The following is a 57671-nucleotide window of genomic DNA, read 5'->3' as shown; positions in this document are numbered from 1 at the left end:
TCTTGACTTGAATAAACTTGAACAATTAAACCAAAAAATAATCCTTCTAATACTGAATATAATCCCAATCCCGTTAAGGACATAGCTGGAGATCTGTCAGCTTTAAAAGACATAGACATAACTAAAACAACTTGCAAAATCAAAATTCCCCATACAGCCCAACGATTATTAGCAAAAAAAGTTAAGGCTTGTACCTTATATACATTAGAAATCAGATAAGCTGTGACAGCAGAAATTGCAACTGCACCAGCCATAAAGCCATACATCTTAGCCATAAAACTATTTAGTCCAGCTTGATTTCCATAAATCTCATTATTATTCATTCTTAATATCAAATCCTCTCATAGTCTAAAGTATTAAAAAATCTTAGGTGGTTTTACAATCACCACTGCATCAATAACACGATCTCCATCTTCATTTTCACCTTCAACAGAAATCGTAATAACTTCTTTCATGCTATCAACTTTAATAACTTCAAAACTAAATGTTACCATCTCATCATGATAGACGGGAAGGATAAAATTAGTTGATAAATTAACTACATCACTACCTGGTCCTGGTAAAACTTTAGAAATTGAACTTGTAATAATACCTGTAAGTAATACTGGTGGAACGATTGGCTTTTGATACTCAGTATCTCTTGCATAATCATGTTGAATATATAGAGGATTATTATCGTTTGTAATACCTAAATATAATAACAGATCTCTATCGCTTATACTTTCAGTAACAGTTAAAGAATCTCCTTCTTTTATCTCATCAATTGTTTTACCGCGCCTATGCACATCTTCAGACATGACAACACCTCCACGTTTTCTTAGACATATCATACCACATGTAGATTTTTTTAACAATTAATTAGACAGGCGTCTGTTTTGATATTTTTTAGAATGATCTTTTAATAACTAGTTATTTTTTAAACTCAAATTACTTAGCAAATCTTCATATGCATGTTCATATTTTTGAATATCTCCTGCTCCCATAAAAATAACAACATCGTCATGGAAATCTAGTAGAGGGGACATATTATCTAATTTTAGAACCTCTCCACCTTTACTAATTTTCTTACCTAAATCTTCAGAAGAAACTTTTCCATCATGTTCTCTAATAGAACTAAAGATATCAGTTAAGTAAACTTTATCTGCTAAACTTAAACTTTCAGCAAATTCATCCATTAACGCAATTGTTCTACTAAAAGTATGTGGTTGGAATACTGCTATTATCTTCTTATCTGGATATTGTTGACGAGCTGCATCTATTGTTGCTTTTATTTCTGCTGGATGATGTGCATAATCATCAATAATCACCATATCTGCCACACGTTTTTCCGTAAAACGTCTCTTAACACCCTTAAATGTTAACAATTCTTTAGCAATTTCTTGTTGATCTACTTTTTCCATATATGAAACAGCAATTACAGCTAAACTATTTAAAACATTGTGTTCCCCAAACATTGGAATATCATAATTTCCAATAAATTCATCATGGAAATAAACATCAAAATTAGAACCCTTTGTTGTACGTTTAATGTTTTCAGCTCTAAAATCATCATCCGACTTAGTACCATAATAATGCACTGGAACTTTTGCATTAAGTTTACGCAAGTTTTCATCCTCGCCCCATACAAAAATTCCTTTTTTAGTTTGCATAGCCAATGTTTCAAATGCATCTCTAACATCATCAATGTCTGTGAAATAATCTGGATGATCAAAATCAATATTAGTCATAATCGCATAATCTGGGTGATATGCAACGAAATGACGACGATATTCATCTGCTTCAAAAACGAAGAAACGTGCATTAGGAGTTCCCTTACCAGAACCATCGCCAACTAAATAGCTTGTTGGTGATACTCCGCCTAATACATGAGCTAGTAAACCTGATGTACTTGTTTTACCATGTGCACCAGCAACACCTATACTTGTTGTTTCTTCAATAATTTGTTCTACTGTTTCTGGGTATGTTTGTACTGTCAATCCCATATCATGAGCTTTTTTAATTTCTACTTGATCATCACCAAATGCATTACCAGCAACTACGATCATATCTTCCTTAATATTATCTTCATCAAATGGTAAAATTTTTATTCCAGCATTCTCTAAGCCTCTTTGTGTGAAAGTATACTTATCAATGTCAGATCCTAGAACCTTATATCCTTTATCATGTAAAATTAAAGCTAAAGAGCTCATTCCAGTTCCTTTAATTCCTACAAAAAAATATGTTTGTTCACTATTCATAATCTACGTTTCCTCTTTTCTAACTTCCGATCATTTCAATGATACCATAAATATAATTATTTTTATTATTTAGACTTAATTTGTTTCCTTCATTTTTTCAAGTTTTTCAGGAGTTAAATATACGTCCCTAGGTTTAGACCCCTTTGCAGACGAAATGTATTGTTTACTTTCCAAATCATCAATAATTTTTGCAGCTCTATTATAGCCTATTGAAAATACTCTTTGAAGCTTAGATATAGAAATTCCATCTTCATTAACGATATATTCTAAAATTTCAGGCATTAGATCATCTTCATTTTCAGTCTGTGTCTCTATAACTTTTAACTTATCTGGGTTAAAAGCATATGTCGGAGTTCCTTGCTCTCGGATAAAGTCTGTAATCTTTTCTATTTCATCCTCAACGTACGTTCCTTGAATACGTCTTGCTTGACTTTCACCATTTCCTAAATACAACATGTCTCCTCTACCAAGTAATCTTTCTGCTCCAGACGAATCTAGAATCGTCCTTGAATCAACTTGACTAGATACCATAAAAGCAATTCTAGTAGGTATATTACTTTTAATAACACCAGTTATAACATCTACACTTGGACGTTGCGTTGCAATTATCATATGTATCCCCGCTGCACGCGCTTTTTGTGTAATTCTTATAATATAATCTTGAACTTCAGAAGAAGCGACCATCATTAAATCTGCCAACTCATCTATAACGATGACAATATATGGCATTTTTAATCCATAATCTCCGTTTTCTTCAGCTTTTTCATTGTACGATTCTATATTTTTAGCTCCTGCAGCCGCTAAACGTTCAAATCGTTCTTCCATTTCATTAACTGCCCATTTTAATGATGCCGTAGCTGCTTGAGGATCAGATACAACAGGGGCCAATAAGTGTGGAATATCATGATATGGAGCCATTTCAACAGCTTTAGGATCAATCAGTAGCAGTTTTAGCTCTGTCGGTGTTGCTTTATATAATAAAGATACTAACATACTATTAATAAATACTGATTTCCCCGAACCTGTTGCCCCCGCAATCAGACCGTGTGGCATTTTAGCTATATTTGTAACTTGGGGTTGTCCAAATAAGTCTACACCTAATGCCACAGTTAAAGGTGAGGTTGCTTCTTTGAAGACTTTAGAATTTAAGACTTCTGATAACATAACTGGACGTGACTTTTTATTTGGTATCTCAATTCCCACACTTCGTTTTCCGGGAATTGGTGCTTCTATTCTAATATCTTTAGCTGCTAAAGCTAATTTTAAGTCATCTGTCAAATTTGTAATTTTATTAACTTTAACTCCCCTATTTAACGTTACTTCAAATTGAGTAACTGTTGGGCCAATAGTCCAATTAGTAACTTCGGCTTTAACATGAAAAGCCTCTAAAGTCTCATTTAGAATATCTACTTCTTGTAACACCCATTCATCCATCTCATCTTCATCATTAATTACAGGATCTGGTAGTAATGACATTTCCGGGAATTTATACATTAAATTTTCCTTATTGTCACCTTTTTGCGACTGATTAAATAAGGATAAGTGACTTTGCATATCATTCTTTTCTTGTTGCATAATTTCATCTAAAGAACGATCTAATGCTTTTTTCTTAGGAGCATTATCATCTTGTTGCTTAAGTTCTACAGTTTTTTCAATTTCTTCATGATGATAATTTCTAGCTGTTTCGTAAGGAATTACTGTATCCATACTATTGTCGTCACTTTCTTCTGAAGAAATAGTATCAATATCATTTTGTTCCATAGAATCTTCTGAAACTTCTATCTCGTTACTATTTATATCTTCTGTCTCCTCATTTCCTTGATTCTCTTCATCATCAGTAGGCTCGCTAATTTCTTGTTCTTTATTAACTTTAATATCACCATTAGCATTGTCATCATTTATTTCTTCAGTTAACTTACTATCTGCTGGTGTTTCTAATTCATCTTTAGGTAATTCATTTTTATCTTCAATTTGTTGGAGATTATTTTCTTCAAAGATATTATCATCTACAATATCTTTAGACTCTTGAAAATCATCCGTGAATAACCATAAATTATTAAATTTTAATCTCAATTTTGCTACTAACTTACTATATTTTTCTTTGTCATTCTTGTTAGTAAACTTAATAGATGAAGGTGGTACATATGTAGGGCGAAATGAACGTGTTCTATAACTGTCCAAAGTTGTGCTTGTTCGCACAAAAGCTCTTTGACGTCTAATATTTCTTCCTTCAAATTTATGACTAGCTTTCTTAAAAGAAGATGTAGAAGAAACATTTGAACTTTTTTTTGCACTATTTTCATCCATATTACTTGATCGACCTTGTCTACGAAAAAAAGCTGGTCCATCATAATGTTCCATTCTATCTCATCCTATCTAAATTCTTTATTTTCCTATAAAAAATAGGCTAATATTTCAAAATAAATTTGAATACTAGCCCATTCTATCATATTATTACGCTTTATTTACAAATAATTCTGCACCTTTTACAAAATTAAACTCTTTTCCTACTTCAAAAGCATCGGTTTCAGGTAAAATCAAAATTCCTCTCTTTTGTGGTGCATTAGGTAACTCTAATTCTCTAGCAGAACAAATCATCCCCATGCTTTCTACACCACGTAATTTTCCAGGAAAAATCATAGCACCATTTGGCATCATTGCTCCTACTTTAGCCACTACAACCTTTTGTCCTTCGTCTATATTTGGAGCGCCACATACAATTTGTAATTCTTGATCATTATCAACTTTTACTTTGGTAATGTGTAAGTGATCAGAATCAGGATGTTCTTTCATACTTTCTACGTACCCTACAACAAATTTTGGATTAGCATCTAAAATTAATTCTGGATCAAAATCATTTTCTTCAAGTAATTTATTCAACTTATCCACTTGTTCTTGATTTAATTTTTCCTCTCCATGTCCTTGTAGGTCCGCCAACACAGTTGAAATATCAAAAAAGTTATATCCTAATGTTGTATTACTTTCAGCGTCAAAAATTCTTACAACATTTCCCTTTTTTTCTGATTTTTGTTGGATTGTATCAGGTCTTAGAACAACAACCAATACATCACCTATACTTTTAGGATTATAACTAGCAATAAACATCTGATTCTTTTCTCCTTTATTAAAATTTTAGATCGCTTTTAAGAAATTTTCTACTTCTTTCTTAGTCTTTCTATCTTTATTTACAAAACGATCTACTTCTTTTCCATCTTCATAAACAATGAAGCTTGGAATTCCATATACATCTAATTCTTGACATAAATCAATATTTTCGTCTCTATCAACTTGAATAAAGTTAAAATCTGAAAATTCTTCTTCAATTTCAGGCATAGCTGGTTTTATAAAACGACAATCAGGACACCAACCAGCTGTGAAAAATAGTACGTATTTTCCCTTTGCTAATTTTTCTTCTAGTTCTTGTTTATCCATTTTTGCCAATTGTTCCATTACAGACACTTCCTTACTTTTTGTAATTAATTATGCCTTAATTATAACTTAAAAAAATAATAAGTAAAATATATTGCTTATTCATCAAATATTTGATATTACTATAGTTAGTTTGAAAGGATTGATGACTGTGAAAAAACTGAACTTACAATTGCTTTTTGCTCTGCTTATTGTCCTTTGTCCGTTATTTTTGCTCATCTTCTATTTAAAAAGGAAGTATATCAAAAATAGCGAGACTGTCTTATCAAAGATAAGAGACGAATTTTCCAAACAGTATATAGTCAAAGATTCCTGGATCCACGTATATCCTCGTCAAAATTATCAATTTAATCAACCATTAACTTATGCTGGTGGTGTAAAATGTATTGATCCTTCAGGAAAAAACATTAATTATACCTTTACTGCAGATGCAAAAACCGGAAAAATTATTGATTCACATATTATCAACTTAGAAATGGGCTTCTAATTTAAAAATTGGTTGCCCTTTTTTACTAAATTTTTCCTCATATTCTGTCATTACATTATCTTCAGCCTCAGGAGATGAGTGTAAGTCCAACCAAACTCCGTCAAATTTCATTCCAAAATTATTCATGCTAACTAAAGAATATTCAAACAATCCTTGGTTATCAGTTTTAAATTCAATATGTCCATTTGAATCTAATACCTCTTTATATTGTTCGAGAAAAGTTTTGTAAGTCAATCTTCTTTTAGTTTGACGTTTCTTAGGCCAAGGATCAGAGAAATTCAAATAGATACCTGCAATTTCACCTTTTTCAAAATATTCTCCTAAGCCACTACCATTAGCACATATTAACTGAAGATTAGGTAGTTTCTCTTCTAACTGTTTCTTCAAGGCAATTCCTACAGCAACTGTCTGTAATTCTAATCCAATGTAATTCTTTTCTGGATTCTTTTTGGCCATTTCAACAATAAAACGACCCTTTCCCATTCCTATTTCAACAAAAATCGGATTATTATTTTGAAAACGTGTGTGCCATTTTCCTTTTAATTTTGTTGGTTCTGTTACTACAAAATCTGGATTTTCTTCAATCAAAGGCTTAGCCCAAGGTTTATTTCTTAATCTCAATACTAGTCCTCCTACAAAAAATAAAAGATAGAGGGGTTAATGTACTAACTTCCTCTATCTCAACAATTCTACATTTTAAAAATTAAGTTCATTAATTAATTCCGATATTTTTAATATGTCTTGGTTCATTTCTGTGAAACGACCACGTTGATGATAGTATTTAACATCGAGCAATAAATTTATCAATGAATACCAGTAAATTCGATACCATAAATCTCTATTCACTTCTAAACCATACTGACGTAACCATTGCTCCCAATTTTTACGTGGGACATATTGACACATTAACATACTAAGATCACTAGCTGGATCAGCAATTCTAGCTGATTCCCAATCTACTAAATAAAGCTTTTCTTTATCTGACAACAACCAGTTTTTATGATTTAAATCTCCGTGACATACTTCATAAAAGTCAGACTTTAAATCAGGCTGATTAGCCTTTAGATAATTTGCTACTTTATTCAATAACGGATGCTGATTTAAATCATCAGGAAGTCCTTCAAAGTATTTTCTCACTAAATCAATTGGCGTAACTACTTTCCCACCAACTTGAATTAACATTTTTTTAAGTACAGGAGTATGGTGAACTTTATATAATAAATCAGATACCGATTTTTGTCCCATTTCACTCCTATATAAAGATCTACCATTTAACCACTCTTGAGCAGTCAAAGTATCACCTGTTGAAATCCTCTTCGTCCATATTAGTCTAGGTGCTATTTCTTCCAAAGACAATGCTGCTAAAAAAGGAGAGGTATTTCGTTTTAAAAATACTTTTTGATCACTTTTTATTCCCATATATGCTGTATCTGTGTCACCACCGATTGGGAGGATTTGCCATCCATTTTCTAAATTAAGATTCATAATGACTTACTCCTCGCATTTAGTGCTAACTAAACTAAGTCTACAAATATATCTATTAAGTGTCAAGATTTTTCTAATCTTAAATTTGCATATCCATAAACAAACAGGATGCATTCGACTAATACAAGGGCAAGGAAGGCTCCTGAGAGTAGTAGGTTTTGGATAGCTATATATACGGCTATGGTTGATATAAGGGCATTGATTATCAATAGAGCTAATAAGATACTTTTGAATTCTTTGCCTTTGCTGTTGGTTTCGAGTGGATATAGGTGTACGAATACATTATCGTCAAAGTACTTGTATAGTGGTAACATTTGGAAGCCGATTAAGTAGATGAACAACATTCCTATTACCAGGCTAAGCCAAAATTTAGGGATAAAGAGTAGGACAATGAACTCGATAACGGTTAAGCGTATATACAGGCCACTATATTCACCATTTCGGATGATTGCCCTAATGAATAGGTAGCCATATACGTTTTTAAACTTAGGTATGAGCCAGTCTAGGTACTTTCTGCGCTTAGCTTTCTTCTTTACTTGGGGAACATCTGTAAATAGATTGAAGAAACTGTATTTTCTCATCAGTCTTAGTTTTTCTACGTCTATCAAATAATTCCACTGAACGATTTTATTTTTAGGCAATGATTTCAAATACAGAATTAGTCCAACGGTAATCCCCAATGCGAAATATATGGATACATACAAGCCAAGCATATAAACGATTAAAGGTACCACATAATTAAGGATAAGACTATATTTGCCTGCTTGATACTTCGCTTCAAAGGCTCGGATAAAGAATGAGTTTACCTGGGCAACCTTTAAAACTACCTGACTTAATAATAGGATTATGCTTTCTACTAGGTTTAAATGGACACCGTAGTAAATGAAAGGCAGTAAAACGATCCAGACAACGATTTGAATAACACTGTTTGACACCCAAGCTCGCTTTTGTGCTTTCATCAAATACTCTCTCATACCCTTTTCTTGTGGCAAAAGGAACACTTTATCAGGCTCATCAATTAATGTCCCTACCTTTCCAAACTGCAACATCACAAGCAAGACAATGATTACTACCGGCTTGGCCCATGGGTACGATAGATCTACATTTAAGGACTTTATGAAATTAGAGTATGTGTAGCTTATTCCACCCAGTAAAAAGAGTAACGCAATTACAAAATGATCGTTGAATACATAGCGATAGTACTTGATCATTCTCTTTAGATACAGGTTTAATCGCTTCTTCCATAGATTATTCATTGGCCTTTTCCCCTTTAGTCAAACTCAAATAAATCTCAGAAAGAGAAGCATCTTGCTTATTAAATTGAGCTCGTAATTCTTCCAATGTCCCACTTGCCTTTAATTCTCCATGATTGATCATTACAAATCGATCGCAGTACTCTTGGGCCGTTCCTAGTACGTGCGTAGACATTAACACAGCTGATCCTTTCTTTTTAACGTCATCTATGAGCTTTAATAGATCATCTGTAGCCAATGGATCCAATCCCAAAAACGGCTCATCAATAATAAAGAGCTTAGCCTTAGTAATGAAGGCACACACGATCATTACCTTTTGTTTCATACCCTTTGAGAAGTTGGCTGGAAACCACTCTAATTTATTCTGTAATCTAAATATTTCCAATAGCTCATTGGCCCTTTTCCAAGCTTCATCTTTATCTAAATTATATGCCAGTATCGTCAACTCTATATGTTCCTTTAACGTTAATTCATCATATAAAATGGGCGTTTCCGGAATATAAGCAATCTTACTCTTGTATGCTTGTGCATCTTCATCAATAGTTATTCCATCTATCTCAATTGAACCCTTCATAGCATGTAATAACCCTATAATATGATTAATTGTCGTTGACTTTCCGGCACCATTCAGACCAATCAAGCCCACCAATTCGCCATTATCAACACTAAAATCAATCCCTTTCAACACTGGTATTTGGGAATAACCACCTACTAAATTCTTAACCTTTAAAGTCATTCTACATTCCTTCTATTTCTTAATTTAATATCATCTTAGCAGCAGTTAAAAATTATGTCTAGTAATCGCCTAATAGGTGTATAATTGTAGATAGATTAACTTGAAAGAAGGTAGAAATTTATGGAAGATTGCATTTTTTGTAAAATCATTGCTGGTGAAATTCCTAGCACAAAAGTCTATGAAGATGATGAAGTATTAGCTTTCCTAGACATTTCACAAGTTACTCCTGGACATACTTTGGTAGTTCCAAAAAAACATGTAGCTAATATTTATGAATACGATACAGATTTAGCTGCTAAGGTTTTTAGTCGTATTCCAATGCTTGCCAGAGCTATTAAAAATTCTAATCCTAATATTTTAGGTCTTAACATCCTTAATAATAACGGTGAAGTTGCTTATCAATCTGTGTTCCATTCTCATATACATTTGATTCCTCGTTATAGTAAAAAAGAAGGATTCGGCCTTAGATTTGATGATAATTCTTCAAAATATGATAGTAAAAAACTTCAAGAAATTGCTAATCAAATTTCTTCTAAGGTTGAGAAATAATCTATGAAAAAAAGAAAACTTATTATTCCAATTACTCTAGGTGTTGTTGGATTAGCTTATTACAATAGAAAAGCTCTTAAAAATGAATTTCTTGTCTATAAAGATTACTATGAAACCTTATCTAAAGAACTTTCACAAGTTTCTTTTGCTTCAAAGAAAGTCTTATTTAATGTAATGCAACTATTAGATCAGGTTAGTGAATCTTCTGATACTATTGAAAATTTATTAACTGAAATTGACGATTTTTCTCAAGAAGTTAATAAAACTTTAGATAGTTTTTGATTTTTAGACTTTTTCTTTTATTTTTTTGTAAGATTTAGTTTTTTTTACTATCATTTCAATATCTGTGGTATAGTTATTATCGTTAATTTAAATTAATTGAATGGATGTGTATATTTATCATGAAAAAGAAATGGTTAGTTGCCATATCTGGTATTGTTTTAACTTTCGGTCTTGCTGCTTGTTCAAAGACAGTAGCTACAACATCTGGCGGAAAGATTACTGAAAGTGAATACTATAGTAGTATGAAGAAAACTTCTTCTGGTAAGCAAGTTCTTCAACAAATGATTTTAAATAAAGTTCTTGAAAAAGAATATGGTTCAAAAGTTTCTGACAAAAAAGTTAATGAACAATATAATACTTACAAAAAACAATATGGTTCTTCTTTTGATTCTGTTTTAGCACAAAATGACATGACTAAATCTGGTTTCAAACAAGAAATTCGTTCTAACTTACTTTTAAAAGAAGCTGTAAAAGATAATACAAAAATCACCAATAAACAATTAAAAGCTCAATGGAAAGAATATGAGCCTAAAGTTACAGTAGCTCATATTTTAGTATCAAAGAAAAGTACTGCTGAAGACATCATTAATAAATTAAAAGAAGATGGAAGTTACGCTAACTTTAAGAAATTAGCTAAGAAGTATTCTACTGACTCTTCTACTAAGAACGATGGTGGTAAATTAGCTGCTTTTGACAACACAGATACTTCATTAGATAGTACTTTTAAGAAAGCTGCTTTTGGATTAAAGCAAGGATCATTTACAACTGAACCTGTAAAAACAGAATATGGTTACCATGTAATTTATTCTATTAAGAACCCTGGCAAAGGTAAAATGTCAGATCATACTTCTGAATTAAAATCACAAATCATCGATTCTAAGATGAGTGATTCTACAACTCTACAAACAGTTGTATCTAAGGTTCTAAAGAAGGGTAATGTATCTATTAAAGATAAAGATTTACAAAATATTTTATCTAGCTACTTAGGTAGTTCTTCTAGTTCTAAATAGAACAAAAGGCACAAGTCAATTTCGACTATGTGCCTTTTTATTTTCTAATAAAATAATATCTACTTGATATCTTTATTCTTTAGGTTTGTAGAAATTACGACCATCAAGACCAAAAATACGCTCAGAAAATTCACCAAATTCTGTATGACTTAACGAACTCTTCATCATTTGAATCGATGCATCAAGTTGATCGATTTGATGTAATACTTCAGCTTCCATAATATGTGGTCTGACCGGTGACCCATATTCTAACAAACCATGGTGTGATAATATCATATGCCTTAGCAAAATTACTTCTTCGCTATTATAATCTATCTGCAATATCTCACACGCTTTTACAATTTCTTCGTCAACAATTACAATATGCCCTATCATGTTACCTTCTAGTGTATATTTAGTCGCTATCGGTCCAGATAATTCTTTTACTTTCCCCAAGTCATGAAGAAGAACTCCTGCATATAACAATGACTCATTTAATACATCATATTCCTTGGCAATTGCTTTGGCTAACCTCAACATAGATACTGTATGAAATGCTAATCCTCCAGAAAAAGCATGGTGATTTTTCTTAGCCGCAGGAAATGAAAAGAAACTATCATGATATTTATTTAGCAAATATCTCACTATTCTATTCCATTTAGGATTAGTAATTTCAAAAAATGTATTGTTAATTTCTTCTTCAATTTTTTTAATTGATTCTGGTGCAGTTTGTAAATAATATTCAGGTTTGTTAGGTTCATTTTCTGTAGCAATTCTTAAATTAAATATCTTAATTTGCGGATTATCTTGATAGTTCTCTCTTTTTCCTTTTAATCTGACAACTTTTCCTTCTTTAAATTCTTCGATTTCTTTTTCAGTTGCATTCCAGAATTTAGCACTTATTTCACCTGATTTATCAGCAAAATTAAAGGCAATAAACTTTTTTCCGTTTTTCGCTACTCTTACTTCAGCACTTTTAATCAAAACAAAAATATCCATATTTTCATTTATTGAAAAATCTAATAACTTTTTTTCTTCCATTCCTACTTTTCCTCACACTTAATGTTTCTCTAAAACTTATTTTAAAATAAAAACTCCCAGTTAAGCAACTCTGTGCTTCCATGGGAGTTAAATCTTAACCTTCTATATCATATACTTCACTTAAAGGTTTAAAAATTATCTTATTCAAATCATCAATCAAAACACTGATGGCACGTTCTTTTTCCATCAATTCCATCATTAGTGGATATTGTGAAGCTTCTTGACTAATTTCTTGTAATGATTTCATCACTTTTTCGTCAAGCGTTCCTTGCATTTGTTGTTCTTGTAAAGTTTTTTGTGCTTCTCTTAACTTCTTATAAACTGCAAAAGTAGCATCATCTGCCTTAACTTTAGCAACAACTGCTTGCAAATCTTTGTATTCTTGTGATTCACGTAAATCTTTTTCTAATTGATTAGCTGTATCATAAACATTTATCATAATAATTCCTCCAAAATCTTTATATTCTTATTTTAACATATATTCTTATTGTCCAAACCATTCTTGTAATTTTTGTTTTCCTTGATCAAACAAAGATGAAGCCTTACTTCCCCAATCAGATGCTGATTTAGAGAATGAATCATCTAATGTTTCACCTGCTTTTCTAAATGTATCCCATACATTTGATGAACTTGAAGAAGCTCCACTTTCTTGGGCTACCATAGTTGAAGCTGGTTTAACAGTAAACGTATTTCCAGCAGTATGAGGCAAAATACCTTCCATTTCATTCTTAAATAGACTTGCTCCACCTCTAATGCCTTCTTCACTTAACGAATACTTAGTAGAATCAAAGCCTACCCAAGTTGCTACTACTACATCAGGTGTATATCCTATATACCAATGATCATTTTCATTTGAACTATTAGATGCTGTTAAACTTTCGGTAGAACCAGTTTTCCCAGCAATCGTATATCCACTTGGACTAGCAGATTGACCTGTTCCACCTGTTCTATATACATCCATCATCATACTAGTCATCTCATTGGCAATTTTTTTAGTCATTATTTTTTTAGAATCATTCTCTGTATTATCCACAATCACTTTGCCCTGTGCATCGACTATCTTTGTAATAAAATGTGCAGTATATAATTTCCCTCCATTTGCAAAGGCTGTATAAGCATTGGCCATTTGATAAGGTGAAACTCCCTTCTTCAAGCCACCTAATGCTAAACTTAGATTTTCGTCATCTGAAGTTAACTTTATTCCAAATTTTTCGACAGACTTATAACCTTTAGAAACTCCAATTTTATTTAATAGCCATACAGCAGAAGTATTTTTACTTTCAGCTAGGGCCTGGTACATAGGAATTTCTCCAGAGTACACGTCATTCCAGTTATGAGGCTCATACTTATCTTTACCATATGCCTTTAATTCATCTTTTACATCAGTATCATAATGATATCCTGACTGAAGAGCTGGAGTATATACAGCTAAAGGTTTTATCGTTGATCCTGGTGATCTTACTAATTGTGTACCACGATTATACCCTCTAAATACATGAGTTCCTTCTCTTCCACCTACAACTGCAGCTACACCCCCATTTTGAGGATTAATAGCAATAGATGCCCCTTGTGCTTTAGTTCCATCTTCTGCATTATATGGGAATAAACTACTGTCAGCAAAATCATCTTGCATTTCATTTTGATAATTTTGATTCAAGGATGTATATATTTTATATCCTCTATTCATAATATCTGTTTCGCTTAACCCATATCTATTCATCGCCTCGTTAATAACTGCATCAAAATAATATGGATATCTATAACTAGATGTATATTGATAGTTATCATTTGTTGTCATTGGAGTTGCTTGATACTGACTAACTTGTTCTGCGCTTAACTTTTTATTATCCTCCATCAATCCCAAAACTACATTTCTTCTATCTCTTGAAGCCTGGGGATGATCTATTGGATTATAAGCTGTTGGACTCTTTAACATACCCGCTAAGGTAGCTGCTTGTGGCACACTTAATTCACTAGCATGTACACCAAAATATTTCTCAGCTGCATCCTCTACTCCCCAAACACCATTTCCAAAATAAGCGTTATTTAAATACATCGCTAAAATATCTTTCTTTGAATAATCATTCTCTACCTGCATAGCAATAAATATTTCTTTAATTTTTCTTGAAAATGTCTGTTCTTGAGAAAGAAATGCATTTTTTACAAGTTGTTGCGTTAGTGTACTACCACCGCCACTTATATAATCTCTGTGTAAAATCTTGTTTTTAGCATATAAAAGAGCAGCTCTTCCAATACCAGTAATAGAGAAACCGTACTCATGGTAGAAATTACGATCTTCTGTAGATAAGACAGCATTTTGAACATTATCAGATATCTTATCAAGAGGTACCCATGTCCCTTTTTGTGAATATAATGCTCCTGCTTTTTGTCCTTTATAATCATAAATCTCAGTGGAGGTTTGTAATGCTGATTTTAACCCTCTAACATTTGTCTTTTTGGCTAAAAAAACTCCATAACTACTAATTAAGAAAAATATACTTAAAAAGACTATTGTTAACCATCGCCATCCTTGATATCTTGTCCATTTTTTCTTAAACCAAGAACCAAAAATTCTAGAATTAGCTAAAAAGTCATCCTTTATCTTTTCAAAAAAATCTTTTATCTTCATTCATTAACTTCCTTGTCAATAAAATTACTCAGTATATTTTATCACAATTATGTATCTATTTATCTATCTAAGCCTATCTTCATAGGAAATTCTTAAATTCTTCGATTGCTTTGTTGGCTATTCTCATATTTCTTTCCTTCTGGAGAAGAACTCTTTTCTGTCTTAATTCTTTTATTTTTTTGTTGACTGTTACACGTGTAGTGCCTAATATTTTAGATAATTTCTCTTGATTTAATGATCTAGGTAACTCGTAATGTCCATTCTTATCTTTCTCATCTATAAATATTGCATATAGTCTACATGTCCTATCTAATGCTTCTAGTTTATTACGATTACCAATTTCTTGAGATAAACTCTTTAAAAAATCCAGTTCCTCAATAATATCATCCCAAACTAGATTACAAAATTCTTTACCTGCTCTAACTAATTTCTCCATAACATCATGTTTAATAACCAATACAGTCGCTATTTTAGAAGCAACTGTTACTCTTTCACAACATAACTCTTCATTTTGACTAAAATTAGGGAAAAATCTTCCCCTACCTTTATAAAAAGGAATCTCCCTATCACCGTATAACTTTGTAATTTCAATATTTCCATTTATTAAATAGTAATAGTGTGTACGATCATCAACTTCATTGTAAATAGTTTCTGCATACTTGAATTTTTTTATACGACAAGCTCTTGCTAAAATCTCCTGTTCTTCATTACTTAAAGTGAATTCTTTTTTTATTATACTTCTCATAATTTCTCCTTAAATTAAATATTTTCTATATATAGTACCTAATTATTTACTCCATTTGTATATCTTGCTCTTAATTCTCATTATTAATTAATTATTTTACAAAAAATTTTGCAACATTATTTTTACAATTTAAATTTCTGGCTTTTTTTGATATGCTTAATTTAGTCATTTTCAGAAAGGATGGGAATTTTGCTTAATTTTTGGTTGGAATCTAATATCATTACTAAAAAAGTTAGCACTGATACTAATATTTTCAAAAAATATATCGATAACTTTAATTGGGATGAATTACTTTCTAAAGTTATAACAACAACTATTTTGTTATTGTTAGTTTCGTTGCTATTTTATATTTTTCATTATATTGGTAAGAAAATTATCAAACGAGCTTTTAAAAAAAATCGTTTGGTTGAGTCATTGTCTTCTGGAAGAATTAATACAGCTTACACATTATCGCAAAATATCTTCCATTATTTTATTTTGTTCTTCTATTTTTATGCAGTATTATCTTTGCTAGGGATTCCAATAGGCTCTTTAATTGCTGGTGCTGGAATCATGGGTGTTGCAATAGGTTTAGGTGCTCAAGGATTTGTTACTGACGTGGTTACTGGATTTTTTATTCTTTTAGAACAACAATTTACAGTTGGTGATGACGTTAAGATCGGGACTATTTCTGGAAAGGTAGCAGCTTTTGGTTTAAGAACGACACAAATTCTTGACTATGATGGTACCCTACATTACATACCTAATCGAAGCATCACAATTGTTAGCAATCTTTCACGTAATGATATGCGAGCCCAAATTGATATCCATGTTAAGCCTAACCAAGACTTTGATAAAATTAAAACTGTTATACAAAATGTAAACAAATCCTTAACTCCCAAATTTGATGATATTACCAAAAAACCGCAAATTTTAGGTGTAGTTGAAACTCCAAATGGTCTTGTTTACAGAGTAATTATTTTTACTAAAAATGGTGCCCAAGCTCCTGTTCAAAGAGCATTTCTCGCAAAATATTTAGAGGCTTTAAAACAAGCTGGTTTAGAGATGCCTATTTCTCCTATTAATCTATCAGCTAAGTAATCAATTATATATAGCAAATACCCCGTAATTATTAGATAAAAATCTAAGTAACTACGGGGTATATTTTTATGAATGAAAGACACATTCAAAATGCATCTATTTATTTAAGCTTTCTTGTCTATTTTTAAGATAACCTGTGATTGCATTTACACCTAACATAATCGATTCTTCTTTAGGTGCTAAATATTCAGAATGTAGAGAATAAGGACTATCTACTCCTAACCAAAACATTGTTCCTGGAATTTTTGAAATTAAATAGCCAAAGTCTTCTCCCGTCATCGCAGGTAATGTTTCAACAAAATCTACATCATCTTCATTTTTCATATAATTAATGAAAGCTTCTGTTGTGTTACCATCATTTTCAACAGGATAATATCCACCTTGATGTAAATCGATTTCCAATTCACAATCGAAACTATGTGCTATTCCTTCAGCAATTGTACGTACACGCTTTTGAATAAGCAAATTATTTTCTTGAGTTAAAGCTCTTATTGTCCCATCTATTTGACAAACACCAGAAATTACATTTCCTGTTGTTCCTGCAGAAAAATGACCTAAAGTAACTACACCTGATTGAATCGGATCGACATTTCTACTTACAATAGTTTGAATTTGGTTAACGAATTGAGCTCCTGCAACTACCATATCATTAGCTTGATGTGGATATGCAGCATGCCCACTTTTACCAATAAATTTCACATGTATTTCACATGTACCTGCAAACAAAGTACCTTTACGACAACCAATTGTACCAGCAGGAAGTTGTGGATTATCATGTAATGCATAGATTTCATCTGGCATCCATTCGTCTAATTCACCACTTCGATAAAGTTTCATTCCACCACTTGCATTTTCTTCCGCAGGTTGGAAAATAAATGTCATATTATATTTAGGACGATGACTAGCAAAATAACTTAATACACCTAAAGCAACCGTCATATGAATATCGTGTCCACATGCATGCATTCTCCCCTCATGCTTTGATGAAAATGGCAAACCTGTTTTTTCCTCAACTGGTAATCCATCAATATCAGTTCTATAACCTATGGTATAATTCTTATTTTCACCATTAAGATGAACCAAGATAGCTGTCTTCCATCTTTTTATCTCTAAATTCTCTTGTGGTAAGCCGTTAATTATTTTTAACAAATAATCAGAAGTTTCATATTCCTCCAAACCGATTTCTGGTATTTGATGAAGATCTCTTCGGATTTTTATTAATTCATTTTCTTGTAAAGTCATAATTACACCCTTTATCTATTTTAATCATACTCATTATACTCTAATATAACCAGATTAAATAGCCCTATAAACAAAAAACATGTGAAACAATTTATATTTCACATGCTCTTTATTAATTATAATTTACGTAAATCATCAACAATTTCAGTTTTAGAATCATCCACTTGGGAAACATCTTTAACTTTCTTAGCAGGCATTCCCATAACTACAGTGTAAGGTTCTACATCTTTAGTGACAACAGCGCCAGCACCTACCACTGCACCTTTACCAACACGTACACCTTCAAGGACTACTGCATTAGCTCCGATTAAAACATCATCTTCAATTACAACTGGTTGTGCAGAAGGTGGTTCTACCACACCTGCTAACACTGTTCCAGCACCGATATGACAGTTCTTGCCGACAATCGCACGGCCACCTAATACAGCTCCCATGTCTATCATTGAGCCTTCACCTATTTCAGCCCCAATATTGATTACAGCCCCCATCATAACAACAGCATTATCACCAATTTCAACTTGGTCACGGATAATTGCGCCTGGTTCAATTCTTGCATTGAATTTCTTCTTATCTACCATCGCTACTCCAGTATTTCGACCATCATTTTCTAGATGATAACTTTCAACAGAGGAATCCTTCAAGATAGGTTCTACATCTGCCCAATCGCCAAACATAACACCAACATTGTCAGTAAAGTATGTTTCAACATTTGAAGGTACGTCTAAAGAATTTAAATCTCCCTTTACATAAACCTTAACTGGCGTCTTCTTTTTTGATTCAGCTATTGTTCTAATAATATCATGAGCGTCAAGTTTTGCCATTATTTTTCCTCCTTATTAGGCCTAATTATTTAGGTTCAGTTACATAAAAATTATCAAATTCATGTGATAAATAATTCATACTTTTCAATAATTCTCTCCTGGTAACAATACCTAAAAAACGATTATCATCATCTACAACAACTAAAAAAGGTTGATTAACTAAGCGATGCAATATCTCCTCACAATCAGCTGTCGGTTTTATTGTTTCTACCTCTGTCTGCATAACATCTTTAACTTGTTTTTTTGAAAGACATCTTGCATCGATTCCTTTTAATCCTAACATTTCTTCAGTTATCATAGACAATGAAAGTAATCCTTTAAATTTTTGATTATGATCTAAAACAGGAATTTTAGCATATCTCACCTTAGTCAATACCATAAAAGCATGATCTAAATGATTTTCTTCTTGAACATTTGCTACAATATCAGCTGGAATTAAAAAATCCTCACTGTTTCTCATTAACATTTGTTCAATTGGTTGTGACATCATATGTAATTTCCTCCTTTAATCACTAATAATATTCTAGTGTATTGTTTGAATATATTGCAACTAAAAACACTATTTTCACAAACTTTTTTGATTTTTGAAAATTATTACTCTAATTTTCAAGTTGCTTATTGACATAGCTTTAATCACTCATTATTATAATATGAGTATTAATATTACTTACATACATATAACATATATCTTTAGGAGGATAATATGGATTTTCCATTATTTACACGATTAGCTGCAGAATTTTTTGGAACTGCAATTATGCTTATGTTAGGTAACGGATCTGTAGCTGACGTTGAATTAAAAGGAACTAAAGGCTACCATAGTGGTTGGATTACAATCTCCATCGGTTATGGTTTTGCTGTTTTGGTTCCAGCCTTGATGTTTGGTAGTGTTTCTGGGGGACAATTTAACCCTGCTATGACTTTAGGTTTAGCTATCAATGGAGCATTTCCATGGAATGAAGCATTTTTATACATATTAGCACAATTCTTAGGTGCCATCGCTGGTCAATTGGTCGTAGTTGCTTGTTTCTACCCTCACTACGATATTACTGAAGACCCTGAAAGTATTTTGGGAACATTCTCAACTATTTCTGCAACAAATAGTCGTTTCAATGGTTTCGTTAACGAATTCTTTGGAACATTTACTTTAGTTTTTGGCGCTCTAGCAATTACTCATACTTCATTCTTTGAACATGGTAACCAAGGTGCTGGATACATAGGTATCGGTTTACTAGTTATGGTTTTAGTTACTTCATTCGGTGGACCTACTGGACCTGCTTTAAACCCTGCTCGTGACTTGGGTCCTCGTATCGTTCATGCATTACTTCCATTAAAACATAAAGGTTCTTCTCAATGGGATTATGCATGGGTTCCAGTATTAGCACCTATTTGCGCTGCTGTTTCAGGCGTTTTAATTTATAATATTATTTTTGGACTTTAATGTCTGAACTATAGCTAACTTTTCTTACTACAAAGGGGTTAGCTTTTTTATTATCAAAAAGAACCAGTAAAGATAGTAACTTACTTCTTTACTGGTTCTTTTTCGTCATTTTTATTGATCAGAATCACTTTCTGCCGATGAAGATGATGTATCTATTGATTCTTTTTTATTAGATTTTAATGTGTTCTTTACACTTGATACATTAGCATCATTTTGATCTGTTGTTGTTAATTCAGGTGCATCTGAGCTATAGTCATCAATAGTTGTTTTATTTCCATTTTTAGACCATAGCGATGTAGACTTCTTTCCTAAATCCTCTTGAATCTTTAAAATCTGACCATATTGATTGGTGTAGTTATAATTCTTAGGATCAACAGGAGTAAATCCCGTCGGTATATAAAATCTTAAGAGATTCTTGTTATTCAATGTATCTGATAAGGAAAGTTCAGTATTAACCTTTTCCCTATCCTTCTTTATCTCATCTTTAACTTTTTGACTAGGATGAGTTAATATTTTTCCCGTACTATTCTGGTAAATAGTATTACCAATTACTGTATATTTTGGAGTTATAAAATCTTCATTTCTAAAAGCAACTACTTGATCGTGTTTTGATGAAAATAAATCCGTTCCAAATTGAATGTAATCACGAGAATCTATTCCCAATAGATGCAGTAACGTTGGCAATACATCTATTTCTCCACCATATTGAGTCTGAACACCACCATCTTTAGTACCTGGTATATGTATCATAAATGGTACTCTTTGCATTTGAGTATTATCAAAATCACTCCATGTAGATGAAGATTTACCTAACAATGAAGCTAATTTTAGGTTCCTAGTATCAGATATTCCGTAGTGATCACCATATAAAACGATAATCGAGTTGTCATATAATCCTGACTTCTTCAAATATTCAAAAAATTCTTGCACAGCTTGATCCAAATAATGAGCTGTCACAAAATAATTATTTATCGAAGCATCTGATGTATTAGCCTTATCAAAGGATGTATTTTGATCATCTAAAGCAAAAGGAAAATGATTGGATACAGTTACAAATTTAGTATAGAAAGGTTGTTGAAGTCTTTCTAAATACTTAACAGAATCATGGAATAATAATTTATCTTTTAATCCATATTCAGTTAAATTATTTGCATCAGTATTATAGTAACTAGAATCAAAGAAATAATTATATCCTAAATTCTTATATACATTATTTCTATTCCAAAATGATCCAGAATTCCCATGAAAGACAGCCGAGGTATAACCTTGAGACTGACCTAATATAGCCGGAGCACCCTCAAATGTATTATCAGTTCCAAGTATTGAAAATAGAGAACCTTGAGATAATCCATACGTACTAGTTTCCAACATATTTTCAGCGTCAGAAGTTTTCCCCTGTCCTACCTGATTAAAAAAGTTAGCAAAACTGTATGTCTCTTTACTATTGTATAAACTGTTTAAAAATGGGGTAACTTCCTTATCATTTAGTTTGTAATTAATCAAAAATTGTTGAAAACTTTCTAAATGAATAACGATTACATTACGTCCCTTTGCTATTCCATACATTTTAGAATTTGGTTCAGCATAATGATTACGCGTAAAATTAATGATGTTATTTAAGTCTGAACTTCCAGCTTTATTACGAACTTGACTGTTCCTTGCTGTCTTCAATCCATCATAAACCATATAGGTATCTATTCCCAGATACTTTACTAGATAATTTCTATCAAAAGTTCTTGACAATAACTGTGGACGGCTAATTTCACCTAAAGTAATATTCAATACTAAGCAAAATAACGAAAATGAAGTTAAAGCTAATGCTTGCACTCGTGGAATTGGGCGTTTGTCTAAATGAAGAAACCCGGTGATAAAGCCTAAAGCAACTATTATTATATCTGCAACAATAATAATATCTTGTGGTTTCAACAACGCAAACGAGCTTCCACTCAATCCCTGTGATACCGTAGAGTATCCAAATATCGTATTAATTGTCATAAAATCTGTGAATTCACGATAATAGATGACATTAAACATCAGTAAAGCTGTATTCGCAATATAAATCAATCCCATAAATATATATGATGGAATCGTCCTTTTAATATACAAAGCTATCCCCAATAAGAGCAGTGTCGTAGCTAAAGGGTTAACTAAAAGTACAAAATATTGATAGATGCCCTTAACTCCTAAATGAAAGTCTATAAAATAAACTAAAATAGTCTTTAACCAAAACAAAAAGACTAGCAAGGAGAAAAATCCCCAGCGTGTGTTAAGGAACTTTTTTATTCGGAGTAAATTCAAGATAGTTACGTCCTTTCTCAATCTTAACTAACTTATAATTCTACCCCTTATCTAATTTATACGTCAATTAAGATAAAGATAAATTAAGAAATGCTTATTATCTTATATTGATATTTAAGAGATTGTAAGGAAAATTAATAATTTATCTTCATTTTATGTGTTCAAATTTACTACTCTAGAAAATTTTTTTATATATTTTTGTAATAATATCTTCCTAGCTACTTGGAATCGAAAATATCTATGAATTCATCAACTAACTTTGTTCTGTCGAAAGCTGAAGTATAAAATTGATATTCATTTGACGTAAGGTTATGATGATTTCCTCTGAACTATATTTCTCTGACAAGTAGTGTTTTTCAAGAATTCATAAATAAGAAGCACGACAAAACAGGTTAAGAGATGCACATTAATCGTTTCTTTTTTTCTGACATACATAGGTCTGGTTCGAAATTCACTTTTCATAATCCGGAAACTTTCTTCGATTTCTCATTTTTGTTGGAATGCTATTTGCAAGTATAAAGTCTCGTGTTGCTTTCTCCATTTTAAAACTTTTAACTTGAAATCATCAGTATAATCAAGTTTGGGTGAACGAATTTCCGGACCTTGAACACCGTATTTTGATAACGAGCAACCCACATCAGAATAGAACCATGTTTTTTAATTCCTAATGATCGGTGAACCAATTCTAGATAAATACGCTTTAAGTTTAATTTCAAAACTAAATTTAATCATAGTAACCCCCCCCATAGTTAAAAATTTCCGTCCAACTATGAGTTCACTGCACTCACGATTTTGTGAATTAACCATTTTTTTATTTAGAACTGAGTTTTTCCCATCCTCTTTTTTTAGGAAAATAATTCATAGAAACAGCTACTTTTAAAGTGAATGTTATCCTCGTGGAAAGTAAAAATCGCTATAAAATAATCCGCCTGATAGAGCATCATTTAATTTGCCGGACAATACATAACAAGGTTATCTGCCTTAATTGTTATCAATTTTTAATTGCTTCTGAATAATATCCTTCAAGGCAATATATTCTGATGGAAGTTTATCCGTTGCAACCCACATATGAATTGATGTAGATTGCAAACTTTCAATATAAAAACTATTGATATTTTGCTTATCTAATAAAACAACCTGGGGTAATAATGAAATTCCACCACCCATAGCAACCGTATTAAGAATTGCTTCTACAGTATCTAATTCTATCATCTTTGGTAATTCCGATTGATGTAAGTTCCACCATCCTAAAAGGACTTTCCTATAGGGGCAGGACTCGATACTATTTATAATAACTGGATATTTCCAAATATCCTTCTGTGAGTGGCAAGAGCTTGGAGTTATCAGCACTAAATTTTCTGGGGAATTGAGAATTTGCTTGCCGTAACAGATGTTATGGGAGTTATTAGTGATTATACAATCTAATTGTCCGTTAGATAGTTTTTGTTCCAAATCATCTTGGTTAAGCGTAGAAACAGACAATAATACATTTGGAAATTGTTTCTGATATTCAATGATACATTGGGGTAATAAATAACCAGCAATTGTCTGTGTTGTTCCGATTTTCAATGTTTTAGGATGGTTTTGAAAGGATTTCAATGTCTTGTCTAGTAAAGAAATTATCTTTTCAGCTTGATACAGCAATTTTTCCCCGTCTTTTGTCAGAGTTACACCTTTACTATGACGAATAAATAATGTTGTATTTAATTCTCTTTCTAATTTTTTGATATGCGCAGTGATATTGGATTGAACATATCCCATATTTTCCGCAGACTTCGATATAGATTTTGTACGAGCTACTTCCCTAAATATTCTAAGTTCCAAGCTTTCCATAATAGTTCCTCCGCTATCATTTAAAATGATATCTATCATCATTAACAACTATTATACACACAACGAGCTGATACGTATAATTAAATTGTAAAAAAATATGCAGGTTAGCTGTTGAAGAAAGAAGGAAAAAATAATGATTGCTATGCAATATAAGATTCTACTACCAGATGACTATGACATGGACGTGATTAGGCAACGAGTAGCTGTTAATGGATATAAAACGGATGGTTTTCAGGATTTACTATTTAAAGCATACCTTATAGCCGAAAAAGTTGATTCCACAAAAAGTTGTAATGAGTATTCTCCACTCTATGTATGGAAAGAGAATAGCGGTATGAACAAGTTCATTTTTGAAGGTTACTATGATAATATTCTAAATTCGTTCGGCTGGCAAAAAATAAATATAGGTATTCCAATGACGTGTCATTTGGAGAAAGACTTTAATCGGTCAAAATTTGCTCTTGAAATTGAACATGAAGTTACGCCAGTACAACAAATGGAACCTATAAACTTTTCATTAGATATTGACGATTGTACAGGAAAGGTGCTGATATACAATCCAGACAAATGGAAATATGTAGAATACTATTTCTATAAAGATATGCCTATTAAAAAATCTGTTGGAAAAATTTATAAAGTATTACATTTATCACAATAAATAGCAAAAATATATGGCTATCAATCCTGAGTTTCGCAGTTATTTAATTATAATATAAGCTTTTAGAGATATTTCTTACTTTACTCAATTTTCGTACTTTTCTCTGAATTCGCCACTATAGAATTTTTTATATTCTCGAGATAATATCTTCCTAGCTACTTGGAATCCGAAAATATCCATGAATTTATCAACTAACTTTGTTCTGTCGAAAGCTGGAGTATAGTTCAAGATAAACGATATTCATTTGACGTAAGATTGTGATAATTTTCTCTGCACTATATTATTTCTCTGACAAATAGTGTTTTTCAAGAATTCATAATAATAGAGTAAAAATATATTAATTTAAGTGTAAAACTTCCGTCTACCCCTTATTTAATTTATACGTCAATTAAGATAAAGATAAATTAAGAAATGCTTATTATCTTATACTGATATTTAAGCAATTGTAAGGAAAATTAATAATTTATCTTCATTTTATGTGTTCAAATTTACTATTTTACGGTATAATGTAAGCGTACAATTATTATTAATAAGGAGAGAATATATAATGGCTCATATTTCATTTGATAGCTCTAACTTAACTAAGTTTGTTAATGACAATGAACTTGGCGAAATGCAAGCTTTAGTAACTGCTGTTGATAAAGAATTGCGCGAAGGTACTGGTGCAGGTAATGACTTCCGCGGTTTCTTAAATTTACCAGTTGATTACGACAAGGACGAATTTGACAGAATTAAAAAAGCAGCTAAAAAAATTCAATCTGATTCTGAAGTTTTAGTTGTTATTGGTATTGGTGGTTCTTACTTAGGTGCTCGTGCAGCAATCGATTTCTTACATCACCAATTCTTCAACCTATTACCAGCTGAAAAGAGAAATGCTCCACAAATTTTCTTCGCTGGTAACTCTATTTCTGGTTCTTATGTACATGACTTAATCGAATTAATCGGAGATCGTGATTTCTCTGTTAACGTAATTTCTAAGTCTGGTACAACTACAGAACCATCAATCGCATTCCGAGTATTTAAGGAAAAATTAATTGCTAAGTACGGTGTTGAAGGTGCTCGTGAACGTATCTATGCTACAACTGATCGTGCTCGTGGTGCTCTAAAGACTGAAGCTGACGCAGAAGGTTACGAAACATTTGTAATTCCTGATGATGTTGGTGGTCGTTTCTCAGTACTTACACCAGTTGGTTTATTACCTATCGCAGTTTCCGGTGCTGATATTGATAAATTGATGCAAGGTGCTGCTGATGCTCGTGAAGAATATTCTGATGCTGATTTAACAAAGAATGAAGCATACCAATATGCTGCTTTACGTAATATTTTATATCGTAAAGGTTATACAACTGAAATTCTTGAAAATTACGAACCAACATTACAATACTTTGCTGAATGGTGGAAACAATTGATGGGTGAATCTGAAGGTAAAGATGGTAAGGGTATCTATCCTTCTTCAGCAAACTTCTCAACAGACTTGCACTCACTTGGTCAATACATCCAAGAAGGTATGCGTAATTTAATGGAAACAGTTATCACTGTAGGAAATCCAACAAATGATACAGATATTCCTAAAGAAGAAGAAAATCTTGACGGCTTAGGTTACTTAGAAGGCAAGTCCATGAACTATGTAAATTCAAAAGCTTTCCAAGGTGTTGTCCTTGCTCATACAGACGGTAATGTTCCTAACATGATTGTTAACATTCCAGATCAAACAGAATACACATTAGGTTACATGATCTACTTCTTCGAAATTGCAGTTGCTATTTCTGGATACTTAAATGGTATTAATCCATTCAACCAACCTGGTGTAGAAGCATACAAGAAGAACATGTTTGCTTTACTTGGTCGTCCAGGTTACGAAGAATTAACAAAAGAACTTCAAGATCGTTTGAATAAATAATTATTAATACAAATAAAAATCACAGTTCTGAAAGATTCAAAGCTGTGATTTTTTTGTTTAGCTAAATTACTATTTAGTTGGATCAAAGAACCAGTAATTTCCATCCTTAGCTAGTAGTTCATCAGAAATTTTTGGTCCCATAGTATTACAATTATAATTTGTCAATTCATCAGGGGTTACATCTTCATTGTCCCATGCTGTTCTAACGGAATCAATAAATCTCCAAGAATAGTAAACCTCTTCCCAATGAACAAAATTAGTAGCATCGCCTTTTACCGCATCTAAAATTAGTTTCTCATAAGCCTCTGGTGTAATTGCTTGTGTTGAGATATCATGACGGTAGCTCAATGCTCTATTTTCCAATTTATATCCTGATTGACTAACTTTCTTAGTATTAAGAGTTAAACTCATACCTGGATTTGCATCAATATCAAATGACAAAACATTAGGTAACAATTTCTTATTAGCATTAAAAATGTTATTAGGCATATTCTTAAATACTACGTCAACACGAGTAGATTTTGCAGCTAATCTCTTACCTGTTCTAATATAAATTGGAACCCCAGCAAAATTCATACTATTAACATGAAGTTTTCCAGCAACAAAAGTTTCAGTAGTCGAATTTGGATCTACTTGATCTTCTTCACGATAACCATTTAAATCTTCTGTATGAGCATATTGTCCACGAACAAAATATTTTTTAACTTCTTCTGGAGTATACAATTGTAAAGCTTTTAATGCACTAATTTTTTCACGGCGAATATCAACATCAGTAAAAGTTACTGGTGCATTCATTGTTAATAATGAGACAATTTGTAAAATATGATTTTGAACCATATCTCTCAATGCACCTGCTGTTTCATAATACCCTGCTCTATCTTCAACACCTAGAGATTCACTCAAAGTGATTTGAATATTATCAATGTATCTATTATTCCATAGAGCACGGAAAATATTATTACCAAATCTAACAGCTAAAATATTTTGATTCATTTCTTTACCGAGATAATGATCAATACGATATACAGATTCTTCAGAGAAGTATTTTGCAATCTCATCATTTAATTCAACTGCACTTTGTAAGTCATGACCAAATGGCTTTTCAATAATTACCCTATTATAACCTTCATCTGTCACAATTTCTTCAGATTTTAGATACTTACATATTGTTCCAAAGAATCGTGGAGACATTGCTAAATAGAATAATCTATTACCATTAATTTTATATTTCTCATCCAGTTTCTCTGCCAATTTCTTCAATGTAACGTAATGTTCTACATCATTTACATTATGAGATTGATAATAAAAATGGCGAGAAAATTCTGTCGCTTGGGCAGCAGTATCTTCCATTCCGGAAATAGAATTCCTTACTACTTGTTGAAAATGTTCATCAGTCCACGGTCTACGTGCAGTGCCAATTACAGCAAATCTTTTACAAAGAAAACCTTTTTTATATAAATTAAATAAAGAAGGGTATAATTTTCTTTGTGCTAAATCACCAGTAGCACCAAAAATTATAAATAATGCATTCTGCTCTTTTCCCTTTTCAGTCATAACTACACCACTTTCGATAATCTTTATCAATAATACATAATTACATTATATACTATATTTACTAATTAAATAAACTAAAATGGTTTTAATTATAAGTTCCATATTTATAAAAAAGTTGAAAGAGACTCTCTCTTCCAACTTTTTAACTATATTAAATGGACTCCTTTATCCACGTAAATAACATCGCCTACGACACCTGTTGACAAGTCACTCATCAAGAATGCACATGTTCCGCCTACTTCTCTAATTGTTACTGATTCCCCATCAACTGTCCTTTCTTCAGACATTTTTAATAACTCTGAATGACCTTTAATTCCAGTAACAGCCAATGTCTTTATTGCTCCTGCAGAAATAGCATTAACTCTAGTACCATACTTAGCCATGTCACGAGCTAAATAACGGACACTAGCTTCTAGAGATGCTTTAGCTACTCCCATGACATTATAGTTAGGGATAGCTCTTTCTGAACCAAAATAAGTTAATGTTACAATACTAGATGGATCATTTAAAATTTCACGACCGTACTTTGCAACCGCAATTAAGGAATATGCTGAAATATCTTGAGCTAATGCATATCCTTCGCGACTAGCTTGCATAATTTCTCCACCCAATTCTTCCTTGTTAGCAAAAGCAATTGCATGCAAAATTCCATCTACTTTTCCAAAGCGTTCATTCACTAATTTAAAGGCATTTTCAATACTTGCATCATCTGAAACATCACATTCTACTAGTTTTTCTTCTTCAGAAACTAAACGACTCAAACTTTTTTTTATTCTGTCATTTTGATATGTGAATATTAATTCAGCCCCATTTTCCATCATCATCTGGGAACATCCCCATGCAATTGAACGCTTATTAGCTACTCCCATAACAAGGATTTTCTTTCCTTTTAACAAGTCTGACATTAATTTCATTCCCTTCTAAAACTTTCTATATCTCTCTTTTCTTCTTTTCACAAGTTCAAACTCGGTAAGTGAAGTTAGGTTTTTTAATTCTCGAGTTAGAACTTTTTTTATTTCTTTACAAACTTTTCGATGTGAATTAGATTCTGGAATTATTCCTTCAATAATTTCTTGTTTTAATAAAGCCTCAGGAGTTAACTGCATTACTTCTGCAGCTTCATCTGCCCTTTTACTATCTTTCCATAAAATAGAAGCAAATCCTTCGGGTGATAAAATAGAATACATACTATCTTCTAACATCCAAACTTGATCTCCACATGCCAAAGCTAAAGCTCCTCCACTGCCTCCTTCACCATAAATAAATGAAATAATTGGTACCTTTAGATCACTCATTTCTAGTAAATTCCTAGCAATAGCTTCACCCTGTCCATTTTCCTCAGCTGATCGTCCAGGATAAGCACCTGAAGTATTTACAAAAGTTACGATTGGTCGATTGAATTTCTCAGCTTGTTTCATTAAACGTAAGGACTTTCTATATCCTGACGGTTCTGGACATCCAAAATGTTTCGCTATTCTCTCTTCAGGAGTACCACCTTTATCCGTTGCAATAACTGTTACAGGGATTCCATTAAATAATGCAATCCCACCTATAATTGCTTCATCATCTGAATACTTGCGATCACCATGAAGTTCAAAAAAATCATCAAAAATTCCATCTATCAATTCATTAGCAGTTACTTTTTTTAACCCACGAGCAGCAGCTACGATTTCAGAAGCCGTTTTTTTCTTCTTTAAAATTTTAGGCATCTAAAAAGCTCCTTTCATTGAATGAATTTTTACCAACCATGCTAATTTTTCTTTTTGATCTTCACGTTTAATAATATTATCAATAAATCCATTCTTTAAAACAGTTTCTGCATCTTGTAAGTCATCTGGTACCTTTTGGTGAATAGTTTGTTCTATTACACGTTTACCTGCAAATCCCAGTAATGCTCTTGGTTCAGAAAGAATTATATCTCCTTGCATTGCAAAACTTGCTGTCACTCCACCTGTAGTAGGGTCTGTAATGACAGTTATGTACAATAAACCTGCATTTGAATGTTCCTTGACTGCTTGAGAGATCTTGCTCATCTGCATTAAGGAACTAATTCCTTCTTGCATTCTAGCACCACCAGAAGCTGTAAATAATATTACTGGTAAATTCTTCTGAGTAGCTCTCTCAAACAAACGAGTTATCTTCTCGCCAGTCACAGTTCCCATTGAGCCCATAATGAAGTATGGATCCATTATGCCTAAAGCAAATTCAACATCATCAATCATTGCTATTCCAGTTAAAACTGAATCGTTAAGTTTACTGTCTTGTTGAGCTTTAATTAATTTTTCTTTATATCCAGGGAAATTTAATGGATCTTTAGTTTCTAAATCTGTATCAAATTCTTGAAAAGTATCTACTAACCATTCTAATCTCTCACGAGCATGAATTCTAAACCCATAGTAACAATTTGGACATGTTTTATACTTACCTAAATCTTTATGATATATAGATTGTTGACATTTAGGGCAAGAAATCCATAATCCCGAAGGAACTTTTTCTCCAGCTTTTTTGTTAGCCTTAATATGCTTTTTACTAATTGTTTTTAATTCATCAAATAGCTGCATCTTTATGTTCTTCCTTCCATTTAGGTAAAAAATTCTGTTCTAAATATTCAGTAGTAACTTTACCATCTAAGAAATTCTTATCTTTTAAAATATCTAAGTAGAAAGATTGATTGGTTTTTACTCCTGTAATTAGCATCTCACTCAATAAGCGTTTTACTTTTTCAATTGCCTCATGTCTGTCTTGACCTAAAGAAATTACTTTAGCAATCATTGAGTCATAAAATGGAGTGATTTCCCAACCTGCATACAAATCAGAATCTATTCTCATTCCCAAATTTCCTACTGGGAAATACAAATAGCGCACCTTGCCAACCTGTGGCATAAAATTCTTAGATGGATCTTCTGCATTGATACGGCATTCAATAGCACTTCCGTTAATTTGAATATCATTTTGATTAAAAGGTAACCTTTCCCCAGAAGCTACTTTTACTTGAGCTTTTACCAAGTCAATTCCTGTAACCATTTCTGTCACAGTATGTTCTACTTGAATACGCGTATTCATTTCCATAAAATAAAAATTATGTTGACTATCCATTAAAAATTCAATTGTTCCAGTATTAACATAGTTAATGGCATTGGCAGCTTTTATTGCTATATTTCCTAGCTCTTTTCTTTGCTCCTCAGTAATTAAAAGGCATGGACTTTCTTCTATCATCTTCTGTTTATTTCTTTGTACTGAACAATCACGTTCAGGAAAATAAACTACATTTCCTTGCTTATCACGAAAAATCTGAACTTCAATGTGCTTTACATTTGTCATTATTTTTTCTAGATACATTCTTTTATCACCGAAAGATACTTGAGCCTCGCGCTTAGCCTCTTCAAATAATGATGTTAATTCATTATCGTCATTAACCTTTCTAATACCTTTGCCACCACCACCGGCTGCTGCTTTTAATAAAACCGGATATCCAACCTTATTTGCAACTTCCTTGGCTTCTTCAACAGTTTCAATGAAACCTTCACTTCCTGGAATCACGGGAACTCCACTTTTTTGCATTTGTTCTCTTGCATTAGCTTTATTTCCCATCAAATCAATTATTTCAGAATTAGGGCCGATAAAAGTTATACCTACAGCTTCACACATCTCAACAAATTGACTATTTTCAGATAAGAAACCAAAACCGGGATGGATTGCTTCCGCACCAGTTCCAATAGCAGCTGCTAAAATATTTTTCATGTTTAAATATGAATCTTGTGGACGGGCAGTTCCTACACATACAGCTTCATCTGCTAATTGTACATGTAAACTTTCTCGGTCAACAGTTGAATAAATAGCAACCGATTTTATGCCCAATTCTTTAAGTGATCGAATAATACGAACTGCAATTTCTCCACGATTAGCCACTAATACTTTCGAAAACATATTTTTACCTACCTTACTACTTACCTATCCAATCATGAATGTTAGTTCAGCTGTACATGCTTTTTTTCCATCTACAGTTGCAACAGCTTTTCCTAAACCAACATTATTTCGAATCTTCTCTAAAGTTACTTCTAAACGTAATGAATCACCAGGTCTAACAACTTTTCTGAATTTAGCAGATTTTATTCCACCAAAATATGCTGTTTTTCCTTTAAATTCTGGTAAAGATAATAGAGCAACAGCACCTGTTTGTGCTAATGCTTCTACAATTAATACTCCTGGCATCACTGGATTACCAGGGAAATGTCCATTAAATAATTCTTCATTGATAGTAACATTTCTTTTAGCTACTGCTTTTTTCCCTGGAATCAATTCTTCTACTCTGTCAATTAACAACATGGGATAGCGATGCGGAATTATTTTCTTTATTTCAGTTATATCTAGCACTTAACTAACCTTCCTTAATTTTAAATAAAGGTTGATCAAATTCAACTAAATCTTCATTATCAACCAAAATTTCTACAACTTCACCTGTATACTCACTCTTAATTTCTGTCATCATCTTCATGGCTTCAATAATACATACAACATCGCCCTTATGAACATGTGATCCAACAGAGACATAAGCTGATTTTTCTGGTTCAGGTTGAAGATATACCGTTCCAACCATTGGAGATTTTATCAAACTAGCATCATCGAGATCATCGTTTTTACTGCTTACAATACTTTCATCGCTAGCTTCAATAGCTGGAGAATCAGCATAATTTTTATTATCTTGGCTAATAAATGGTGCTTCATTTTTACTCAAATGAATATGAAAACCATCCGTTGTGATTTCAAGTTCTCGTGTAGGAGAGTTATTGAAGTCTTCCATTAACTTCTTCACATCATTAAAATCCAATCTTATTCACTCCATTTTCTTAACGCTAATACCGCATTATGACCACCAAATCCTAACGAATTACTGATAGCATATTCTAAATTAGAAGTGGTAGTCTTATCTTTTGTAACTATATTAATATTACATTCTTCATCTAATTCATTCAAACCTACATTTTCAGGTAATTGTTGCATCTGAAGAGCTCTTACCGTAATAGCTGCCTCAATTGCGCCAGCAGCTCCTAACAAATGACCTGTCATACTTTTAGTACTACTTACCATTACTGAGCTATTTTCTCCAAATACTTTATTAATTGCTAATGATTCACCACTATCATTTGCATGTGTAGCAGTTCCGTGAGCATTAACATAACCTACTTTATCGGGAGTTATACCAGCTTCATCAATGGCTTGTTTCATAGCCCTAGCTGCACCTTCACCAGTAGGATCTGGAGATGTTATATGAAAAGCATCACACGTACTACCATAACCTACAACTTCTCCCAATATCGTAGCATTTCGTTTTTGTGCATGTTCTAAGTTTTCTAAAACTAAGGTAGCTCCACCTTCACCCATTACAAATCCAGAACGATTTCTATCAAATGGTAGTGAAGCCTTTAAAGGATCTTTCTCAGGTGAAAGAGCAGTTAGAGCCGCAAATCCAGCAATTCCTATTTCGTTAACCGATGCTTCAGAGCCCCCAGTTAACATCACCTGTGCTCTACCTTCTTTAATTTGTCGATAAGCTTCCCCAATTGCATTAGTTGCAGATGAACATGCTGTTACAACTGCTGTACAAATATTTTTAGCTCCAAAATGCATCGCAATATTTCCAGCAGCCATATTAACTATGGAAGTAGGTACAAACATTGGAGAAACTCTTTTAGGACCTTTTTCATGCATCTTTATAACTTGCTCTTGAATAGTAGTAAGTCCTCCAATACCTGATCCGTAAATTACTCCCATGTCATATGAATCTGTATTCTCTTCATTTATTCCTGCTTGTTCAACAGCTTCAATCGCACTATGAACTGCATATTGAGAAAATAAATCCATTCTTTTAGCAGCTTTTTTACCAATAGAATTTTTAGGATCAAAGTCTTTCACTTCTCCAGCAACTGAAATTCCAGTCTGTGTAGCGTCAAACTTAGTAATCTTTTCTATTCCTACTTTGCTATCAAATATGTTCTTTAAGAAAGTTTCTCTGTCATTTCCGACAGGACCTACTATTCCCATTCCTGTAATAACAACTCTGTTAGTCATTAGAACCCTCCATTAAATTGTCATTCCACCATCAACAGTAATTACCTGTCCCGTTATATAATCATTTTCAGCTAAAAAGACTGCAGTTTGTGCAACTTCTTCTGCTTTTCCAAAACGATTTAAAGGGATAGTAGTGAGAATGTTTTCTTTAACTTTATCGCTTAAAACATCTGTCATATCACTAACTATCATTCCTGGAGCAATCGCATTAACTCTAATATTTCGCATAGCTCCTTCTTTTGCCACATTTTTAGTTAATCCGATAACTCCGGCTTTACTTGCTGCATAGTTAGCTTGACCAATATTTCCATGCTGTCCAATCACACTAGCAAGGTTTATAATTACTCCTGATCGTTGCTTATACATTTTCTTTACAACAGCTTGTGTCATTTGGAAAGTTCCAATTAGGTTAACATCAATTACAGATTTAAAATCTGCAGGTTTCATTCCAATTAGTAATTTATCATTAGTTATTCCGGCATTGTTAATTAGTATATCTATTCTACCAAATTTTTCGATGGTTTCTTTAACAATTCTTTTAACATCACTTTCTATACTGATATCACCAAGAATAACATCATAGTTACAACCAATTTCTTCCATCTTACTAATCATATCATTAGGTATTTGATGGCGTCCATTTAAAACTACAGTACTTCCTTTTCTAGCAAAAGCTAATGCTATTTCTGCACCAATTCCTCTTGAACTTCCAGTGACTAGAACTACTTTTTCTTTTAATTCCATTTATTCACTTTCTTTCACACTATCTATGAATTTTTTAAAATCACTTAATTTACTAATGTGATATCTTTTAATACTTTTATCAATTTGCTTAGTAAATTTGCTTAATGTTTTCCCAGGACCTATTTCAAGTACCGTATCTATATTTTTATTATCAATTAAATATTGAACACATTCACCAAAATGTGTTGGTTTAACGATTTGTTTAGCTAATATTTCTGCTAAAGAATCTTTTTCAAAAGGACGCATTGTAGTATTACTTACAACTAAGTTACTTCCTTCAGTAAATGCCACATTTGATAATCTCTTTTTCATCTTTTGACTTGCATTAGTAAAAAGTGGAGTATGAAAAGCTCCACTTACCTTTAACTCTACTATTTTCTTTGCTGCATTTAGACTGTTTATCTTATCTACAACATCTACTAGTTCTTCGCCATCTCCACCTATTACTAGTTGTTTAGGTGTATTATAATTAGCCACATATACATTTAGATAATCGGTACATAATTTTTCAATTACTTCTATTTGAGGGTCAATAATTGCTGCCATTTTACTATCAACTTTATTAGCATCATCTTGCATGTAAATAGCACGATCTTTAAGTACTGACATTCCATCGCTAAAAGATAATTTCTGACTTGCAATTAAAGCACTATATTCTCCTAGAGATAAACCAACCATGCCTTCAACAGCTAACTTATCACCTAGAGTATTCTGTAACATTTTCCAGATACCTATACTCATAGCAACTATTGCAGGTTGAATATATTTTGTTTCAGAAAGTTTATCTCCATCGTTAGCAAATACTGAAGTAATCTTAAAATCTGCAATCTCACTAGCTTCATCTACACAGTCCTTAAAAATTGGACTTTCCTGGTAAAAATCTAATCCCATATCTGTAAATTGGGATCCTTGACCACTAAATAAGATGGCTAATTTCATAATTAATTACCTTCTATTTGTTATCCAATTCTTTTTTCACGTAAGTAACTACATCTTGAATTGTTTTGATGTTTTCATCAGCTTCTAACTTAATGTCTAAATCATCTTCTAGTTCATTCATAATTTCAAAAACATCTAAACTATCTGCGTCTAAATCATCTTTGATATCTGCTGTTAAAGTTACATCATCTACATCTACATCCAATTGTTCTACTACGATATCTTGTACTTTCTTTAATACTTCTGCTTCTGTCATTTTAAATTCTCTCCTTAAATTAATATTTAATAATATGAGTACCGACTGTTAAGCCACCACCAAAGCCACTTAATGCTAGCGTCATCCCTCTTTTTACAGTTCCATTTTCTATTAACTCATCTAATAAAAGAGGTTCACTAGCTGCCGAAGTGTTTCCAAAACTATCTATGTTAATTGGAAATTTTTCTTCATCTTGCTTTAATTTCTTAGCTACTTGTCGAATAATTCTTGAATTTGCTTGATGCAAAATAAAATAATCTATATCTTCCAAACTAAAGTTAGCTTTTTGCACTGCCCTTAGAATAGATTGGGGAACTTCCCTAGTCGCAAAAGTATATACTCTTCTGCCATCCATTTTGAAAGTCGTATATTTCCTTATGCTATCCAAATCTGGAAATTTTTCTAACGGTTCAGTTATTCCTGCTGTTAAAAACTCAGCTTCATTTCCAATAGTTTTCAAATCACTGCTGATAAATTTAGAATCTGTATCTTCTTTTAACTCAATCAAAGCACCTGCTGCACCGTCCCCGAAAAGTACAGCCGTTGATCTGTCATTCCAATCTATCAACTTGGAAAGATTTTCACTTCCAATTAGCATAGCCCTTTTTAAATTCATATTCCTTAGCATTGCTTCAACAATACTTAAACCATATATATATCCTGAACATGCAGCTGAAATATCAAAACAAACTGCATTATCAGCACTTATTCTTCCTTGAACAATAGCCGCTGTTGCTGGTGTAAAAGAATTAGGAGACATTGTAGCAACTATTATTAAATCTAAAGAATTAGGATTCCATCCACTTTTTGTTAATAACTTTTCTGCTACTTTCTCTGCTAAATCAGCTGTACTCTCATTTAAGCTTATATGCCTCTTCTTTATTCCAGTTCGTTGGCTTATCCATTCATCAGATGTATCCATAAATTCTGTTAATCTTTGATTATCTATAACTTCAGGTGGAACATAACGTGCTGTATAAGATATTTCTATATTTTCCAAACCTAGTTCTCCTTAGTTAAGAGTGCTCTTTTAGAAAATCTTCTAAATTATGAATGGCTTTTTCAATAGTTTTTATTTCATCTGGATTTAAATCCTTCAAAAAACTTTTAACCATCATCCTATGAAAAGCATCATGTGCTCGATAAACTAGTCTACCTTTTTTAGTCAAACCTATTCTAATAATTCTCCTATCATCATTCCCTCTAATGCGTTCAGCATAACCTTTTCGACATAGTCTATCTATTGTTGCAGTCAACGTTCCAGGGGTTAAATGAAGCTTTTTAGCAACTTGTGAAGCTGTTTGATGATCATACATTGAAATTGCATTTATTGCATGCATCTCTTTAATCGTGATATCACTAAAAACACTCTTACGTAACTCACTTTCTTCAATCCATACAATATCAGCATAAATTTTTTCTAAAGCATCATTTATTACTTGATATCTTTCATCCATCCCTATACCGCCTTATCTTTCGTATTCCAAATAATTTGATTATCAAAATAATAACCGAAATAAGACTACTTTGCAACTACAACTTCTTATCTCTATCCGCAACGATAAACATTAATTCAGCTGTACAAGCTTTCTTTCCATTCACGATAACTTGAGTATCTACTATCCCCATATTCTCGTGTTTCTTTTTCATTTCGACATTTAATTTTAAAACATCGCCCGGTCTGACAACTTTTCTAAATTTAGCTTTACTTATAGAACCTAAATAAGCTGTTTTCCCTACAAATTCTGGAGATTTCAAAATAAGTATTGACGCAGCTTGAGCCAAAGTTTCAATTAGTAAAACTCCCGGCATTACAGGATTTCCTGGAAAATGTCCTCTGAAAAAAGATTCATTAATTGTTACATTTTTTGTTGCGATAATTCTCTCACCAGGTACTAGCTCATCAACATAGTCAATGTAACAGATCGGATAACGATTAGGAATCATATCCATTATTTCCTGTGCATCCATAATTGCCACACAAAGCACCTCACTTAAAATTATTTCGAACATCAAAATATTCGATGAACAAATCATAATTTATTGATTTTATTTTGTCAAATCACGCAAAAATGACTATGAAAAAAATTCATCAAATAAAAAAATATATTTTTACAAAATAAAATAAATGGATATTTTGATTTCTCAAAATATCCACTATATGCCATTAAAATAGTCATTCTTAAAAATATTGTTCTTTATATAATTTATATAACTATAACTAATTTATTATTTATACAGATGATACTATATAATTTTTACCTTTTAAATATATTTTGAATATCAAAATTCTAATCAAAATATAATTTTAAAAAGAAAAATAAACTACTTTTGTGGTATTATAAATATACGATATTTATAGTTGTTAAGGAGATGAATATGATGTTTCTATCAACAAGTGGTCTCAATCAATCTTATATTTTAAAGGGTATAGTTAATGCTACTGTGAAAAGAACTCTTAAAGCAGAAGAATTAGATGAAGTAGATCAATTTGACAATCTTTACGCTCAAGTTCAAAAAAAATTGGAAAATAAAGCACTTGAACTTGATGCTGATGGCGTAATTGATATTCGCTTTGTCCCTCAAATAGTCCGTGTTTCTGTTGGTCCAAAGTATATGTTATTACACGGATACGGAACTGCTATTAGCTTTCCTAAAAAGAACTAGCATTATTGCAAATAGTAATACTTTATTGTAAAATTACTATTGTTCTTGCCTCCGTGGCGGAATTGGCAGACGCGCAACGTTCAGGTCGTTGTTTGGTTTTCCAAGTGCAAGTTCGACTCTTGTCGGGGGCATTATGAATAAGACTAGAAAAAGTCTTAAAACTGAAAAAAATCACTGAGGATCGATATGATCTTCAGTGATTTTTTACTACTGTAAACTATTTAATTCGCTAAAAATAAACTTTTCTATTTAAGAATATAACTTACTTCTTCTGAAATACCACACATTTCAGATACTTTAGCCAATACTGCAACTACAGTATTAGCTGAGAAATTAGTTTCTATTACATCGCCATTTTTCAATACTTTAGGATTTCGTATATTTGAAAATAGCCATTCTAATGTCTTTTCAGACTTTAACTTATTGTATGTCATACTGTCATTTTCCCAAATATAATTGAAAAATGTTACAATCATACTTCCCCAAGTCGATACCTGATAATCATGTTCTTGAATAATCAGATAAGCTGGTTTTTGACCCGTTACATCCAATTCATCTAAAATGTTATGTTCACCTTTATAGGTATCAGCAATATTCTTCTTAATTAAAGTAGGACGTTCGAATATTCTGCAAAGTTCGTCTGCAAGATTCTTAGCTCTTTCTACGATGCTATTTTTATCCCAAACCTCATATTTTTCACTAATTTCTCTTGATAAAACTATATTTGATTTACTATAAAATTTTCTTTTTTCTGTATAAACTTTATTACTCATTTCTTGATTATATCCAGTTAATGTTAAATTACCAATAGTATCTCCATATTGACGATTAGTACTTTCAGCATTTGTTACTTCTATTCGCCAATCTGTTGATAATTTTTTTGGCATTATATGTTCTACCTGTGTTTTTTCAAAATCAATTGTTTCTTTCGTCTTTGATTCTTCCAAAACTTCCAAAGTTAATTTAGCACAGTCTTTTCTTTTTTTATAAATTGGATATTCCAGTAATTTTTCTTTGAATTCTTTATCAGTAGGAAAATTATTATTCAATAGTCTTCGTTCAACTACTTCTAATTCATTCTTATTCTCTTTATTAGTTAATGAAACTACTAAACCATTCAAAGCATTACTTGGAACACTGCAAATCATTCTACGATATATGTAACTTTCTAATAAATGTGCTATATCCACAACTTCATTCCAGCTTATTTCTTGTTTAACTTGCATATCTAATAGTTTTAATAAATATGGATAAAGAACTTTTTTATCTAATGTATTAATATGGCTGACAGCTTTATTAAATTCTTTATTCTCAGTACTTGCATTTAATAATTGAGAATAGTAGCGCACATTAGTGTATAGCTCTTTAACAGCTTCTTTAGCATTGAAGTTTTGTTCGTAATAATATTTTTTATATACAGAATAAGTATTCTCTCTTTTAACAGCTTTTTTTGTCTTAGATATTAAATAATGCCTAATAAACTCTGCAAAAATATTATTATTGATAAACAAGCTTTCAATCTTTATCCAATACTCTTTATATAACTTAGTCTGTTCTTCACTATCTAAACTCATTAATATAAAATTACGCACTAGGTCAGATGCAGATAAAGATACACCAGTCGAATTTAAACTTTCAAAAATAACTTGTGGATTTTCCTCATCCCTATTGCTATTAATTTCTATATATACAACATTTAAAAAATTAATTGCTGTAAACAATTCACTACTACTTAATTCTGATTCTTCAATTAACCTGATAAATAACTTATAATTTGTTTTCATCTTAGATGGCTTATCATATTCATCAATTCTATCTGACATTATTGCATAATATGCTTCTCTGTCTTTTTCCACTGATTTTAATCGAATATGATTGTTATCAGATAAAAACTTATTTTTTAAATAATTAGTTTCAATTTCTTCTTTTAATTCTTCGTCATTACTTGTATCAGCAATTGCCTTTAATAACAAAGAACAACTAGTTAAACGTTGTTGTCCATCAATAATATTGTAGATGTGACTCATATTAGGTCCTGACTCTTCTACATATACAACTGCCCCAGTGAAGTGTGGCTTTTGTTCCTTAGCAGCCTGTAAAATATCTTTAAACAATTGACGACATTGCTCTTCTCGCCATTCATAATTTCTTTGGTATACAGGTATTTCAAAAATAGCCTTAGACTGTGCTAATAAATCTAATAATCTTATCGTATCAGCTTTCATCTTTTCACTACTCTCCTTGTCCAAATTCATTTTGAATTAATTCTTCCAAAGTTCCATCTTTAGCATATTGAGCTGTATCAATTTGCTTAAAATGTTTATCTAAAGCATTATTTTTTATCTCATCGCTAAATCCAAAAATATAATTAGTAGCAATTAAATAAATAATTCTAGTTGGTGCAAATCCATACACCTGATATTCCATGATATGTCTAATTCTTTCATTATCATCAGGATAAAGCTCCTTCATCTTCTGACTTCTGAATAAACGTTTAACTATTTCTGTAATATACAATCCTGATTTCATATATAAGTCTGCAAATGTTTTATTAGGATCATCAAATATTACAGGGTTATTCTTTTCTAAATCGTCAACCATATGCTTAACAACAGCTTTCGGAGTATAAATTTGGTTTGTCTTTTGAGCTGGAATATAATCAAAAATATCCTCTGTACTTTCATCATCAAAATAATTACTTAATTCTTCACGTTTCTTTAAAAATGCTTGAATGGAATCATTGAATACTACTTCATCAAATAAATGTCCTTCAAAATGAACTTTTTGTCCACTTTCTTGATCGGTATAATCCCCACCATCTCGTAAGAATCTAAATTGTTCTTCAGTAATTCCTGTTACTTCTTCAAATACATCATCTTCAGTATAGTCATCAAAATTACGTAAGTTCAGATTTTTATCCCCATAAGCCATGATGAAGCTTGGAATTGTTCTAGAAAAGCCTCTTAAATGTGAACGCACATCTTGCTCAACTTCATTTTTCTTTTTAACTTCTTCGTCATAATTAACTCTTTCAATAATTTTCTTAGGAGTATTTTCTTTAACATCAGTGGTTAATTTAGTTAAATCTTTTGCGAGCTCATTAATAATATTATTTTGTTCAATCTCTAATTCTTTATCTAATTTAGCCAAGTCGTCCTTAGTTTTAGCTTGATTTTGTTTTTTTGCAATTTTATTTTCTAAAATTTTCTTCTTACGATCATAATCGTCTATCACCTGATTTAACTTTTGATCATGTTCTTTTTTTAAATTATCGCTATATTTCTTAGCTTGTTTATTGGTCAAACTGTGCTTCTCTTTAACTTTATCTACTAAACTATCAGTTACATTATTAATTCTTTGTTTTAAGTCTTTAACTTGTTCTCGAATATTTTCTTCGTTGATATCTTTCTCAGCATAACCAATTCTTTCGTCAATTTCCTTAAAAATTTTTCCTCCAAATAAATCCTTTGCTTCACCAATTACTTTTTCTTCTGGAATATCAATCTCACCATTGCTATTAACTAGAACATTTTCCGCATTATCTATCGTATTATCTTTTTTCTTACCCTTTTCTTCCTTAGCAGGAACTAATTTACCTAAAATATCCCTAATTTCACTTGGTGCATTAAAGATATTAGAAATATTTGCAAATAAGAAATTACTCATAAATCCTCGTTTTACAACTTCCTGAGATTTTAAACGTCTTGGAATAGATAAAACTTGTTTTGGATCTAATTCCACCATCTTACCGTTTTCATCTTCTCCAATTACCGGGAAAAAATTTAGCAATCGTTTAATATTTTCTTCATGTTCCTTAGCAGTCCCTTTACCGTTAGCAGTATTTGGAGATAAATTATTAGCAAATTCATCGAAAATCATCAAAGTTCTTGTAGGGTCAAAATCAAAAACATATGCATTTTCTTTTTGTAATGTATGACCTTCATCATCACCATAAACATATGGATTTTGAGCACGGAAAGCTGCTTGCATATATTCTGCTGGGCTCTTCATACTCGATAGCATCATCACAGCACTCCAAGGCTTAACTGTTACACCAGTAGTTAACTGACCTACACTTATCGTAATCGTTCTAGGATATTTTTGAATGGCTTCTTGTACTCTATCAAAAGCTTTTTTACTCTCTTTTTCATCTTCATCCAGACTTCCATCACCAGCAGCTAAGATAACTTTATAATTTTTAAATACTTCGTGTTCTGCTAGTTTTTTAGTTAAAGCTTTAGCACTATCAACTCGGTTTAACAACCAGAAAGTATGTGCTAATTCCTTTCTTAATTCAGATGTTGAAAATGGATACTTTTCTTGTGTTGTTAGAGCATCTAAAAATCTATCAACTTGACTATCATAAATAAATTTTCCTTTATTATCAGTTTTAAAAAATTCATTCAAATCAAACGCTGGATCTACTCTATCGCCATCATCCAAAAGTATACCTTGCTTAGCTTTTTCTTCCATTATTTCAGACATTTGATAAGTAAACATATTTAACTTTGGCATTGTTCCATATGGATTACTTATATCTTTACCTTGTTTTTCCCATTGTTCTTTAGCTGTCTGTTCATCAGCATAAGACCAATTATATATTTGTTTTTCAGAGAATTTTCCATTAGCTAATGCTTTAAAAGGTGTCCCAGATAAATGTAAGGTATAATTACGCTTAATATTATCAAAAGCTTTATCCGTTTTATAAGTATCCACACCTTCATGAGCTTCATCAATTACTAGTAAATCCCAAGGTGTATCGGCAATCCATTTTAATTTATCATGTCCTCCACCAAAATACATAGATCCCTTTAATCCTTGCAAACTTTCAAAAGCAATTTGTCCAAAGTCATCATCTTTATTTTCAATTGCTTTTTCATATTCTTTTCTTGAATAAACATCTCTACCTTTTAAAGCGTCTGTTTCACTTTCAAAATAATAATTAGTTTGCCAGCTAATGAACTTCATAAAATCGTCATACCATGAATTAGCGATACTTGGACGATTAGTTACAATCAAGATATTTCTTAACTTCATTCGCCTTGCTAAATCATAGGTAGTCAATGTTTTTCCAAAGCGTGGCTTTGCATTCCATAAAAATTCACTACCTCTACCATTTTTTATGAAATAATTCATAGCTTGTTCAGCAGCTCTATCTTGTTCTTCACGTAATTCATATTGAGAACCACTACTTTTACCTTGTAAATCACTATAATCTCTTTCTGTAAATTGATGATAATAGTGTCTAGACAGTTCTTTATCAATTTTGAACCATTCAGTATTTGGTTCACGTTCAATATGTCTCTTATTAACTAGGTATTCATGAAACTCATGATCAGTAAATAATTCATCACTTCCATCTTGATAACGTGCATTGCCTTTCCATTCAATCTTAGCTTTTACATCTGCAGTATGTGTTTGTTGCTTAACTCTTTCTTCAACGGTTTGCTTATCAGTATATCCTATCTTAATCCAACCATTATGTCTTGCTATTTCAGGAGTAGTATATGCATAGATCATTGGAATAATTCTTCTATTAACTTTAATTTTTATAGCCATGTTAGTTCATCTCCTTAACTTTAGTTTCAATAAATTCTATTTCTTCTTCTGATAAATTGTATTTTCTATACAATTGCTCATCAATTTCATGAATGGACTTTGTCCAATCAATATCAGAATTTGAAGTAAAGTCTTGGAGAGGAACCATATCCCATTTATTAGCCACATTAGATTGTGTTATCTTCTTTACTCCTAAAAGTGCTCTAGCAAACTTAGTTTTTATATATTTCATTAAATTTTCAGCATTTTGTTTATCTTCATAGTTTCCCAAGCTTAAGAATGTCTCAGTATGCCCGATTAGGGGTTCCCCGATTAGGGGTGTACTCAATACTTCACCTATTGCACCACTTCCGTTAGCCTGTGGAATAATAACTTTATACGAATTTAGACTAGCATAATTTTTTATATAATCCTTTTCAATATACTTAAACACTCTTTTAGAATTTTCTCTACCCAAAATCTTAATGTATTCTTTATTATTATTTGGTTTCTTATCAAAGAAAATATTATTTAATCTAGTAAATACATTTGATGATACGTCGTAAGCATGGCCCTTACTCAATCTATTTCTAGCATCTGGATGGTCTTCATGAAGTTTTTCAGTAAACCTATATGGTCCACGAGATGATACAATTTTACTAAAAGGTTCGAATTCTTTTCTGGTAACAACCTTATTTTTCACTTTATTTAACTCGTCATAAGGTGTAAAAACTCCAATTGGAGTATAATTAATTTTTATATTTCTATAGGTAACTGCTACGCCCCCCCTTTGATGTCAGTATTAGTAAACACTTTAGCTGAATTTTGTTCGTAATAAAGTACTCTCAAATGCTTGTCAGACAACATTTTTTTATTCCACGTCTTAGGGGTACTACCTGCATTAAATAAAAATCGTCCTGGGTGAATCATTTCTACGATATTTCCTACCTTATAAGCTTGATCTAAAAATTTATGATAAATTGGTGGAGCATATGTTTTATTATCACCAATAGTTTCCTCCTGATATGGTGGATTACCAATCACAACATCAAATTTAAACTTATCTTTCATAACGCCAACTCCTCCTTTATATACTTTATTAATCTTAACGAATTTATTGTCTGACGTTTCTTCCATCAAGTCACCTAATAAACTTAATTGTCTACTAGATTCAAATAAATCAAGTTGATCTCCTTCATCCCCTAGTAATGACTTATAAGTGAATTGTAATTGACTGACTTCATCGCCAACCCTTTCCCACTTACTAAACATGATTAAATTATCAGAATCATTTAAATAAGTTAGTGTATTTCCTTGTACAATGTTGTTATCAATAATAAAACTAGCGGATTTGTAAAAATCAGTATTACTACTTATTTTCTTTTGATAAAAAGTTTGATAATGTTCAATTAATACTTTCATCATCTGTTGTTTTGCTTTAACTAAGTTATCAGTTAATAATTCAATTCCATAAATACTTGTTAATACCCATAAAGCCTTTTCTGTCCAATTACTTTTATTAGATGTATCATCAATATATCCTAGTTTTTGATGCAGTATCTCTTTTAAGAAAGCCCCTTCACCTACACTTGGTTCTAAAAAAGTAGCTTGAACATCTTGTAACCTTAATTGAATTTCTGGCTCAGATAGCATCTTCTTTACCATCCAATTTGGTGTAAAAACTTCTCCATGTTGTTGAACTCTATCTTTATTTTTCATCAAACGATTTTCATCATCTACTATATGTTTTATATCAAATTTCATATCTTTATTAACATCTTCACTGTCATTAAAAAGAGTTATCTCTTCCAAATTTTCTATCTCAACCACCACCTTGTATGCAAAATTCTCCCATTATAGAACTATAATACTAAATTTTATAAACCATAACAATTTTATTTATATAGAAATTTTATTTTCGGTTAATTCTATTTTTTCATTTTCTACACAGGACCAATTTTTTAATTTCTGCAATTTCTGATTCTGAAAACGATTATTTTGAATAAATTAAAAAATTGGTCCTATATCTAGATTTTAATATCTTACTTTTTCTTCATCATACTTTGCTTTTAACTTAACTTATAAGAGATAGATTTTATACACAAAAAAACTCCAAAATAGCCTAATCGCTATTTTGAAGTTTTCTTAAATTAGTCTTTAATTAATTCATAGATGGATTCTGCATAGATTGCAGCAGCTTTCATTACATCATCTACTGGGATAAATTCGTTTGCTTGGTGCATTGTATCTTCAACGCCTGGGAACATAGCGCCAAATGCTACACCACGTTCTAGCAATCTACCATAAGTCCCCCCACCGACAACCATGCCATGAGCTTCTTGACCTGTTTGACGACTATAAACAGCCAATAATTTGGAAACCAATGGATCTTCAGGTGAAACATAATGTGGTACCATTGCATGTTCCTTCTTTTCAAATGAAACAGCTTCTAATTTAGTTGCAGCTTTCTTAACAGCATTGAATACATATTCATCATCAATACCTCTAGGATATCTGAAGTTCAAAGTAATTTCTCCACCTTTGCCAGCTTCAAATGTAAAGATACCAGCATTCATAGTTAAATCACCCATTACTTCATCAGTATAGCTAATTCCAAAATTATCCATACGTGAATCTTGATGTAAGTATTCAGCAGCGAATGCTAAGTATCCCTTGGCATCCTTAGCAAAATTGTACTTATTCAAGAATACAGCTAAGTAAGTTCCTGCATTTTCGCCATTACGTGGTTCTTGTGCATGAGCAGCCTTACCAATTAAGGATAATTCTAATTTTCCATCTTTAATTTCTGCATCGCCACTTAAAACACTATTTTCAGCAACATATTGCTTGAAATCAGCAGCTATATTTTCAAGATTATTACCTTCAATAACAGCTACTGCATCGCGTGGAACCATGTTGTCACGTAAACCAGAATCAAAGGATAATAATTTTAATTCATCACCATTTTTACCATCGAATTTTACAAGCATACTGAAATTACCTTTTTCACCATTGATGATTGGGAAAAATGCATCTGGTGAAAAACCAATTGTTGGTTTAGGCATTTTTTCAAAGTAGTGAGTCATTCCTCTCCAACTACTTTCTTCATCAGTACCTAAAATAAAACGTACACTCTTTTTAACTGGTAATCCTAATTCTTTAACAATCTTTAATCCATAATATGCTGCCATACTTGGTCCTTTATCATCAGAGGCACCACGAGCATATAATTTTCCATCTTTAATAACTGGATCAAATGGATCTGTATCCCAACCTTTACCAGCTGGCATTACGTCAACGTGTGCTAGAATACCTAAATCTTCTTTACCATCTCCAAATTTAATGTGTCCAGCCATACCATCAAATTCTTCAACTTCAAATCCATCACGTTTACCAATATTCAAAAAAGCATCTAGAGCTTCTTTAGGTCCAGGTCCTAAAGGTGCATCAGCTGTTGCTATGCTTTCATCTCGTACACTTTCAATTCGAAGCATTGTTTTTAAATCTTCGAGAATATCATCTCGTCTTTTTTCAACTTCTGCTTTCCAATCTATTGCCATTCTATAATTCATCTCCTAAAAAATGTTTACTATTTAATAATAGCATAATTTTTTCAAAATAAACGAATTTTGAATTATAATAATTATATCTTAAAAAAAGGCTGGTGTACTATTTATGGAGATTACACTTGATATTTTACAAAAGGTCATTAAAAAACGTAAACCTAACAGTCATAAAGGTAATTTTGGTAGAGTATTACTCATTGGCGGAAATATTAACTATGGTGGAGCTATAATTATGGCTGCTTCAGCTGCCGTTCATGCTGGCGCTGGGTTAGTTACTGTCGCAACTAATAAAGAAAATCTATCTTCACTACATTCCGTCGTACCAGAAGCAATGTTTATTAATTTTTTTGACAAAGTATCTCTTACAACTGCTATTTCAACGGCTGATGCAATAGTTGTAGGCCCTGGATTAGGTACTGATAATAGATCTAAAGAAGTTCTTGAAGTTACATTAAGTAATATCTCTGATAATCAACTTTGCATAATTGACGGTTCAGCAATCACTCTCATATCTGAAAATGATTTCTTAAAAGAATTGATTGCTAACAATAAAAAAATTATTTTTACTCCTCACCAAATGGAATGGCAAAGACTATCTGGTATTCCTATAGATAAACAAATTGATGACATCAACTTACAAAAACAAACATTGCTAAATGCTACTGTTATTTTAAAAAAACACCATACTACTATTTATCATCAATCAGGAACTATTGATAATTTAACAATTGGTGGTCCTTTTATGGCAACTGGTGGTATGGGAGATATATTGACCGGTATTCTAGCTGCATTTATCACACAGTTTAAGGAAAGTTCACTAGATGAAAGAATTAACGCAGCTGTTTATTTACACAGCTATATAGCTGAAAACTTATCTCATAAATACTATGTAACATTACCAACAGATATTATTAAAAAGATTCAAAAAACGATGTTGAAAGTTATTTCTGAACAAAAATAAGGAGAAGGGACAAATTTAGTCCTCTTCTCCTTATTTTATTAAATTTAATTCTTTTTCTGTTAACTCTCTATATTCTCCTCTTTCCAAAGTATCATCTAATTCAAGCAGTCCTATCTTTACTCTATCTAGTTCTAACACTCTTTGAGACACTGCTCCAAACATTCGTCTAACCTGGTGATATTTCCCTTCATGAATAATAACTCTAACTTTGCTAGTATCATCCTTCTCAGAATAAGATATTATATCAAGTTGTGCAGGTTGTAATTTATCCCCATTGGCCAATTCCATGCCTTGAGAAAATATTTTAACCTCTTTTTCTGATATTTTTCCAGTAACTATTGCTTCATATGTTTTAGATACATGTTTTTTAGGAGAAATAATGTTATGAGCAAATTTTCCATCATTTGTAATAATTAATAATCCTGTTGTATCTTTATCTAGTCTACCTACAGGAAATAGATCTTCTTTTCTTCCAGGAAAATTTATTAAATCAATTACCGTTTTATCTTTATCATCTCTAGTAGCTGATACAACCCCTGCAGGCTTATTTAACATATAATATATTTTTGTGTTATTCAAAGCTAAAAGTTCCCCATCTAAAAAAATTTTATCTGAGTCTTCATTTATTTTTATCTTTCCGTCTTTGACAACTTCACCATTTAACCTTACTCTTTTAGCCTTTATAACCTTTTTTGCTTCCGCTCTTGTGAACTTTCCTGTTTGACTTAAAAACTTATCTAATCTCATATACATCACGCTATTTAATTCTTAATATTCTTCTTAAAAAGTTAGCTCTAGCACCTAAAATATCATCAGCTAGTCTTGCCTTCAAACTTAAGAAAGCATAAATATATCCTCCAATTCCGGCTCCAATTATTAACACAATGGTGGATTGGAATTTGCTATATGTATTTGTTACTTTCCCTAAAGCAAAAGATATAACGAGTACTACAATAAACATAAATAGGCTGAATAACATCATCATATTAGTATTTTTCTGTAATTTATTAATATTTAAATTATATTTGAAATACAAGTATCTAAAAATTAATACATTACTTACGGTCATTCCTATACCTGTAGCTGCTAAAGGACCATATACATGTAAAAATGCTGTTAATGGGAATTGTATTATAACTTTGACAATCATTCCAATTACCGCAAATTTAATTGCTATTGTATTTTCATATATTCCTTGAAGTAATGCTGCTAAAACCATAAATAAGCCTAATGCTAAAGCTATATATGATGAAAAGGCTAATACAAAGATACCTGTATAATCATATGGATAGAATAAAACATACAATGGTCTAGCAACTGCAGCCATTCCAAAAGAACAAGGTAACATTACAAAAAAGAATAATTCTATCGAATCTAATAAAGCAGCTGAAACTTCTTCATTATCATTTTTTGTAACAGCTTGAGACAATAGTGGAATTGCAGTATCAGCCATCGCAGCAGCAACTGAAATAGTAATCATTATCAATTTATTGGCATTTCCCGCAAATAAAGCATATAATGCATTAATTTCTTTAGTACTATAATTAGTAACAAAACTCATAATTGTTGGAAAACTAAATTGATCAAATAAATTATACAAAGTTGTAGTTGACCCAATAATGATGAAAGGTATCGATTGATACAATATTTCCTTTATTAATCTCTTATCAGAAACTTCTAGTTTATTATTACTGTGAGCTAAAAGATAATTCATAGTTGGTCGTTTTCGCCAATAATGCCATAATAAAACTAATAAGCCACCAACAGCTCCTATAAATGCTGCAAAAGTTGATTGAACTACTGCGCTTTGGTAACTTCCATGTAACACCTGAGTAATTAGATATGTTGCTGCTAACATATAAACGATTCTAGCGACTTGTTCTATTAATTGTGATATAGCGAATGGAGCCATATCAAAATATCCTTGAAAAAAACCTCTAGTTAAACTCATTACTGGAATTAAAAGCAATGTAACTGCTAAAGAACGATATACAGGAATAACTGCTGTATCCCCTTGAGAAATTAATGGTGCAATAAACCACAAAAGCATTGCACTGATAATTCCTAAAAACATCATTACACCTAAACTTCGCTTAAATAATCGCCTACCGATTCCATATTCATTAAGAGAATTATAATGTGCAACTTGTTTACCCACTGCAGATGGAATTCCAGCAGTAGACAGCATCAAAAATAATGCATAAACAGTATATCCCTTAGTAAATAAGGCATTTGCTTGTAAATAATTAACTCCAAACCAAGTTGCCCATGGAATAATATAAATTGCTCCCAGAATTCTAGAAAAAATACTCCCAGCTGTCATCCAAGCTGAGCCTTTCAACATTTTTTCTTTAGAAGAAGTTTCTTCTAAATCTTTTTTTATTTGTTCATTATTATCATTCATTTTTATGTAATTCCTACTTCCAAAAAATACTTAGCCCATTAATTTTAAATCATTTTACTAATGACTGCAAATAAGCATTTAAAAAAGCCAGTTAGGATAATTCTAACCAGCTTTATAAACTACTTTCTAGCTTTAAAGAAATATATTGCTCCCAAAATTCCAAACCAAACTATTGAAAAGATAAGTGACATTAATGTATTGGTATTAAAAGTTAATAAAACTAATACTAAAACAAAAAAGATTATTGTTATAACATTACTTACCGGATACAATGGCATCGGAAAAATTTTTTCATTATTATTTGGGCTATTTTTTCGATATTGATAGTGACACCAAACTAATGCAATCCATACAAAAACAAAGCTAACTGTTGCTACACCAGAAATAATATCAAAAATACTCTTAGGTAGTACATAATTCAATATAACTATTAAAAATAATGAACTTGAAGAGAATAACAATGATTTTACTGGAATACTCCGATTATTGGTTTGACCAAAAGATTTAGGTGCGTGGCCACTATGTGACAAAACAAATAAAGTTCTACTTGTACTAAAAATTGCACTGTTACATGCTGATAATGCAGCTGTTAATACTACAAAATTGATAATTCCAGCAGCAAATTTGATACCAATTCCATTAAATACTTGCACAAATGGACTAGAAGTTGTAACAATTTCATTCCAAGGATAAATACACATCAATACGAACATCGAACCTATATAGAACAATCCTATTCTAAAAGGCAATGTATTGATTGCTTGTGGAATATCTTTTTCTGGATTAGCAGTTTCTCCAGAAGCTAGACCGACCATTTCAATACCAGTAAAAGCAAATATAACCATTGGAAAAGCTGCCATAAATCCTATTGCCCCTTTAGGAAAGAAGCCACCATGATTAAATAAATTCATGATACTAACTTCATTCCCGCCTACATTTGCCTGGGTGAGCAATAAGATAATACCTGTACCTATTAATGCTAAAATCGCTAAAACTTTAATACTAGAAAACCACGATTCTAATTCACCAAATAATCCTACACTGAGTAAGTTGAAAATTAATAGAACAAGAATGATTATCAATGCTGTCAACCATTGAGGAAGATTCGGAAACCAATATCTTAAATAAATACCACTAGCAGTTAAGTCAGCCATTGCCAAACTTGCCCAACATAACCAATAAGTCCATCCTATAATGAACTCCCATCCTCTTCCCATGTATACCTTAATAAATTCAATAAATGAATTTTTATTTTTATCAGATAAAATTAATTCACCAATTGCACGCATCATAAAAAAACAAAAAATACCCGCAATTAAGTAGGCTAATATCAGAGCTGGTCCTGCCTTTTGAATTGCTGAACCTGATCCCAAGAACAACCCTGTACCTATCGCGCCACCAATTGCTATCATCTGGACATGCCGATGTGTTAAAGCTCGAGATAATTCATTTTTCATGTAAAATCTCCTTTATAATTTAGGATTTTCAGAAAATTTTTATATTGTAACTACCATTTTATAAAAAATATCTTTAAGTGGCAAGTATGCTTCCGAATAAATATTTTTTTCTCTCCATTAATATTCACCTTTTTGTGTTTCATAAATTTTTAGTATTATATATTAGAGAGATTAACTATAATAAAAAAGATCCGTACTTCATGAGATACGAATCTTTTAACTTAATTACTAATATTAAAATTTTATTTTGCTACTACAATTGATACTAACTTACCAGGAACTGAAATAACTTTTTTAACTTCTTTATCCACAAGTTCTTGTTTTATTCTTTCGTCATTCAAAGCTAATGCTTGTAATTCTTCACGACTAGCATCTTTAGACACTTGTAAATGTTGTCTTACTTTACCGTTAATTTGAACAACAATTTCTACAACATCTTCAACCAACTTACTTTCATCATAAGTTGGCCATTTAGCATATGCTATGCTACCTACATGACCAAGCTTAGACCATAATTCTTCCGTGATATGAGGGACAACTGGTGATAGTAATTTCACTAAGCCTTCCACATATTCCAATGGTAATGAATCTGCTTTATAAGCATTATTAACAAAAACCATTAATTGGGAAATTGCAGTATTAAAATGCATAGCCTCATAGTCTTCTGTAACTTTCTTAACAGTTTCATTATATATCTTATCTAAATCATGATTGTTAATTGTAGTTACTCTGTCACGCAAATTATCATTTTCATCAATCAATAAATTCCAAACACGGTTGATGAACTTATGTGCTCCACCAAGTCCTTCTTCACTCCAAGGAATAGATGCATCTAAAGGTCCCATGAACATTTCGTATAAGCGTAATGTATCTGCTCCATATTGTTCAACAATATCATCCGGATTAACTACATTTCCTTTAGACTTGGACATCTTTTCATGATTAGAACCTAAAATCATTCCTTGGTTTACCAATTTTTGGAATGGTTCTTTAGTTGGAACTACACCTAAATCATATAAGAATTTATGCCAGAAACGAGCATACAATAAATGTAATACAGCGTGTTCAGCACCACCAACATACAAGTTTACAGGTAACCATTCTTTTAATTTTTCATAATCTGCTACTTCATGGTTGTTATGTGGATCTATATAACGTAGGAAGTACCAGGAACTACCAGCCCATTGTGGCATGGTATTAGTTTCACGACGTCCTTTTCTACCATTTTCATCAACAACATTTACCCAATCATCTAAGTTAGCTAATGGACTTTCACCAGTTCCTGATGGCTTAATATCTGTTGCTTTAGGTAAATATAAAGGTAATTCATCTTCTGGAACTAAAGTTGTTTCACCATCTTCCCAATGAATTACAGGAATAGGTTCGCCCCAGTAACGTTGTCTAGAGAATAGCCAATCTCTTAAACGATAGTTAACTTTCTTTTCCCCTACTCCATTTTCTTCTAGCCAATTATTTATAGCATCAATGGCTTCTTCTTTATCCATACCGTTTAGGAAATCAGAATTGATATGAACTCCATCACCAGTATATGCTTCTTTTTGAACATCTCCACCTTCGATAACTTGTACGATAGGCAAATCAAACTTTTGAGCAAATTCGTGATCTCGTTCATCATGTGCAGGAACAACCATTACCGCACCTGTTCCATATGAATTTAAGACATAATCAGCAATCCAAATAGGTAATTTTTCTCCACTTACAGGATTTACAACATAACTACCTGTAAATACACCTGTTTTATCTTTAGCTAAATCTGTTCTTTCTAAATCTGATTTATGAGATATTTTTTCTATGTATGCTTCTACCTCATTTTCATGTTCAGGAGTTGTTAATTGCTTAACCAATTCATGTTCAGGTGCCAATACTAAAGCTGCAACACCAAATATTGTATCTGGACGAGTAGAAAATACCTCAATCTTTGTATTTTCATCTCCTGAAACAGGAAAGTTTATTGCTGCACCAACTGAACGACCAATCCAATTACGTTGTTGTTCTTTAATTGCTTCTGGCCAATCTAAATCGTCTAAATCATCTATTAAACGATCAGCATAAGCTGTGATTTTTAATACCCATTGACGCATTGGCTTTCTAATAACAGGAAAACCACCACGTTCAGTTTTACCATCAATAACTTCTTCGTTGGCTACAACGGTTCCTAAATCTGGACTCCAGTTAACTGGAACTTCAGCTTCATAAGCTAATCCTTTTTTATACAATTGTTCAAAAATCCATTGAGTCCATTTATAGTATGCAGGATCAGTAGTGTTAACTTCTCGATCCCAATCATATGATAAGCCTAAAGATTTAATTTGACGTCTGAAATTATTAACATTCTTTTTAGTAAATTCACGTGGTGAGTTTCCTGTATTCAACGCATATTGTTCAGCAGGTAAACCGAATGCATCCCATCCCATTGGGTGTAAAACATTATATCCTTGCATTCTCTTCATACGAGCCATTATATCTGTAGCTGTATACCCTTCAGGATGACCTACATGAAGTCCTTGCCCAGATGGATATGGAAACATATCTAAGGCATAATAATTCTTTTTATCATTATCTTCAGTTGTTTTGAATGTTTTGTGTTCTTCCCAATATCTTTGCCACTTTTTTTCTATTTCAATATGCTTATATGACATCTATTTCCATCCTTTCAAAAAAATAATAAACTTCTGTAGATAAAAAAAGCCTATACGAAATAAAACTATTCCGTATAGGACGAAAAACTCGCGGTACCACCTATATTCCAATCAAATGATTAGCTCTCTTCTTTTCTAACGGAAAGTACCGTCTTCACCTACTAATTTCAATGAAGAAACATCTAAGGCGAGTTCAAATCTCTATTTAGTACATTCACACCAACCATGTACTCTCTTAAATTAAAATACAGACTCTACTATTCCTTATCTACGTTCATATTATAATTTACAATGATAATACCAAAATAGTATATCTATTTCAAGAGAAATTTAGAAATCTAACTCTTTCTTCAATTCATTTATCTTATCAGTTTTTTCCCATGGTAAATCAATATCTGTTCTACCAAAATGTCCATATGCTGCAGTTTTCTTATAAATAGGTCTACGTAAATCTAACATTTTGATGATTCCAGCAGGTCTTAAATCAAAAACTTTTCTAATTGCATCAACTAACTTTTGATTTGAAACTTTTCCACTACCAAATGTGTTAACGGAAACTGAAACTGGTTGAGCTACTCCTATTGCATAAGATATTTGAACCTCAACTTGAGATGCTAATCCTGCAGCTACGATATTTTTAGCAATATATCTTGCAGCATAACTTGCTGATCTATCTACCTTTGTAGCATCTTTACCAGAGAATGCCCCACCACCATGATGAGCATATCCACCATAAGTATCAACAATAATTTTTCTACCAGTTAAACCAGCATCACCTTGTGGTCCACCTATTACAAAACGACCAGTTGGATTAATAAAATACTTTGTATTTGAATCTAAATATTTATCAGGTATTACTTTAGTGATAACTTGATCCATTACATCTTTTCTAATTTGATCTAGTGAAATATTTTCATCGTGTTGTGTAGATAAAACAACTGTATCTATTCTTAACGGTTGATTATTGTCATCATATTCAACTGTCACTTGTGCTTTAGCATCAGGTCCTAAATAGGCTAAAGTTCCATTTTTTCTAACTTCAGCTACTTTTTTCATTAAATGATGACTAAGTGAGATTGGCAATGGCATCAATTCTGGTGTTTCATTTATAGCATATCCAAACATCATTCCTTGATCACCTGCACCAATTTGGTCAAGTGGATCTACATCTCCATTTTTTACTTCAAGAGAATTATCAACTCCTAAAGCAATATCTGGAGATTGTTCATCTATAGCTGTTATGACGGCACAATTATCACCATCAAACCCATATTTACCATTTTTGTATCCAATTTCTTTTATAGTTTCCCTAACAACTTTTTGTATATCAATATGTGCTGTTGTGGAAACTTCACCCACTACTACTACTAATCCTGTAGTTACTGTAGTCTCAACAGCGACCCTTGCCTCAGGATCTTGTTCTAACATTGCATCTAAAATTGAATCACTTATTTGATCTGCAATTTTATCTGGATGGCCTTCTGATACTGATTCAGAAGTAAAAAGGTGTTTTTCTGTCAATTTAATTCCCCCATTATTATAAGTAATTTGGTTACAAGGCATCTTCGTTTAAAACGAATCCTTTCGGGAATGGATTGTAACTATTAAATTTTATCACAATAAAGTATTAAATAAAACTCAAAGCGATACATAATATCCCGTATATTAAGTAATGTAATAAAAAAACTATCCTAAAAAGGATAGTTAAAAAAATTAGTCAC

At 31.9% G+C, this 57671-nt stretch carries 51 protein-coding genes, 1 tRNA gene, 1 pseudogene, 1 riboswitch and 1 other annotated feature (1 of these 55 running past the window's edge); of the genes and pseudogenes, 11 read left to right on the top strand and 42 right to left on the bottom strand.

Going from position 1 to position 57671, the window contains the following annotated elements:
- The 6 genes from NOU10_RS01865 to NOU10_RS01840 all read right to left on the bottom strand — a co-directional run.
- Window positions 1-323, bottom strand: the start of a protein-coding gene (locus tag NOU10_RS01865) for a Bax inhibitor-1/YccA family protein (RefSeq protein WP_255905863.1). 379 nt of this gene lie to the left of the window's left edge; 323 of the gene's 702 nt are visible here — the first part of the coding sequence; it begins with the start codon at window positions 321-323; the stop codon falls past the left edge of the window.
- Window positions 324-356: 33 nt separating this feature from the next.
- Entirely contained in the window at window positions 357-797 is a 441-nt protein-coding gene (locus NOU10_RS01860; protein WP_003702490.1) for a MaoC family dehydratase N-terminal domain-containing protein, read from the bottom strand.
- A 108-nt stretch (window positions 798-905) separates the two neighbouring features.
- Window positions 906-2237: a UDP-N-acetylmuramate--L-alanine ligase gene (gene murC / locus NOU10_RS01855; protein WP_255905862.1), complete on the bottom strand. Its 1332-nt coding sequence runs from the start codon at window positions 2235-2237 to the stop codon at window positions 906-908.
- A gap of 75 nt (window positions 2238-2312) precedes the next feature.
- The gene (locus NOU10_RS01850) at window positions 2313-4598 is read right to left on the bottom strand and encodes a DNA translocase FtsK (protein ID WP_255905861.1); all 2286 of its coding nucleotides are present in this window, start codon (window positions 4596-4598) and stop codon (window positions 2313-2315) included.
- 93 nt (window positions 4599-4691) lie between these two features.
- Complete coding sequence (gene ytpR / locus NOU10_RS01845) at window positions 4692-5342, bottom strand: YtpR family tRNA-binding protein (RefSeq protein WP_161022074.1); 651 nt, start codon at window positions 5340-5342, stop codon at window positions 4692-4694.
- 27 nt (window positions 5343-5369) lie between these two features.
- Complete coding sequence (locus NOU10_RS01840; protein WP_109241632.1) at window positions 5370-5687, bottom strand: thioredoxin family protein; 318 nt, start codon at window positions 5685-5687, stop codon at window positions 5370-5372.
- A gap of 124 nt (window positions 5688-5811) precedes the next feature.
- On the opposite strand from NOU10_RS01840, the gene NOU10_RS01835 reads away from it, so the two are divergent.
- Window positions 5812-6153: a hypothetical protein gene (locus NOU10_RS01835; RefSeq protein ID WP_225366338.1), complete on the top strand. Its 342-nt coding sequence runs from the start codon at window positions 5812-5814 to the stop codon at window positions 6151-6153.
- Here NOU10_RS01835 and trmB read toward each other — a convergent pair.
- The 4 genes from trmB to NOU10_RS01815 form a co-directional block, all read right to left on the bottom strand.
- The gene (gene trmB / locus NOU10_RS01830) at window positions 6136-6774 is read right to left on the bottom strand and encodes a tRNA (guanosine(46)-N7)-methyltransferase TrmB (RefSeq protein WP_003709822.1); all 639 of its coding nucleotides are present in this window, start codon (window positions 6772-6774) and stop codon (window positions 6136-6138) included. The two genes, NOU10_RS01835 and trmB, sit on opposite strands and share 18 nt — an antisense overlap.
- Window positions 6775-6849: 75 nt before the next feature.
- Window positions 6850-7638, bottom strand: a complete 789-nt coding sequence (locus NOU10_RS01825; RefSeq protein WP_003699765.1) for a phosphotransferase family protein — start codon at window positions 7636-7638, stop codon at window positions 6850-6852.
- Window positions 7639-7700: 62 nt separating this feature from the next.
- The gene (locus NOU10_RS01820; RefSeq protein WP_255905860.1) at window positions 7701-8894 is read right to left on the bottom strand and encodes an ABC transporter permease; all 1194 of its coding nucleotides are present in this window, start codon (window positions 8892-8894) and stop codon (window positions 7701-7703) included.
- The gene (locus NOU10_RS01815) at window positions 8887-9627 is read right to left on the bottom strand and encodes an ABC transporter ATP-binding protein (protein ID WP_160996451.1); all 741 of its coding nucleotides are present in this window, start codon (window positions 9625-9627) and stop codon (window positions 8887-8889) included. Before NOU10_RS01815 ends, NOU10_RS01820 begins: the two co-directional genes overlap by 8 nt.
- Before the next feature lie 120 nt (window positions 9628-9747).
- Here NOU10_RS01815 and NOU10_RS01810 point away from each other — a divergent pair, with 120 nt between their 5' ends.
- The 3 genes from NOU10_RS01810 to NOU10_RS01800 all read left to right on the top strand — a co-directional run bounded on the left by NOU10_RS01810 (window position 9748) and on the right by NOU10_RS01800 (window position 11468).
- Window positions 9748-10176 (top strand): HIT family protein, encoded by a 429-nt coding sequence (locus NOU10_RS01810; protein WP_081509359.1) that lies wholly within the window; start codon window positions 9748-9750, stop codon window positions 10174-10176.
- 3 nt (window positions 10177-10179) lie between these two features.
- Window positions 10180-10458, top strand: a complete 279-nt coding sequence (locus NOU10_RS01805; RefSeq protein WP_255905859.1) for a hypothetical protein — start codon at window positions 10180-10182, stop codon at window positions 10456-10458.
- A 119-nt stretch (window positions 10459-10577) separates the two neighbouring features.
- Window positions 10578-11468 carry a peptidylprolyl isomerase PrsA gene (locus tag NOU10_RS01800; RefSeq protein ID WP_003709816.1) on the top strand — a complete coding sequence of 297 codons (891 nt, stop codon included), beginning with the start codon at window positions 10578-10580 and terminating at the stop codon, window positions 11466-11468.
- 72 nt (window positions 11469-11540) lie between these two features.
- On the opposite strand, the gene NOU10_RS01795 is transcribed toward NOU10_RS01800, so the two are convergent.
- From NOU10_RS01795 to NOU10_RS01780, 4 genes are all read right to left on the bottom strand, one after another.
- Window positions 11541-12488, bottom strand: coding sequence for a 3'-5' exoribonuclease YhaM family protein (locus tag NOU10_RS01795; RefSeq protein ID WP_003705874.1), 948 nt, complete (start codon window positions 12486-12488; stop codon window positions 11541-11543).
- A gap of 94 nt (window positions 12489-12582) precedes the next feature.
- Window positions 12583-12927, bottom strand: a complete 345-nt coding sequence (locus tag NOU10_RS01790) for a YlbF family regulator (RefSeq protein WP_003699755.1) — start codon at window positions 12925-12927, stop codon at window positions 12583-12585.
- Between the two features lie 45 nt (window positions 12928-12972).
- On the bottom strand, window positions 12973-15117 hold the full coding sequence (locus NOU10_RS01785; RefSeq protein ID WP_003705870.1) for a PBP1A family penicillin-binding protein: 2145 nt from the start codon (window positions 15115-15117) through the stop codon (window positions 12973-12975).
- A 79-nt stretch (window positions 15118-15196) separates the two neighbouring features.
- Window positions 15197-15862 carry a Crp/Fnr family transcriptional regulator gene (locus tag NOU10_RS01780; RefSeq protein WP_255905858.1) on the bottom strand — a complete coding sequence of 222 codons (666 nt, stop codon included), beginning with the start codon at window positions 15860-15862 and terminating at the stop codon, window positions 15197-15199.
- Window positions 15863-16042: 180 nt separating this feature from the next.
- Between NOU10_RS01780 and NOU10_RS01775 the strand changes: the two genes are divergently transcribed.
- On the top strand, window positions 16043-16942 hold the full coding sequence (locus NOU10_RS01775) for a mechanosensitive ion channel family protein (protein WP_003708240.1): 900 nt from the start codon (window positions 16043-16045) through the stop codon (window positions 16940-16942).
- A 96-nt stretch (window positions 16943-17038) separates the two neighbouring features.
- Here the strand turns inward: NOU10_RS01775 and NOU10_RS01770 are convergent, their stop codons facing one another.
- From NOU10_RS01770 to cbpB, 3 genes are all read right to left on the bottom strand, one after another.
- On the bottom strand, window positions 17039-18184 hold the full coding sequence (locus tag NOU10_RS01770; protein WP_255905857.1) for an N-acetyldiaminopimelate deacetylase: 1146 nt from the start codon (window positions 18182-18184) through the stop codon (window positions 17039-17041).
- A 116-nt stretch (window positions 18185-18300) separates the two neighbouring features.
- Window positions 18301-19005 (bottom strand): 2,3,4,5-tetrahydropyridine-2,6-dicarboxylate N-acetyltransferase, encoded by a 705-nt coding sequence (gene dapD, locus NOU10_RS01765; RefSeq protein WP_003708242.1) that lies wholly within the window; start codon window positions 19003-19005, stop codon window positions 18301-18303.
- Between the two features lie 25 nt (window positions 19006-19030).
- Complete coding sequence (gene cbpB, locus NOU10_RS01760; protein WP_003705862.1) at window positions 19031-19495, bottom strand: cyclic-di-AMP-binding protein CbpB; 465 nt, start codon at window positions 19493-19495, stop codon at window positions 19031-19033.
- A gap of 213 nt (window positions 19496-19708) precedes the next feature.
- Between cbpB and NOU10_RS01755 the strand changes: the two genes are divergently transcribed.
- Window positions 19709-20446 carry an MIP/aquaporin family protein gene (locus tag NOU10_RS01755; RefSeq protein ID WP_003699748.1) on the top strand — a complete coding sequence of 246 codons (738 nt, stop codon included), beginning with the start codon at window positions 19709-19711 and terminating at the stop codon, window positions 20444-20446.
- Between the two features lie 111 nt (window positions 20447-20557).
- On the opposite strand, the gene NOU10_RS01750 is transcribed toward NOU10_RS01755, so the two are convergent.
- Both NOU10_RS01750 and NOU10_RS01745 read right to left on the bottom strand, forming a co-directional pair.
- Window positions 20558-22744: an LTA synthase family protein gene (locus NOU10_RS01750; protein ID WP_255905856.1), complete on the bottom strand. Its 2187-nt coding sequence runs from the start codon at window positions 22742-22744 to the stop codon at window positions 20558-20560.
- Between the two features lie 981 nt (window positions 22745-23725).
- On the bottom strand, window positions 23726-24577 hold the full coding sequence (locus NOU10_RS01745; protein WP_162917731.1) for a LysR family transcriptional regulator: 852 nt from the start codon (window positions 24575-24577) through the stop codon (window positions 23726-23728).
- A 133-nt stretch (window positions 24578-24710) separates the two neighbouring features.
- Here NOU10_RS01745 and NOU10_RS01740 point away from each other — a divergent pair, with 133 nt between their 5' ends.
- Entirely contained in the window at window positions 24711-25235 is a 525-nt protein-coding gene (locus NOU10_RS01740) for a DUF4865 family protein (protein ID WP_081533787.1), read from the top strand.
- A gap of 547 nt (window positions 25236-25782) precedes the next feature.
- Window positions 25783-27135: a glucose-6-phosphate isomerase gene (locus tag NOU10_RS01735; protein ID WP_003699746.1), complete on the top strand. Its 1353-nt coding sequence runs from the start codon at window positions 25783-25785 to the stop codon at window positions 27133-27135.
- Window positions 27136-27204: 69 nt separating this feature from the next.
- Here NOU10_RS01735 and zwf read toward each other — a convergent pair whose 3' ends face one another.
- From zwf to fabZ (NOU10_RS01670), 13 genes and pseudogenes are all read right to left on the bottom strand, one after another.
- Window positions 27205-28689 (bottom strand): glucose-6-phosphate dehydrogenase, encoded by a 1485-nt coding sequence (gene zwf / locus NOU10_RS01730; protein WP_003705857.1) that lies wholly within the window; start codon window positions 28687-28689, stop codon window positions 27205-27207.
- A 146-nt stretch (window positions 28690-28835) separates the two neighbouring features.
- Window positions 28836-29594 carry an enoyl-ACP reductase FabI gene (fabI, locus tag NOU10_RS01725; protein ID WP_003709800.1) on the bottom strand — a complete coding sequence of 253 codons (759 nt, stop codon included), beginning with the start codon at window positions 29592-29594 and terminating at the stop codon, window positions 28836-28838.
- A 15-nt stretch (window positions 29595-29609) separates the two neighbouring features.
- A pseudogene (accD, locus tag NOU10_RS01720) lies at window positions 29610-31250 on the bottom strand (acetyl-CoA carboxylase, carboxyltransferase subunit beta).
- Window positions 31237-32616 (bottom strand): acetyl-CoA carboxylase biotin carboxylase subunit, encoded by a 1380-nt coding sequence (accC, locus tag NOU10_RS01715; protein ID WP_003699741.1) that lies wholly within the window; start codon window positions 32614-32616, stop codon window positions 31237-31239. The pseudogene accD and the gene accC overlap by 14 nt, the downstream one beginning before the upstream one ends.
- A 24-nt stretch (window positions 32617-32640) precedes the next feature.
- Complete coding sequence (gene fabZ / locus NOU10_RS01710) at window positions 32641-33063, bottom strand: 3-hydroxyacyl-ACP dehydratase FabZ (protein ID WP_086201262.1); 423 nt, start codon at window positions 33061-33063, stop codon at window positions 32641-32643.
- 4 nt (window positions 33064-33067) lie between these two features.
- Window positions 33068-33517 (bottom strand): acetyl-CoA carboxylase biotin carboxyl carrier protein, encoded by a 450-nt coding sequence (gene accB, locus NOU10_RS01705; protein WP_101898315.1) that lies wholly within the window; start codon window positions 33515-33517, stop codon window positions 33068-33070.
- A 2-nt stretch (window positions 33518-33519) separates the two neighbouring features.
- Window positions 33520-34758 carry a beta-ketoacyl-ACP synthase II gene (fabF, locus tag NOU10_RS01700; RefSeq protein WP_003699737.1) on the bottom strand — a complete coding sequence of 413 codons (1239 nt, stop codon included), beginning with the start codon at window positions 34756-34758 and terminating at the stop codon, window positions 33520-33522.
- Window positions 34759-34770: 12 nt separating this feature from the next.
- Window positions 34771-35502: a 3-oxoacyl-[acyl-carrier-protein] reductase gene (gene fabG / locus NOU10_RS01695; protein ID WP_255905855.1), complete on the bottom strand. Its 732-nt coding sequence runs from the start codon at window positions 35500-35502 to the stop codon at window positions 34771-34773.
- On the bottom strand, window positions 35503-36441 hold the full coding sequence (locus tag NOU10_RS01690; RefSeq protein WP_161022059.1) for an ACP S-malonyltransferase: 939 nt from the start codon (window positions 36439-36441) through the stop codon (window positions 35503-35505).
- 13 nt (window positions 36442-36454) lie between these two features.
- Complete coding sequence (locus NOU10_RS01685; protein WP_003699734.1) at window positions 36455-36697, bottom strand: acyl carrier protein; 243 nt, start codon at window positions 36695-36697, stop codon at window positions 36455-36457.
- Window positions 36698-36716: 19 nt separating this feature from the next.
- Window positions 36717-37697, bottom strand: coding sequence for a beta-ketoacyl-ACP synthase III (locus NOU10_RS01680; RefSeq protein WP_160944603.1), 981 nt, complete (start codon window positions 37695-37697; stop codon window positions 36717-36719).
- A gap of 16 nt (window positions 37698-37713) precedes the next feature.
- Window positions 37714-38154, bottom strand: coding sequence for a MarR family winged helix-turn-helix transcriptional regulator (locus NOU10_RS01675; RefSeq protein WP_003699732.1), 441 nt, complete (start codon window positions 38152-38154; stop codon window positions 37714-37716).
- A 76-nt stretch (window positions 38155-38230) separates the two neighbouring features.
- On the bottom strand, window positions 38231-38677 hold the full coding sequence (gene fabZ, locus NOU10_RS01670; RefSeq protein ID WP_003705839.1) for a 3-hydroxyacyl-ACP dehydratase FabZ: 447 nt from the start codon (window positions 38675-38677) through the stop codon (window positions 38231-38233).
- A 402-nt stretch (window positions 38678-39079) separates the two neighbouring features.
- Between fabZ (NOU10_RS01670) and NOU10_RS01665 the strand changes: the two genes are divergently transcribed.
- Together NOU10_RS01665 and NOU10_RS01660 are read left to right on the top strand one after the other, a co-directional pair.
- Window positions 39080-39364 carry a hypothetical protein gene (locus NOU10_RS01665; protein ID WP_003709782.1) on the top strand — a complete coding sequence of 95 codons (285 nt, stop codon included), beginning with the start codon at window positions 39080-39082 and terminating at the stop codon, window positions 39362-39364.
- A 47-nt stretch (window positions 39365-39411) separates the two neighbouring features.
- Window positions 39412-39495 (top strand) — tRNA-Leu (locus tag NOU10_RS01660).
- 114 nt (window positions 39496-39609) lie between these two features.
- Here NOU10_RS01660 and NOU10_RS01655 read toward each other — a convergent pair.
- From NOU10_RS01655 to pepV, 5 genes are all read right to left on the bottom strand, one after another.
- Complete coding sequence (locus tag NOU10_RS01655) at window positions 39610-41619, bottom strand: DUF262 domain-containing protein (RefSeq protein WP_233187471.1); 2010 nt, start codon at window positions 41617-41619, stop codon at window positions 39610-39612.
- Window positions 41597-44923 carry a DEAD/DEAH box helicase family protein gene (locus NOU10_RS01650; RefSeq protein WP_255905854.1) on the bottom strand — a complete coding sequence of 1109 codons (3327 nt, stop codon included), beginning with the start codon at window positions 44921-44923 and terminating at the stop codon, window positions 41597-41599. The genes NOU10_RS01655 and NOU10_RS01650 overlap by 23 nt, the downstream gene beginning before the upstream one ends.
- Before the next feature lies 1 nt (window position 44924).
- Window positions 44925-45605, bottom strand: a complete 681-nt coding sequence (locus NOU10_RS01645) for a restriction endonuclease (RefSeq protein WP_255905853.1) — start codon at window positions 45603-45605, stop codon at window positions 44925-44927.
- Between the two features lie 74 nt (window positions 45606-45679).
- Window positions 45680-46735, bottom strand: a complete 1056-nt coding sequence (locus tag NOU10_RS09450; protein WP_255905852.1) for an Eco57I restriction-modification methylase domain-containing protein — start codon at window positions 46733-46735, stop codon at window positions 45680-45682.
- Between the two features lie 317 nt (window positions 46736-47052).
- Window positions 47053-48462 carry a dipeptidase PepV gene (gene pepV / locus NOU10_RS01635; RefSeq protein WP_255905851.1) on the bottom strand — a complete coding sequence of 470 codons (1410 nt, stop codon included), beginning with the start codon at window positions 48460-48462 and terminating at the stop codon, window positions 47053-47055.
- A 115-nt stretch (window positions 48463-48577) separates the two neighbouring features.
- Between pepV and NOU10_RS01630 the strand changes: the two genes are divergently transcribed.
- Complete coding sequence (locus tag NOU10_RS01630; RefSeq protein WP_255905850.1) at window positions 48578-49429, top strand: NAD(P)H-hydrate dehydratase; 852 nt, start codon at window positions 48578-48580, stop codon at window positions 49427-49429.
- Between the two features lie 30 nt (window positions 49430-49459).
- Here NOU10_RS01630 and NOU10_RS01625 read toward each other — a convergent pair whose 3' ends face one another.
- From NOU10_RS01625 to metK, 5 genes are all read right to left on the bottom strand, one after another.
- Complete coding sequence (locus NOU10_RS01625) at window positions 49460-50176, bottom strand: pseudouridine synthase (protein ID WP_034984196.1); 717 nt, start codon at window positions 50174-50176, stop codon at window positions 49460-49462.
- A gap of 10 nt (window positions 50177-50186) precedes the next feature.
- Window positions 50187-51833, bottom strand: a complete 1647-nt coding sequence (locus NOU10_RS01620; protein ID WP_255905849.1) for a polysaccharide biosynthesis protein — start codon at window positions 51831-51833, stop codon at window positions 50187-50189.
- Between the two features lie 119 nt (window positions 51834-51952).
- Window positions 51953-53290 (bottom strand): amino acid permease, encoded by a 1338-nt coding sequence (locus tag NOU10_RS01615; protein ID WP_255905848.1) that lies wholly within the window; start codon window positions 53288-53290, stop codon window positions 51953-51955.
- Window positions 53291-53532: 242 nt separating this feature from the next.
- The gene (gene leuS, locus NOU10_RS01610; RefSeq protein ID WP_255905847.1) at window positions 53533-55950 is read right to left on the bottom strand and encodes a leucine--tRNA ligase; all 2418 of its coding nucleotides are present in this window, start codon (window positions 55948-55950) and stop codon (window positions 53533-53535) included.
- 72 nt (window positions 55951-56022) lie between these two features.
- Window positions 56023-56230 (bottom strand) — a binding site (T-box leader).
- Between the two features lie 50 nt (window positions 56231-56280).
- Window positions 56281-57471, bottom strand: coding sequence for a methionine adenosyltransferase (gene metK, locus NOU10_RS01605; RefSeq protein ID WP_003702461.1), 1191 nt, complete (start codon window positions 57469-57471; stop codon window positions 56281-56283).
- A riboswitch (SMK box riboswitch) is annotated at window positions 57469-57556 on the bottom strand. It overlaps the preceding gene by 3 nt.
- Window positions 57557-57671 lie beyond the last annotated feature (115 nt).

This window comes from Ligilactobacillus sp. MP3 (assembly GCF_024436335.1).
GTDB classification, from domain to species: domain Bacteria; phylum Bacillota; class Bacilli; order Lactobacillales; family Lactobacillaceae; genus Ligilactobacillus; species Ligilactobacillus salivarius.
Note: the sequence above shows the minus strand (reverse complement) of the source record. Positions and strands in the feature narration are given on the sequence as shown.

What these genes read in the sequence shown, in the direction of transcription:
- NOU10_RS01860 (WP_003702490.1), bottom strand. Translation starts at nt 797, where the DNA reads ATGTCTGAAGATGTGCATAGGCGCGGTAAAACAATTGATGAGATAAAA.
- murC (WP_255905862.1), bottom strand. Translation starts at nt 2,237, where the DNA reads ATGAATAGTGAACAAACATATTTTTTTGTAGGAATTAAAGGAACTGGA.
- NOU10_RS01850 (WP_255905861.1), bottom strand. Translation starts at nt 4,598, where the DNA reads ATGGAACATTATGATGGACCAGCTTTTTTTCGTAGACAAGGTCGATCA.
- ytpR (WP_161022074.1), bottom strand. Translation starts at nt 5,342, where the DNA reads ATGTTTATTGCTAGTTATAATCCTAAAAGTATAGGTGATGTATTGGTT.
- NOU10_RS01840 (WP_109241632.1), bottom strand. Translation starts at nt 5,687, where the DNA reads ATGGAACAATTGGCAAAAATGGATAAACAAGAACTAGAAGAAAAATTA.
- NOU10_RS01835 (WP_225366338.1), top strand. Translation starts at nt 5,812, where the DNA reads ATGACTGTGAAAAAACTGAACTTACAATTGCTTTTTGCTCTGCTTATT.
- NOU10_RS01825 (WP_003699765.1), bottom strand. Translation starts at nt 7,638, where the DNA reads ATGAATCTTAATTTAGAAAATGGATGGCAAATCCTCCCAATCGGTGGT.
- NOU10_RS01820 (WP_255905860.1), bottom strand. Translation starts at nt 8,894, where the DNA reads ATGAATAATCTATGGAAGAAGCGATTAAACCTGTATCTAAAGAGAATG.
- NOU10_RS01815 (WP_160996451.1), bottom strand. Translation starts at nt 9,627, where the DNA reads ATGACTTTAAAGGTTAAGAATTTAGTAGGTGGTTATTCCCAAATACCA.
- NOU10_RS01810 (WP_081509359.1), top strand. Translation starts at nt 9,748, where the DNA reads ATGGAAGATTGCATTTTTTGTAAAATCATTGCTGGTGAAATTCCTAGC.
- NOU10_RS01805 (WP_255905859.1), top strand. Translation starts at nt 10,180, where the DNA reads ATGAAAAAAAGAAAACTTATTATTCCAATTACTCTAGGTGTTGTTGGA.
- NOU10_RS01800 (WP_003709816.1), top strand. Translation starts at nt 10,578, where the DNA reads ATGAAAAAGAAATGGTTAGTTGCCATATCTGGTATTGTTTTAACTTTC.
- NOU10_RS01795 (WP_003705874.1), bottom strand. Translation starts at nt 12,488, where the DNA reads ATGGAAGAAAAAAAGTTATTAGATTTTTCAATAAATGAAAATATGGAT.
- NOU10_RS01790 (WP_003699755.1), bottom strand. Translation starts at nt 12,927, where the DNA reads ATGATAAATGTTTATGATACAGCTAATCAATTAGAAAAAGATTTACGT.
- NOU10_RS01785 (WP_003705870.1), bottom strand. Translation starts at nt 15,117, where the DNA reads ATGAAGATAAAAGATTTTTTTGAAAAGATAAAGGATGACTTTTTAGCT.
- NOU10_RS01780 (WP_255905858.1), bottom strand. Translation starts at nt 15,862, where the DNA reads ATGAGAAGTATAATAAAAAAAGAATTCACTTTAAGTAATGAAGAACAG.
- NOU10_RS01775 (WP_003708240.1), top strand. Translation starts at nt 16,043, where the DNA reads ATGGGAATTTTGCTTAATTTTTGGTTGGAATCTAATATCATTACTAAA.
- NOU10_RS01770 (WP_255905857.1), bottom strand. Translation starts at nt 18,184, where the DNA reads ATGACTTTACAAGAAAATGAATTAATAAAAATCCGAAGAGATCTTCAT.
- dapD (WP_003708242.1), bottom strand. Translation starts at nt 19,005, where the DNA reads ATGGCAAAACTTGACGCTCATGATATTATTAGAACAATAGCTGAATCA.
- cbpB (WP_003705862.1), bottom strand. Translation starts at nt 19,495, where the DNA reads ATGATGTCACAACCAATTGAACAAATGTTAATGAGAAACAGTGAGGAT.
- NOU10_RS01755 (WP_003699748.1), top strand. Translation starts at nt 19,709, where the DNA reads ATGGATTTTCCATTATTTACACGATTAGCTGCAGAATTTTTTGGAACT.
- NOU10_RS01745 (WP_162917731.1), bottom strand. Translation starts at nt 24,577, where the DNA reads ATGGAAAGCTTGGAACTTAGAATATTTAGGGAAGTAGCTCGTACAAAA.
- NOU10_RS01740 (WP_081533787.1), top strand. Translation starts at nt 24,711, where the DNA reads ATGATTGCTATGCAATATAAGATTCTACTACCAGATGACTATGACATG.
- NOU10_RS01735 (WP_003699746.1), top strand. Translation starts at nt 25,783, where the DNA reads ATGGCTCATATTTCATTTGATAGCTCTAACTTAACTAAGTTTGTTAAT.
- zwf (WP_003705857.1), bottom strand. Translation starts at nt 28,689, where the DNA reads ATGACTGAAAAGGGAAAAGAGCAGAATGCATTATTTATAATTTTTGGT.
- fabI (WP_003709800.1), bottom strand. Translation starts at nt 29,594, where the DNA reads ATGTCAGACTTGTTAAAAGGAAAGAAAATCCTTGTTATGGGAGTAGCT.
- accC (WP_003699741.1), bottom strand. Translation starts at nt 32,616, where the DNA reads ATGTTTTCGAAAGTATTAGTGGCTAATCGTGGAGAAATTGCAGTTCGT.
- fabF (WP_003699737.1), bottom strand. Translation starts at nt 34,758, where the DNA reads ATGACTAACAGAGTTGTTATTACAGGAATGGGAATAGTAGGTCCTGTC.
- fabG (WP_255905855.1), bottom strand. Translation starts at nt 35,502, where the DNA reads ATGGAATTAAAAGAAAAAGTAGTTCTAGTCACTGGAAGTTCAAGAGGA.
- NOU10_RS01690 (WP_161022059.1), bottom strand. Translation starts at nt 36,441, where the DNA reads ATGAAATTAGCCATCTTATTTAGTGGTCAAGGATCCCAATTTACAGAT.
- NOU10_RS01685 (WP_003699734.1), bottom strand. Translation starts at nt 36,697, where the DNA reads ATGACAGAAGCAGAAGTATTAAAGAAAGTACAAGATATCGTAGTAGAA.
- NOU10_RS01675 (WP_003699732.1), bottom strand. Translation starts at nt 38,154, where the DNA reads ATGGATGAAAGATATCAAGTAATAAATGATGCTTTAGAAAAAATTTAT.
- NOU10_RS01665 (WP_003709782.1), top strand. Translation starts at nt 39,080, where the DNA reads ATGTTTCTATCAACAAGTGGTCTCAATCAATCTTATATTTTAAAGGGT.
- NOU10_RS01655 (WP_233187471.1), bottom strand. Translation starts at nt 41,619, where the DNA reads ATGAATTTGGACAAGGAGAGTAGTGAAAAGATGAAAGCTGATACGATA.
- NOU10_RS01650 (WP_255905854.1), bottom strand. Translation starts at nt 44,923, where the DNA reads ATGGCTATAAAAATTAAAGTTAATAGAAGAATTATTCCAATGATCTAT.
- pepV (WP_255905851.1), bottom strand. Translation starts at nt 48,462, where the DNA reads ATGGCAATAGATTGGAAAGCAGAAGTTGAAAAAAGACGAGATGATATT.
- NOU10_RS01630 (WP_255905850.1), top strand. Translation starts at nt 48,578, where the DNA reads ATGGAGATTACACTTGATATTTTACAAAAGGTCATTAAAAAACGTAAA.
- NOU10_RS01625 (WP_034984196.1), bottom strand. Translation starts at nt 50,176, where the DNA reads ATGAGATTAGATAAGTTTTTAAGTCAAACAGGAAAGTTCACAAGAGCG.
- NOU10_RS01620 (WP_255905849.1), bottom strand. Translation starts at nt 51,833, where the DNA reads ATGAATGATAATAATGAACAAATAAAAAAAGATTTAGAAGAAACTTCT.
- NOU10_RS01615 (WP_255905848.1), bottom strand. Translation starts at nt 53,290, where the DNA reads ATGAAAAATGAATTATCTCGAGCTTTAACACATCGGCATGTCCAGATG.
- leuS (WP_255905847.1), bottom strand. Translation starts at nt 55,950, where the DNA reads ATGTCATATAAGCATATTGAAATAGAAAAAAAGTGGCAAAGATATTGG.